At 61.4% G+C, this 57671-nt stretch carries 40 protein-coding genes and 2 pseudogenes (2 of these 42 cut by a window edge); 9 read left to right on the plus strand and 33 right to left on the minus strand.

Features of this window, described 5'->3' with window-relative positions:
- The 14 genes from ruvA to DW892_RS00310 form a co-directional block, all read right to left on the minus strand.
- Positions 1-394, minus strand: the 5' portion of a protein-coding gene (gene ruvA / locus DW892_RS00245; RefSeq protein WP_055310211.1) for a Holliday junction branch migration protein RuvA. The gene continues 227 nt to the left of window position 1, outside the view; only the first 394 of its 621 coding nucleotides appear in the window; the start codon lies at positions 392-394; its stop codon lies beyond the left edge, outside the window.
- Positions 394-915, minus strand: coding sequence for a crossover junction endodeoxyribonuclease RuvC (ruvC, locus tag DW892_RS00250; protein ID WP_035137351.1), 522 nt, complete (start codon positions 913-915; stop codon positions 394-396). Before ruvC ends, ruvA begins: the two co-directional genes overlap by 1 nt.
- 164 nt (positions 916-1079) lie before the next feature.
- Positions 1080-3065, minus strand: a complete 1986-nt coding sequence (locus DW892_RS00255; protein ID WP_089572161.1) for a hypothetical protein — start codon at positions 3063-3065, stop codon at positions 1080-1082.
- Between the two features lie 117 nt (positions 3066-3182).
- On the minus strand, positions 3183-3545 hold the full coding sequence (locus DW892_RS00260) for a desulfoferrodoxin family protein (protein ID WP_089572163.1): 363 nt from the start codon (positions 3543-3545) through the stop codon (positions 3183-3185).
- Positions 3546-3695: 150 nt separating this feature from the next.
- Positions 3696-7160, minus strand: coding sequence for a DEAD/DEAH box helicase (locus tag DW892_RS00265; protein WP_117764921.1), 3465 nt, complete (start codon positions 7158-7160; stop codon positions 3696-3698).
- A 160-nt stretch (positions 7161-7320) separates the two neighbouring features.
- Positions 7321-11124 carry a DNA polymerase III subunit alpha gene (gene dnaE, locus DW892_RS00270; RefSeq protein WP_117764923.1) on the minus strand — a complete coding sequence of 1268 codons (3804 nt, stop codon included), beginning with the start codon at positions 11122-11124 and terminating at the stop codon, positions 7321-7323.
- Positions 11125-11322: 198 nt separating this feature from the next.
- A complete protein-coding gene (locus DW892_RS00275) occupies positions 11323-12744 on the minus strand; it encodes a 6-phospho-beta-glucosidase (protein ID WP_117764925.1) in 1422 nt (473 codons plus the stop codon).
- 127 nt (positions 12745-12871) lie between these two features.
- Positions 12872-14305 carry a PTS transporter subunit EIIC gene (locus DW892_RS00280; protein WP_233540458.1) on the minus strand — a complete coding sequence of 478 codons (1434 nt, stop codon included), beginning with the start codon at positions 14303-14305 and terminating at the stop codon, positions 12872-12874.
- 103 nt (positions 14306-14408) lie between these two features.
- The gene (locus DW892_RS00285) at positions 14409-15263 is read right to left on the minus strand and encodes a PRD domain-containing protein (protein WP_117564499.1); all 855 of its coding nucleotides are present in this window, start codon (positions 15261-15263) and stop codon (positions 14409-14411) included.
- A 483-nt stretch (positions 15264-15746) separates the two neighbouring features.
- The gene (locus tag DW892_RS00290; protein WP_117764929.1) at positions 15747-16961 is read right to left on the minus strand and encodes an MFS transporter; all 1215 of its coding nucleotides are present in this window, start codon (positions 16959-16961) and stop codon (positions 15747-15749) included.
- Between the two features lie 86 nt (positions 16962-17047).
- Positions 17048-17206, minus strand: a complete 159-nt coding sequence (locus DW892_RS00295; protein ID WP_117764931.1) for a DUF3284 domain-containing protein — start codon at positions 17204-17206, stop codon at positions 17048-17050.
- Between the two features lie 194 nt (positions 17207-17400).
- A complete protein-coding gene (locus DW892_RS00300) occupies positions 17401-21018 on the minus strand; it encodes a UvrD-helicase domain-containing protein (RefSeq protein WP_117764933.1) in 3618 nt (1205 codons plus the stop codon).
- A gap of 3 nt (positions 21019-21021) precedes the next feature.
- The gene (locus DW892_RS00305; protein WP_117764935.1) at positions 21022-24192 is read right to left on the minus strand and encodes a PD-(D/E)XK nuclease family protein; all 3171 of its coding nucleotides are present in this window, start codon (positions 24190-24192) and stop codon (positions 21022-21024) included.
- A gap of 186 nt (positions 24193-24378) precedes the next feature.
- On the minus strand, positions 24379-24678 hold the full coding sequence (locus DW892_RS00310) for a YerC/YecD family TrpR-related protein (protein WP_022094855.1): 300 nt from the start codon (positions 24676-24678) through the stop codon (positions 24379-24381).
- A 324-nt stretch (positions 24679-25002) separates the two neighbouring features.
- Between DW892_RS00310 and DW892_RS00315 the strand changes: the two genes are divergently transcribed.
- Positions 25003-25368, plus strand: coding sequence for a phage holin family protein (locus DW892_RS00315; RefSeq protein ID WP_117764937.1), 366 nt, complete (start codon positions 25003-25005; stop codon positions 25366-25368).
- Positions 25369-25508: 140 nt separating this feature from the next.
- Here DW892_RS00315 and DW892_RS00320 read toward each other — a convergent pair whose 3' ends face one another.
- On the minus strand, positions 25509-25937 hold the full coding sequence (locus tag DW892_RS00320) for an Rrf2 family transcriptional regulator (protein WP_089572175.1): 429 nt from the start codon (positions 25935-25937) through the stop codon (positions 25509-25511).
- 253 nt (positions 25938-26190) lie between these two features.
- Between DW892_RS00320 and cysK the strand changes: the two genes are divergently transcribed.
- On the plus strand, positions 26191-27129 hold the full coding sequence (gene cysK, locus DW892_RS00325) for a cysteine synthase A (protein ID WP_089572177.1): 939 nt from the start codon (positions 26191-26193) through the stop codon (positions 27127-27129).
- A complete protein-coding gene (gene mnmA / locus DW892_RS00330) occupies positions 27080-28411 on the plus strand; it encodes a tRNA 2-thiouridine(34) synthase MnmA (RefSeq protein ID WP_255415156.1) in 1332 nt (443 codons plus the stop codon). The genes cysK and mnmA overlap by 50 nt, the downstream gene beginning before the upstream one ends.
- Before the next feature lie 8 nt (positions 28412-28419).
- On the opposite strand, the gene DW892_RS00335 is transcribed toward mnmA, so the two are convergent.
- From DW892_RS00335 to fucO, 3 genes and pseudogenes are all read right to left on the minus strand, one after another.
- Positions 28420-29793, minus strand: coding sequence for a DNA-binding protein (locus tag DW892_RS00335; RefSeq protein WP_117757904.1), 1374 nt, complete (start codon positions 29791-29793; stop codon positions 28420-28422).
- A 138-nt stretch (positions 29794-29931) separates the two neighbouring features.
- Positions 29932-30951, minus strand: a complete 1020-nt coding sequence (locus DW892_RS00340; RefSeq protein ID WP_117757905.1) for a M42 family metallopeptidase — start codon at positions 30949-30951, stop codon at positions 29932-29934.
- Between the two features lie 274 nt (positions 30952-31225).
- Positions 31226-32391: pseudogene (fucO, locus tag DW892_RS00345) on the minus strand (lactaldehyde reductase).
- A 414-nt stretch (positions 32392-32805) separates the two neighbouring features.
- Between fucO and DW892_RS00350 the strand changes: the two are divergent.
- On the plus strand, positions 32806-33342 hold the full coding sequence (locus DW892_RS00350; protein ID WP_117757906.1) for a hypothetical protein: 537 nt from the start codon (positions 32806-32808) through the stop codon (positions 33340-33342).
- 79 nt (positions 33343-33421) lie between these two features.
- Here the strand turns inward: DW892_RS00350 and DW892_RS00355 are convergent, their stop codons facing one another.
- Complete coding sequence (locus DW892_RS00355) at positions 33422-34141, minus strand: YoaK family protein (RefSeq protein ID WP_117757907.1); 720 nt, start codon at positions 34139-34141, stop codon at positions 33422-33424.
- A gap of 253 nt (positions 34142-34394) precedes the next feature.
- Here DW892_RS00355 and DW892_RS00360 point away from each other — a divergent pair, with 253 nt between their 5' ends.
- On the plus strand, positions 34395-36533 hold the full coding sequence (locus DW892_RS00360; protein WP_233546735.1) for a YgiQ family radical SAM protein: 2139 nt from the start codon (positions 34395-34397) through the stop codon (positions 36531-36533).
- Here DW892_RS00360 and DW892_RS00365 read toward each other — a convergent pair.
- The 13 genes and pseudogenes from DW892_RS00365 to DW892_RS00420 form a co-directional block, all read right to left on the minus strand.
- Positions 36530-37468, minus strand: coding sequence for a CPBP family intramembrane glutamic endopeptidase (locus DW892_RS00365; protein WP_158566126.1), 939 nt, complete (start codon positions 37466-37468; stop codon positions 36530-36532). The two genes, DW892_RS00360 and DW892_RS00365, sit on opposite strands and share 4 nt — an antisense overlap.
- Positions 37469-37491: 23 nt before the next feature.
- The gene (locus DW892_RS00370; protein WP_117757910.1) at positions 37492-37713 is read right to left on the minus strand and encodes a hypothetical protein; all 222 of its coding nucleotides are present in this window, start codon (positions 37711-37713) and stop codon (positions 37492-37494) included.
- 215 nt (positions 37714-37928) lie between these two features.
- Positions 37929-39275, minus strand: coding sequence for an ATP-binding cassette domain-containing protein (locus DW892_RS00375; RefSeq protein ID WP_117757911.1), 1347 nt, complete (start codon positions 39273-39275; stop codon positions 37929-37931).
- Positions 39276-39299: 24 nt separating this feature from the next.
- Entirely contained in the window at positions 39300-40358 is a 1059-nt protein-coding gene (locus tag DW892_RS00380) for an ABC transporter substrate-binding protein (RefSeq protein ID WP_117757912.1), read from the minus strand.
- A gap of 2 nt (positions 40359-40360) precedes the next feature.
- On the minus strand, positions 40361-42115 hold the full coding sequence (locus DW892_RS00385; RefSeq protein WP_117765213.1) for a [FeFe] hydrogenase, group A: 1755 nt from the start codon (positions 42113-42115) through the stop codon (positions 40361-40363).
- 50 nt (positions 42116-42165) lie between these two features.
- The gene (locus DW892_RS00390; protein WP_117764943.1) at positions 42166-43998 is read right to left on the minus strand and encodes an NAD(P)-binding protein; all 1833 of its coding nucleotides are present in this window, start codon (positions 43996-43998) and stop codon (positions 42166-42168) included.
- A gap of 256 nt (positions 43999-44254) precedes the next feature.
- Entirely contained in the window at positions 44255-45637 is a 1383-nt protein-coding gene (locus tag DW892_RS00395) for a 6-phospho-alpha-glucosidase (RefSeq protein WP_055310193.1), read from the minus strand.
- Positions 45638-45640: 3 nt separating this feature from the next.
- The gene (locus tag DW892_RS00400; RefSeq protein ID WP_117764945.1) at positions 45641-47257 is read right to left on the minus strand and encodes a PTS transporter subunit EIIC; all 1617 of its coding nucleotides are present in this window, start codon (positions 47255-47257) and stop codon (positions 45641-45643) included.
- 99 nt (positions 47258-47356) lie between these two features.
- Entirely contained in the window at positions 47357-47704 is a 348-nt protein-coding gene (locus DW892_RS10610; protein WP_255415159.1) for a PRD domain-containing protein, read from the minus strand.
- Between the two features lie 15 nt (positions 47705-47719).
- Positions 47720-48184, minus strand: a pseudogene (locus DW892_RS10615) (PRD domain-containing protein); the annotation flags it as partial.
- Between the two features lie 45 nt (positions 48185-48229).
- Positions 48230-48742, minus strand: a complete 513-nt coding sequence (locus tag DW892_RS00410) for a PTS glucose transporter subunit IIA (protein ID WP_158551625.1) — start codon at positions 48740-48742, stop codon at positions 48230-48232.
- A gap of 280 nt (positions 48743-49022) precedes the next feature.
- On the minus strand, positions 49023-49784 hold the full coding sequence (locus tag DW892_RS00415) for a 4Fe-4S dicluster domain-containing protein (RefSeq protein WP_117655569.1): 762 nt from the start codon (positions 49782-49784) through the stop codon (positions 49023-49025).
- A 623-nt stretch (positions 49785-50407) separates the two neighbouring features.
- Positions 50408-52678, minus strand: coding sequence for a DEAD/DEAH box helicase (locus tag DW892_RS00420; RefSeq protein WP_187364953.1), 2271 nt, complete (start codon positions 52676-52678; stop codon positions 50408-50410).
- A 550-nt stretch (positions 52679-53228) separates the two neighbouring features.
- Here DW892_RS00420 and DW892_RS00425 point away from each other — a divergent pair.
- The 4 genes from DW892_RS00425 to DW892_RS00440 all read left to right on the plus strand — a co-directional run bounded on the left by DW892_RS00425 (position 53229) and on the right by DW892_RS00440 (position 56881).
- Positions 53229-55571 (plus strand): cation-translocating P-type ATPase, encoded by a 2343-nt coding sequence (locus tag DW892_RS00425; RefSeq protein ID WP_117764949.1) that lies wholly within the window; start codon positions 53229-53231, stop codon positions 55569-55571.
- 147 nt (positions 55572-55718) lie between these two features.
- The gene (locus DW892_RS00430; RefSeq protein WP_006235338.1) at positions 55719-55940 is read left to right on the plus strand and encodes a heavy-metal-associated domain-containing protein; all 222 of its coding nucleotides are present in this window, start codon (positions 55719-55721) and stop codon (positions 55938-55940) included.
- Between the two features lie 48 nt (positions 55941-55988).
- On the plus strand, positions 55989-56261 hold the full coding sequence (locus DW892_RS00435) for a metal-sensing transcriptional repressor (RefSeq protein WP_055285698.1): 273 nt from the start codon (positions 55989-55991) through the stop codon (positions 56259-56261).
- 146 nt (positions 56262-56407) lie between these two features.
- Positions 56408-56881, plus strand: coding sequence for a hypothetical protein (locus tag DW892_RS00440; RefSeq protein ID WP_117655756.1), 474 nt, complete (start codon positions 56408-56410; stop codon positions 56879-56881).
- Positions 56882-57014: 133 nt separating this feature from the next.
- On the opposite strand, the gene DW892_RS00445 is transcribed toward DW892_RS00440, so the two are convergent.
- Positions 57015-57671: the final stretch of an amidohydrolase family protein gene (locus tag DW892_RS00445; RefSeq protein WP_233502677.1), read on the minus strand. 714 nt of this gene lie beyond the right edge of the window; only the last 657 of its 1371 coding nucleotides appear in the window; the start codon falls outside the window, past its right edge; the stop codon is at positions 57015-57017.

The following is a 57671-nucleotide window of genomic DNA, read 5'->3' on the forward strand; positions in this document are numbered from 1 at the left end:
AGGTGCTCTTGAGCTCCAGGATCAGACGCTGAGCTGTCTTTTTGCCCACACCGGGCACCTTGGCCATGCCCTTGTCGTCCTCGGCCATCACCAGCGAATACAATTGCCCCACGGTATAGGTGGAAAGCACGGCGAGCGCCAAGCGCGGGCCAACGCCCGAGACAGACACGAGCCGATCGAACATCGTGCGCTCATCCTTAGAGGAAAAACCGAAAAGTGTCATGGCGTCCTCGCGCACCTGCATACGCGTGTAGAGGCGGACCTCGCCGCCGGGCGTCGGCAACGTGGCCGCAGTGCTGCCCGAGATGCCGAGCTCAAAGCCAACGCCCGACACATCGACGACAGCAGAGCTCATCGTGGCCTCGACAAGCGTTCCGTGGAGCTGGGAGATCATCAGTATCCGGTTCCTCTCTGTTGATAGAACTCGCCGCCGGTAAGCGCCCGGGTGCGGCTGAGGTTTACGTGGCAGATGGCGCAAGCCAGGGCATCGGCGGCATGGTCGGGATGCGGGTCGTGATCGAGCTGCGTGAGCGTACGCACCATGTAGGCGACCTGCCGTTTGTCCGCGGCACCGGTGCCCACAACAGCCTGTTTGATCTGCATGGGCGTGTATTCGCCAATTTCGAGCGCGCACTCCGAAAGCGCCACGAGCGCGGCGCCACGGGCATGCGCCGTAGGGATGGCCGAGCGAACGTTGGCGCCAAAGTAAATGCTCTCGATAGCAGCGGTATCGGGTCGATAGCGCTCCACGACACCCTTGAGGTCGCGGGCGATATGCGACAGGCGCACCGCGAGCGGACTGCCTGCGCTGGTCTCGATGCAGCCATAGGCACGGCAGCGAACCTCGCCACGCCGCTCCTCGATAATCCCCCAACCCGTATGAGCCAAACCGGGGTCGATGCCCAAAATAACCAAGCCAACCTCCCCTCGCCACAAGCGCAGCGCAAGACAAGGCCCCGCGCATCATTCACGAACGTCTGTTCTAGAATAACACAACGGGGGCAAAGTGCTTAAAGCAAGATAGATTCGGCAGAAGCAATGTGTGTAAGAGAATCTCTCCCGCAATGTTTCCGTCTGCCCTAGTTCTGGCTAAAGAACGGGAACTGCCTCGGATCCACCGGCGGATGCGGCATCGGCGTGCCCTGGGGTCCACCCTGCGGGCCACCCTGGCCGCCCATCATCTTATCGATGGCGTCCTGAACCTCGCCCTCGAACTTTTTCATGCCCTCGTGCAAACGACGCTGACCGTCCTCAGAGCGCAGCTCCTCCATCTGCTCGGGCGAAATACCCAGCAGCTCACCCAAAATGCCCATCATCTCACCGCGCATACGGTCACTCGTATCGTCGTCGGCAAAGCGACGCACCTCGGCGCGCGCCAGCGAATCAACCGTCATGCGCTCCTTGCCGTTGAGCCCCAGATCGGACCACGCAAGCATGTACGGCCAGGCGCGCTCGGCAAACGAACGGGCAGAGACGATCGGCACCGTCGGCAGCATGCGGCGGGCGGCCTCGCCCTGACGCACGAGCATCAGCAGCAGCGAGCAGGCCTCAGGCTTGCCAGCGGCCATCGGGATGTCGTCGAAAGATCGATTGCGGTCCACGTGCGACTCGAGCGCACCATCGACCTCACCCGGCTCGAGCCCGCCGAGCAGCTGTGCCGCGCGGTCGAGCATATCGACCGGACCGTCGAGCGTCGAGAGCGCCTGCGCCAGCACTCGCTCCATACAATCTTCCACCGCGTTGAGCGTCACGAGCTCTTGGGGCACCACGGCAGACGTGCGGTTGCGCACGCGCGCCACAAACTCAAGCGTCGACAGGTACACATCGCCAAAGGGCGCGTAATCGCCCTGGTAGCCGCCGCAAAGCGCCGGCGCCGCCAGCGCGTACTCGGTTTTGGACAGCGGACTCAACGCCATCGCACCCAGCTCGAGCGCCGTGTCCTCCAGCATGAGGCCCAGCGTGCGAGAGCGCAGGCGCTCGGCGTCGCCCGCCGACACATCGCGGTCGAGCACGCGCGCGGCATCCGGCGCATCGCGCTCAACCGTGCGAATATGCAGGCGCTCGGCAATGGCGCGAACGGCGGCACAGCGAGCAGCCTCGGCCTCCTCCTGCGCCGGCGTAAAGATGCGGTTGCGCCCCAGCACCAGGCCAATCACATTACGTGGGCCCAGAGCGTCGACGGCCAGCGCCGCCAGCAGGGACGACGGCAAGTCGCCCTCGAGTGCCACCACGGCGCGCGACGCACCGTGGGCCCGGGCGTTGTCGCGCACGGCGAGCACCAGCGCCTGCCACAGCCACTCCTCGGAACGGAACTCGGGCAGTTCGTGATCTTCCAGGGCATCGAGCATCACGCCGCGCTGAATCTCCTGAACCAGCAGGCTCTCCTCAAAACACGGCGCTTGGGCCACCACGCGACCGCAGTCGTCGAGCACAAACGAACCGCCGGTATACACCGACTCGTCATAGGCACCGACCGGCGCCATACAGGCAAACCACACGCTGCGCTTGGATGCGATCTTGCGGTAGGCGCCGCTGCGAACGGCGGCAATGGCGGCAGTCTCGCGGTCGGTCATGTCAAACGCATTGAATTGGAAATACGCAATGAGGTCAACACCGGTCGGCAACATCTCGAGTTCGCGGTCCAAGTCAAAAATCACGGCGATGCGCACGCCGTCCACGTCGAACACCGGCGGCGCCCAACGCGTGTCGTTGTTCTCGCCACGCTGCAGGGCAATGCTCGAACGCGCCGGCACCACATGACCGTCCTTGAGCATCATGTAGTCGAGCAGCGGCTGACCCTCAAACGAAACCGCCGCGGGCACGATGCAGATCATGTCAAGCTCCTGGATGCGCTCGGCGACACCAGTCAAGCCGGCAAGCATGTCGTGCTCAAAGTCGGCAGCGCCCACCAGGCCACCGGGCATGGCGCCCATAAAGAGCGGAGCCGGAACGCACAGCACGCGCGCCCCGCGCTCGTGGGCCAGACGAGCCTGGTCCTCGATGCGGCCGCAAATGCCCTCAATATCACCCAGGCGCATATCGATCTGTGCAAGCGCGAGCTTCATGGCTCAGCCCTTTCCGTCGTAAACCATCGAAATCGTAGTAAAAGCGCCGGCCGCATGATGCAGTCGGCGCTCGCATGTGCATATGCTAGCTATGATACCCCGAGCGGGGGCGCGCTCCTAGAATGTCGCGGACCACAGCCCGTGCAGGTTGCAGTAGGCATAGACGGTACCGGTCTTGGAACCGCCGGCAAAAAACGTCGCGGGCTTCATGCCGGGCTCAAGGTAATGGACCTCTAAGCGGCCCTCGGCCTCAAGGGCGATCCACTCAATATAGTGCTCGGGCAGGCTGGGGTGCTCGACCGAGCCAACGCGTGCGCGAATCACGTGACCGTCGCGCTCGGTCTCGACAACAGGCACGTGCTTCTCGTGCGCCGCGTCCTCAGTGTTTGCGGTCAGTTCCGTGCAACCGGCAGGGGTTGCAACGTCGTTGCCAAGGGCGGCAATGAGCTTACCGTCGGGGTCCTTAAAGAATTTCGCCATGATGTTCTCCTTTGCTGACGTGCCAATGTTCTTGATGGTTCTTATGCCCAAAGGCAGACAAACCATCCACGGCATTGCAAATGAACACATAACGGGCGGGGACGATGGGGCAGCGTGCGCTATCCGCCCTGGCGGCCCCACCCGAGCGGGTTAGCGCCCGTCGCCGCCGAGCAGCGCCAGAACATCCTCGCGGGTAAACAGCGCCGAGGAGATGCCGTCGCCGCCGAGCACGCTGTTGACCAGGTCGCGCTTGGACTCCTGCATCTGCATGATGCGCTCCTCGATCGTGTCCTTGGCGATGAGCTTGTACACGGTCACGGTATGTTGCTGGCCAATACGATGCGCGCGGTCGGTCGCTTGGTCCTGCGCCGCCACGTTCCACCACGGGTCGTAGTGGATGACCACGTCGGCCGCCGTCAGGTTAAGGCCCACGCCGCCCGCCTTGAGCGAAATCAAAAAGACCGGGACCTCGCCCGCTTGGAACTGCGCGACCATCTTGGCGCGGCTCTCCTTAGACGAAGCGCCCGTGAGCTTAAGGAAGGCGATGTCCTCCTTGGCCAAGCGCTTACCGATGATATCGAGCATACCCGTAAACTGGCTGAACAACAGGATGCGATGCCCGCCGTCGAGTGCGCCGTGCACGAGCTCCATACACGTATCGAGCTTTGCGCTCCCCGCCTTGTAATCCTCGTAGTGTAGACGTGGGTCGCAGCAGATCTGGCGCAGCTTGGTGAGCTCGGCGAGCACCTTGAGCTTGTCCTTCTTAAACTCCCCAGCCTCGCGGTGCTGCACCTGCTGGGCGATGCGGTCCTGGTTGGCCAGGTAGAGCTTGCGTTGCTCGCCGGTAAGCTGTGCCATGACGGTGTCCTCGATCTTCTCGGGCAGGTCGGCCACCACGTCTTCCTTAACACGGCGCAGCACAAACGGCGACACGAGCGCCTGCAGGCGAGCGGCGCTATCGCCCTCGGCATGCTCGACGGGGCTCTCAAAGCGCTTGGCAAACGACTCGCGCGTCCCCAAAAGGCCCGGCATCAAAAAGTCGAAGATGCTCCAGAGCTCGGACAGGCGGTTTTCGATGGGCGTGCCCGTCAGGGCAAAGCGCACGCCGGCAGGCAGGCGCTTGGCAGCGCGCGCCACCTGCGTGAGCGGATTTTTAATGTACTGTGCCTCATCGAGCACCACGCGGGCAAAATCCTGCTCGACGTACTCATCGATATCGCGCCGCATAAGGTCATACGACGTTACGACCACGTTATGCTCGGCCACGCCGGCAATCTGTACACGACGTTGAGCCTTGGCGCCCACAATGGCGCACACATCGAGCGACGGGGCAAAGCGCTCCAGCTCGGCAGTCCAGTTGTACACGAGTGAGGCCGGGCATACCACGAGCGTGGGCTTGGTGTCCCCCGCCTCCACGCGCGCCAGGATATGCGCGATCATCTGGAGCGTTTTGCCCAGGCCCATGTCGTCGGCCAAGATGCCGCCAAGGCCCAGGTGTTCGAGCGAGCCGAGCCACTGGTATCCGTCGACCTGGTAGCCGCGCATCGTTGCCTTGAGCGATGCCGGCACCGTAAAGTCCATCTTGCCGAGCGTGTCCAGGCGCTCGACGGTGCGGCGGAACGCAGCGTCGCGATCGGCCTCGAGCGCCGGCGTGCGCGCGAGCATGCTATCGACAAAAAGGGTGCTCGACGCGGGAAGCGACACGCCGTCGAGCAGGTCGACGGCATCGACACCCAGGTCCTCGGCGAGACCAAACGCGGCTCGGGCGCCCTCGTCCAGGCGAATGATGTCGCCGGACGTAAGGCGCGCAAACGTTTGATGACGCTTGTACGAATCGAGATAGATGGCAAGGTCTGCCGCCGAAAGGCCGCTCGCGCCCAGTTCGACGTCGAGCAGGTTACTCTTGACGGTCGCACGCACCGAAAGCTTGGGCGCAGGGCGGACCGAGACCTGGCGCAGGCGGTCGCTGAGCATGACCTCGCCCAACTCGGACAGGGCAGACAGGCCCTCGGTCAGCAAGTGGAACAGGCTCTCGTCATCGCGTTCCTCAAACGCTAGGCCGCCCTCGTGGAAATCGAAGTACAGGGCCGCCGTGTCCATAACGCGAAACTCCGCCACCTCGTCGCGCGGCGGAACGCCCGGGCGCCGCTCTTCGAAGGGGCTGCCCGGAGCGCCCAGACTAAAGAGATCTGCCGACCAGTCGCCGTAGGTAACCGTAACTTTGCAGGTCACGAGCCCATCGTCGACGCCAATCGCCATGGCAAAGCTCGGCTCGGGCGCCACGGTATCGAGCGCAGCGGGCGCGGTAAGGTCGGTGTAGTCGCGCAAAATGGGCAGCACCATACGACAGAACTCCCCCACCTGCTCGGCGGCGATATGGACCGGCGTGCGACAGGGCAGCAAGCGCGATAGAAACGGCGCCGCATGCTGGGCAAACGCTACATCGGTACGGCGCGCACGGCGGGTGTCGACCAGATAGGCAACGTCGCCCGAAGCAAAGCAGTATGCATCGGCCGGCAGGCGTAGATCGTAGCTGCCACCAGCCGCCGGCGCGATTTTGGCGGCAAGGAGCGGTGGGCGCTTAGACAGCGCCTCGTCCGCCCCTTCCGGAGGCATCTCAACCGCCACGTCATAGGTGCGATGCGTCGTCGTCCCCCGCGACCAGGCGGGCTCAAAAGAGATAGTCTTGCCGCGCAACAGGTCCAGCACATATACGATGCTATGCTCGGACAGCGGTAACTGACGCTCGGCGACAAAACCGCTGCGGGCAAAGTCGTACGACGCCGAACGCGAGCTTGTGATGTCATCGAGATAGGCAACTGTCGTCACGACAAGGTTGAGCAGCTTTGTCGACACGTCTTCGAAGGCTTCGGGCGTATGGACAAACGTGAGCTTCTTGCCGTACGAGAACGTACCGCCTCGGACATAGGCGTCGGCCATGCCGTCGATATCCTTGACCACGTAGGACACCGAACCGCAGCGAATGCGGAACTCGAGCGCCCAGCTAAAGCGGTCAGCGAACAGCGGATTGTAGTACGGCACCAGCGAAGGCTCCAACGCCGCTTTGGGGGCGTCGGGATCAACGGCACCGGCAAGCTTGCGGCGCATGCTCGCCAGCTCATCCATGCGCGCGTCCGAAAGATCGGAGAGCGCCGCCATGAGGCTGGGGCTCGTGGGGACGGGCGCCGGAAAGGGAAAGTTGGGGTTGACGGCCGGCGCTTTGGGCGCGGTGCGAACGGGCTGTTTCGGCTGCGCCGTAAACGTGCGGACCGGCGTGCGCAAACCTTCGACGGGCTCGGCGCCGCTGGCATCCAAATACGCCAGAGCCGTGGCAATAGCGTGCTTGCACATACCGGGGTAACGATAGGCGGCGGGGCAATCGCAGTCGTAGTCAATCACCTCGTGCTCGTCCATGTCGAGCGCCACGTGCGTCTTGTACAGGTCGCCGCGCGAACCGCGCACCGAGCCCTCAACCGTCACGTTTTTGGAGAAGCGCGAGCCGCTGTCCTCAATCGACAGCACGGCGCCGTTGAGCATGAGCGAGCGGCCCTTCATAAAGGTGCCGCTCAGCGCCGCCTCTTTCCGGAGCGCCTGCACAAACGTCCCCTGTGCCATCACTTCCTCCAATCCACACAGGGTAGCTAATTTGGGACGGGGCTATTTTAGCTACCCCCATATGTCGGTTGAGATGTATTCCGACCCCGACTCATTCGCCGTCAGCCAAAGGGTAGCTAAAATAGCCCCGTCCCAAATTAGCTACCCCGGCAAAATCATTTTAGATAACCGTCACTCTGCCTTGGTTACCCACAATGGCCTTGGCCTCGGCCAGCAGCGGAATCGAACGCGCGTTGACCTTGGCAGGTACCTCGGCACGCAGCACGCGCCCGTCCACCTGCTCGATAAAGATCTCCACGCGGTCGCCGCCCGGGTTAGCGGCGAGCACCGTGGCCAGGCGCGCCATATTGCCCTGGCTAAAGCGGCTGTTAGGCACCATGACCTCAAACACCTTGGGCTTGTTGTTCTCCTCGTTGAGCTCGAGCGGCACGATCTCCTGCGCGATGATCTGGTCGCCGCGGTCCGAGCGCTCGAGCTTGCCCTTAATGCGCACAAAGGCATCGGACAGCTGCGCGCCGGTCTCGGGATCGACCTCGCCGTACAGGTACCCCTCGGCCTCTTTATAGGTCTTGGGGAACACGACGACGGTGGCCTCGCCTTCCATGTCCTCGAGCTGCACGATGCCCATGGGGTCACCGTTTTTGGTCACGCGCTTGGACACGCTCGAGACCATGCCGGCCCACCACAGCGCCTTGCCCTCGGGAATCTCCTGGTTGATGGTGCCGCCCGTAGGATTCTGAACTTCGTAGCCGGTATCGATCTGCGAGAACGAGAAGTCGCGCGCCTTGGCTAGTGCATACTCAAACGGGCGCAGCGGGTGGTCCGAGACATAGATGCCCAGAACCTCCTTCTCCTGGCTCAGCTTAAGGTGGCGGTCCCACTCCTGGCCGTCCGGATCGGGCACGCTCACCTCAAAGCCCGAGCCCTCAACGTCGCCAAACATGTCGAAGAACGAGGTCTGGCCGCTCGCGCGGTCCTTCTGGCGCTTTATCGCGGCGTCGATGATGTTCTCGGGGTTGTTCTTGTCCACAAAGTGCATCATCTGACGACGCGGATACCCCGTGGAGTCGAAGGCGCCTGCCTTGATCAGCGATTCGATTACGCGACGGTTGGCCTGGCTCGAGTCCACGCGCTCGACAAAGTCGTGCAGTGTCTTAAACGGACCGCCCGCCTCGCGCTCGGCGATAATCGCCTGCGCCACGCCGGTGCCCACGCCGCGGATGCCGGCCAGACCAAAGCGCACGCCCTCCTTGGTAGCCGTGAACTCGGTGCCGGACTCGTTGACATCTGGCGACAGCACGGGGATGCCGTCGTGACGGCACGCCGAGACGTAGTGCACGATCTTGTCGGTCTTGCCCGTATAGGACGTCAGAACGGCCGCCATGTACTCGTGCGGATAGTGCGCCTTGAGCCACGCCGTCTGCATAACCAGGATGGCGTAGCCGGCGGAGTGCGACTTGTTGAAGGCGTAGGATGCGAACTCGAGAACATCGTCCCAAATCTTCTGGGCGACCTCGCGCGTGTAGTTGTTCTTGATAGCGCCGTTCATCCAGTGGTCGTAGGTGGTCTCGTCCGAGCCATCCTCCCAGTGCAGCACCGTCGACGTGAGCAGCTTGATCTTCTTCTTAGCCACGGGCTTACGGATACGCGAGTCCGATTCGCCCTTGGAGAAGCCGCACATCTCGACGGAGATGAGCATAACCTGTTCCTGGTAGACCATGGTGCCGTAGGTTTCGCCCAGGATGTCGTCCAGGCGGTCGTCGTAGGAGACGGCCGGCTCCTTGCCGTTCATACGGTTGATGTAGGACGAAACCATGCCGGCGCCCAGCGGGCCCGGGCGGTACAGGGCGATCAATGCCACGACGTGCTTGTACTCGGTGGGCTTCATGTTCTTGATCGTGGCCGTCATGCCGGCGGACTCGACCTGGAAGACGCCGGCGGTATGGCCGGAGCCCATGAGCTTAAAGATCTCGGGGTCGTCAAAGGGGATCTCTTCCTCTTTGATGTCGATGCCGAAGTTCTTTTTGATGTTTGCCTTGGCCTTGGAGATAACCGTCAGCGTGCGCAGGCCCAAGAAGTCCATCTTGAGCAGGCCCATGTCGGCAACGGTATGACCTTCGTACTGGGTAATCTCGACGCCGCCCTTGGTGTCGAGCTTGGTGGGCACGTGCTCGTTGACGGGGTCGCGGCAGATCAGAACGGCGCACGCGTGCACACCCTCGCCACGGGTAAGGCCCTCGATCGAGAGCGCCGTGTCGATGATGCGGCGGGCGTCGTCGTCCTTTTTATAGGCCTCGGCAAAATCGGGGTTAAACAGATCCTCTTTGCCGGGTTGCTTTTCGAGCACCTGCTTGAGCTTGACCTTGGGGTCGCTCGAGACCATCTTGGACAGACGCTGGCCCATGTAGACCGGGTAGTCCAGGACGCGCGCAGCGTCGTTGATGGCCTGCTTGGCCTTAATGGTCGAGTAGGTGATGACGTGGGTGACCTTCTCGGGGCCGTAGAGCTGGCGAACGTGCTCCACGACCTCGAGGCGCCGCTCATCGTCGAAGTCCATATCGATATCGGGCATCTCGGTACGCTGCGGGGACAGGAACCTCTCGAACATCAGACCGTTCTCGAGCGGGTCGAACGCGGTGATGTTCATGGCGTAGGCGACGATAGCGCCGGCGGCCGAGCCACGGCCGGGGCCGACGCCGATGCCGTTGTCCTTGGCCCATTGCACGTACTCGGCAACGATCAAGAAGTAGGCGGCAAAGCCCTTGTCGCAGATGACTTTGTATTCGTACTCAAAGCGCTCTTTGATGTTGACGCCACCAATCTCGCGCGTGGCCCAGTCGTCGCCGTAGTGCTGGCGCAGGCCCTTCTCGCACTCGCGGCGGAACTGGCTCTCGTGCGTCTCGCCGGGATCGAGCAGCGGGAAGCGCGGCAGGATGATGGAGTCCCAGTCCAGCTCAACGTAGCACTTGTCGGCGATCTCGAGCGTGTTGTCGCAGGCCTCGGGGCAATACGGGAACATCGCCCGCATCTCCTCCTCGGTCTTCATGTAAAACTCCGAGCCAGTCATGCGCATGCGGTTAGGGTCGTCGACCTTGGCGTTCATACCGATGCACATGATGACGTCCTGCACGGGCGCGTCCTCGCGGCGCAGGTAGTGGAAGTCGTTGGTGGCGATGACCTTGACGCCCACCTGCTTGGCGATATCGATGAGCGTACGGTCCATCTGCTCGTCGGTCAGACCATTGTCGGTAGTGATGCCGTGTTCCTGGATCTCGATGTAAAAGTCGCCGGGTTCGAAGGTATCGCGGAAGGTCTCGGCCCACTTGATGGCGCCCTCCATGTCACCGCGGTCGATGTATTTGGGGATGATGCCCGCGATGCAGGCGCTCGTGCAGATCATGCCCTTGGCGTGGCGGCGCAGGTTGTCGAGCGTCACGCGCGGCTTATAGTAAAAGCCCTGCACGGCGGCCTCGGAGACCGTCTGCATCAGGTTGACGTATCCCTCCTGGTCCTTGGCCAGAAGGATCATGTGGTAGAGCTCGGGCTTATGGTCGCGGGCAAGCGTCTCGTCCGGCGTAAAGTAGACCTCGCAGCCAAAGATGGGCTTGATGACCAGAGGCGGCTTGAGCTCGTCGATGTTGCCCTTCTCGTCCCACATGGCCATGTCCTTCACATACTGGGCATGCTCGCGCGGGCTGGACTCGGGATCGGGCTCCACCAGCTCGTCGCGGCGGTCCTTTTCCAAGAAGGCCTTGTCGTGGCTCCAGGTTTTGTACTCGGGCGTGTTGTGGTTGACGGCGTCGCAGGCCAGCGCCAGGTCGGGTACGCCATACATGTAGCCGTGGTCGGTAATGGCCACGGCGGGCATGCCCAGCTCAACGGCACGATTGACCATATCCTGGATACGGGTTGCGCCGTCGAGCATGGAGAAAACAGTGTGATTGTGCAGATGGACGAATGCCATGTGATGAGCTCCGATGCGGGTTCGTGTTCTGACTGAACGATTTTACCCCACGGCGCGGACAGCGCCCGAACCTAGCCAAACCCACACGGGCAGTCTTTTTGGGACGTGTCTTTTTTAGCTGCTTTGACCTGATTGCTTCATTCGTCGCAAAGGGGCCGGACCGCGACCCCATGTCGCGGTCCGGCCCCTGAGGAAAGCTCAGCTCAGGTCCTCGCCGTTTGAGGCAATTACCTTGCGATACCACTCGAACGATCTTTTCTTGCTGCGCCGACGTGTGCCGTGTCCTTCGTCATCGAGGTCGACATAAATGAAACCGTAGCGCTTGCGCATCTGGCCCGTTGCGACCGAAACCAGATCGATCGGTCCCCAGCACGTGTAGCCCAGGAGGTCCACCCCGTCGATTTCGACGGCGTCCTTCATAGCCTGGATGTGCTCGCGCAGGTAATCGATACGGTATCCATCATCCACAAAGCCGTTCTGATCCGGCTCATCCGGGGCTCCGAGACCGTTCTCCACGATAAAGAGCGGCTTTTCGTACCGGTCGTATATGTCGTTCATGGTGATGCGCAGCCCTGCGGGATCGATGAATCTGCCCCATGGCTCCATCTTGAGGTAAGGGTTGGGGGCACTCTTGAGTAGATTGGAGTCGAACTGCCCCTCGGTGTTTGCCTGCGCCACGCGCGTCGAGTAGTAAGAGAAGCCCACGAAGTCCACCGGATTCTGCGCAAGGACCTCCTCATCGCCCTCCGCCCAAGGAATCGCGAACCCTTGACGCTCATACTCCGTGAGCATGTAGCACGGATAGTGGCCGCGCACCTGCACGTCGGTGAACATGTAGTGCTTGCGATTCTCGTCCTGAGCCGTTTTAACGTCGGCAGGGTTGCAGGTAGCAGGATAGAAAATACCCGCATTGAGCATGCAGCCGATTTGCGCACCAGGGATGATCTCATGGCAGGCGCGCACCGCGCAAGCACTCGCCACGAGCACGTGATGCACCGCGTTATGAACGGAGACGTAGCGGTCCTCCCCCTCATCAAACACGATGCCTGCCGCCATGAAGCACGCAGAGGTCATGATGTTGATCTCGTTGAACGTGAGCCAAGAGCGCACTTGATTGCGGTAACGTGCGAACACAGTGCGAGCGAAGCGCTCAAACATGCCCACGAGAGCGCGGTTGCGCCAACCGCCGTATGCCGTAACAAGATGCATGGGCACGTCATAGTGGTTGAGCGTCACCACCGGCTCGATGCCCTGTTCGAGGCAGGTGCGAAACACATCCTCATAGAACGCGAGGCCCTGCTCGTTGGGTTCGGAGTCATCCCCGTTGGGGAATATACGGCTCCATGCGATGGAGAGGCGCAGAGCCTTGAAGCCCATCTCGCCGAAGAGCGCGATGTCCTCGCGGTAATGATGATAGAAATCGATGGCCTGTTGGGCCGGGTAGTAATGGTCGGACAGCGGCTCGAGCGGAACGTCGTCACCCCTGATGACGGCGAGACGGTCCCGCCCGTACGACAGAAGATCCGCGTTGGCGAGCCCCCGCCCGCCCTCGTCCCAGGCACCCTCACACTGGTTGGCGGAAAGCGCGCCGCCCCAGAGGAAATCAGAACGCAATGGCATGGGAGTCCTCCTTATCTTGCTTTTAGTGCGAACGGGCACCACCATGCAGCGGTGCCCGTCCGGGTTCATGGGGCCCCAGTTCCGAGAAGAGACTCGTTGCGCTAAGGCACCCTTCTAGATGCAGCGCTTAAGCCTCAAGGGCCTCCTCGGCTTCCTTCTCGCCCGATTCGCGATTGTCGAAGCCAAAGACCATGCAGAGGGCGAATGTCACCGCAAAGCCAATCGCGCAGCTGATGGCGCCCGGAATGATGTCCTGGCTGAACTTGATGACGTTCATCCACGGGAAGCCGACTCCCGAGAAGACGAAGATGCGCGCGTTGAGCAGACCGCATGCAAGGCCGCCGGCCGCGCCGCCGATCATCGACCAAGCGAGCGCCTTCTTATCGCGCAAGAGGATGCCGTAAATGATGGGCTCGGATACGCGGCCGAGCGCATAGGTAGCGAAGGTAGTCCAACCGAGCTGACGGTTAGCCTTGCCCTTTGCACGGATGCCGTAGGCGAGCGCGACCGCAAGCGTCACGTAAACAACCACCGTCGTACCCGGAGTGCACACGGCGTCATAGCCCACCTCAAGCCAGCCGGGCATCATAGCGGTGAGAATCGGCACATGCATGCCGGTAGCGATCACGAGGTTCCACGTCGCACCGACCACCAGACCGCACAGCGGACCGGCGTTCGCGCCGAGCCAGATGATGATATCGGCGATGATGCCCATAATGAAGGAGACGGCGGGGCCGAAGACGCAGAGTGCAAGCGGCAGCATGATGAGCATGGTCCCCACTGGAATCACGAGGATGCGCAGCATGTCAGGGCAATGCTTCTTGATAAGCCCCTCTACGTAGGACTGAATCCACACGATAAGGATGATGGGAAGCACCGACTGTGTGTAATTCACCAGCGTCATGGGGATGCCGTAGACGTCGAACGGAGCGCCCTCCTCGACGATAGCGAGCATGCTCGGATGAATCATAATAGCAGCCGTCATGAGCGCGAGCACAGGACTCGTCTGGAACTTCTTGGCCGCCGCATAGGCACCGAAGATCGGCAGGAAGTAATATGCCGCGTCTCCCACCAAGGTGAAGAGCCGGTACATGCTGCCCTCCGCGGCTAGAAGGCCCGCGCCTTCCGGACCAAGCAAAATGGTGAACATGCGGAAGATACCCGCGATGCAGAACACGGGCAGAATGGGAGCGATAGAGCCGCTCACCGCATCGAGAATCAGATTGCCGATGCGCTTCGGAGCGAACCGCTCCTTCCAGGGAAGCCTCTCTGCTGCGTCCAGATCTTCATCAATCGCCGTCTGGACTTCAAAGCCGCCTTCCCTGCATACCGCGCCGTAGACCTTGTCGACGGTCGGCCCGATTACGAGCTGCACCTGGCCGCCAGCGTGCACCACGCTAATCACTTCGGGAATCGCATTGAGCTTGGCGTCATCTGCAAGCCCCTCGTCCTTAAGAACGAGGCGCAGACGCGTCATGCAATGCGTCGCGCTTGAAACATTCGCCTTGCCGCCCACCTCTTCGATGATTCTTTGGGCGAGTTTTTGATAGTTAGTCATCATTCCTCCTTTTACGCCACGAATCGTCGTGGCACGAGATGGTTCTCGTACTTTCGGAGGTCATGCCCTGCCCTAACACAGGTTACAATCCTTCTGGCCTGGGTTGTCAGCGTCCGGCTGTGCCGGATTCCGCCTTCGTACAGATACGGTTGACATGGAGCATGAAGTAAAGCTTCTCCTCGTCGGTGAGCTCCGTATGCCATTCCCGCTTCATATAGGTACAGATGTGGTCGATGCATTGCGCAAGCTCGGGAAACTCCTCGCGCGAATTCGCATAAAGCGGCAAATTGGCGCTGCTGAGGCTATCGTTACCCTTGATACGCTTGAACAGATACTGCACGTGTGTCGCAAACCGTGAGAACTCAAAAGACTCCCGATCGATGATGGTACGGAAATCGTACTCGACGATATCAGTGACATCGTTGAGCAGGCGCTCAAACGATTGGGCGCGATCGCTTGCCACAGTAACCTCTGCCCCAGTCTTTGCATTGACCAGATTCATGGCGATGCTTGCCACCTCTTCGCGCGGCAGCTCGACGCCCAACTCCTGCCGCACGCGCGCGGTAATGTAGCGGCCGATTTTGTATTCCAGCGGATAAAGCTGCTGCACATCATAGGTAAGGGGCATATCAAAACGAATGCCCTTCCTCTGCCGCGCAATCGCAAAGGCGATATGGTCGGCCATGATGAGCACGGCGTTGGGACTGAGTTCGTAAGGCAGCTCGTTCTCTACAATATCCATGATCTTTGCCGTAAACAGCACCACATCGGCAGGAAGATCCTGCATGATACGCTGCCCCTCGGCATCGATGCTATAGAACGTGCGCTCGATATGGTCCATCGCGAGCTCCCGGGGGAAGTCACCACCGAAGCCGACACCCTTGCCGAGCGCCACGACCTCGCGACCGCGACTATCTCGACAAATCACGGCGTTATTGTTGAGCTTTCTGATCGCCAGCATATCGATGCACCTCCTCTCTTGATGATAGGGCACTCATTCGGAGCTGAACAAAAAGGGCATGACCTCGGCAGAAAGCAGCACCCTACTTGCCTACGGTCATGCCCTAAAGTGACACCCGAATATATGTGCAATTGAATAACGAACGGAATCCGGATGGCCATGCTCCCCAAAGGGATAACAACCCATCACATGTATTTATAGGCCCACCCGAGATGAACGTCAAGTGTAAATTTGCGTAATCCGCACCCTTGATTGGCAACTTCATCCGCGTAATCCGCACCCCCGACTGATTCTGAGTTGCGGTGAAATAGTTCCTGCTGGAGCCAGCTGGGCCGTAAAACAGGAACTATTTCACCGCAAGTTATGGGGAGACTGGGCGTGCGGACGGCCCTGGTGAGCTAGAGGTTGTAGGTGACCACCTGGGACTCGGCGGGGTTGGAGGGATCGGACTGCTCCACGCGGACGAACTTGACCGTCACCGTCTTAAAGCCCGCCTTGTGCAGAACATCCGAATAGACGCGCGCCTGCATTTAAAGAAACAACGGCGGTAATTGCTATCGCGATTGCGCCAATAACACCGAGCGCTATCTGAATGGGATATAACCCCAACACATATCCAAATATGGAGAAAAACATTGCAGAAAAGAGAGCCCTTACCAGAGACGCGACGGAAAGGATCGTCGCGCGGAGATCGTCCGCTATCGCGTCTTGGATTAAGTTTTCCGAAGTGATGTACACCACTTCTGGGAGAAAACAAAGCACCATGCTAAGGCCAAACAAACACAGCGGATTTGAAGCGAACCACGGAAGAATCATGAAAAGACCGGCCTCGATTAGCATCGAGCCGAGCATGGTATTTCTTTTCCCGAAACGCGATGAGAAGAAATCTGCTGCAATGTAGGCCGTCGCATTTACTGCATAGGATGCACCGAAAAAGATTCCTATTATGGAGACGGGAGCATCAAATGCGTCGAATACCAACTGATTCAAGTTGTAATAACTCCCATAGAATCCATCGAGCATGCTTGTGCCGATTAGAAGAAGCAACACCGCAAAAGCGGATTCTCCAATGCTCCAGGTTTCGCGTCTGAAGATCTTGGCTACGTCAAACCTTTCCTCCCCAGAGTTTTTGGAATGGGCCGTTTCCATCCTCTCAATGGGATACAGAAGGAAAAGCTGCAGGAGATAGAAAACGGAAACGCATACGTAGAGGGCACTCCAAGATACTTGGGCAATGAATGATCCAAGTACGATTGCCACTCCCGTCGCGATTGATTGCGCGGCAAGCAGCCGAGCGTTGATGGTGAGGAAGCGCTCTCCTTGACCGGCATTTCGGGCAATTTCATATAAAAGTGCTTGTTCGGATCCCGATTGAAGGGAGTAGGCGAGTGCCTCGACAAGGGAAAGCGCGACGAGAAAGGGGCCTGAGAGCAACAGCATGCCAGCCGTATGGAAGAAAAGAAGCAGAACGCCCACTTGAATCGAGAACTTCTTTCCAAAGAAATCGCCTACCAGCCCTGTTGGCAGCTCGAGGACGACCGTTGCAATGTTGTACAGGGCTTGATAAAGCGCGATTTCCGTGACAGACATTCCTTTATCCGCAAGGAAAAGTAGAAACACTCCCCGATTTAAAACAAATCCCGCGAGAACGAAAAAGGCGGAATAGATGTGCAGTTGCGTAGCGGCATTCTTATTCATTTGGCACTTCCAACAACATTTTTTGTCGGGCTGTTCGCTACTGACTCAAAACCCGAAGCGTTCACGGTTTCCGATGAAGAGTCACCTTACCTTTTGCGGTATGGGCGCTTCTCGTACTTATAGCCGTTGAGCTTGTTGCGGCTGGGACACTTGCCCGTGGCGTTCTCGATATCCTGCATGATGGACCCCGCCAGAGCGTCAAAAAGCTCCTCCGGCGTCACCTCAAGCGTTTTGGTGAGCTGCATGATAGCTCCTTATTCGTTTGAACCGTTCGGGCTATTGTACCGTCCCAGACTCTCCCATGCGTTGCGGTGCTATTTGGACGATTGAGGGCTTTATTCCGGGGCGGCCGTGTGGGTTTGCCCAAAGTAGCTAAAAGAGCCCCGTCCAAAAAGACTGCGGTGGAATCGATAGGGATTCCACCGCAGGTTGTTGAGGGTTAGAGGTTGTAGGTGACCACCTGGGGCTCGCAGGGGTTGGCGGGATCGGCCTGCTCCACGCGGACGAACTTGACGGTCACGGCCTCAAAGCCCGCCTTGTGCAGAACATCAGCGTAAACGCGCGCCTGCAGGGCGTGCTTCTCGAACAGCTGGTCGGGTGTCTCATCCGGCGTGCCACCCGTCTTGTAGTCGATGGCCAGTGCGCGTGACGGATCAGCCGGGTCGGTCGCCAGTGCATCGATGGCGCCCTCGGCATATGCACCGTAGCGGGCAATGTCCTTGTCCTCGCAGCCCAGCGAAAAGAACGGCACCTCGGCACGAACGCACGGCCACGCGAGCAGGTCGGCACGAACAGCCGACTTGAGCCAGCGGTCCAGGGCGACGTCGAAGCGTTCGCGCTGCTCCGGCGTCAGGCGCCACAGACGCGCTAGCGCATCGGCACGCTCAGCGGGCAGCTCATCGGCACCCATCTCGATCAGCCACTGGCAGGCGGCATGGAACGCCGAGCCCAGCGCCATGGGGTTGCCGGCAGGCTCAACGGCGGCCACGTCTGCATCCGTCATCTCCGAGCCATCCGACTCCGCATCATCGCCAGCCTCGTCCATGGGCACGCGCGTCTCGGCGGCACGGTCCTCGGCCTCGGCATGCAGCGCCGCGGCGATTGACGAGTAGCTATACGAGTCACGCATCGGATACGGACAGATGCCCATGCGCACGCCCGCTGCCTGGGGATACACAAGCTCAAATGAATCGGCCTTGGGGTCGGCAGGACCGGGCACAGTTGAGCGCGAAGCATTATCAGCGACATCGACATCGCCGCGAACAAGCCTGCCCTCGGCATCCAGCGAAGCGTTAGCCTCAAACGCCTGCTCGCCAAACGTAAAGTCCGACAGCGAGATGAGCTCGTAGTCGCCCGGCTGGGAGTTGTCGAACACCAAACGGTCGCTATCGAGCTGCGGCATGTCCAGACTGTCGGTCGGCAGGATGCGGCGCAGCACGTCGTAGGTCAGATCCGTCTCGACATCGAAGGTCGGCGCCGTCACCTTGCCGCGGCTCACGCCGGCGTCCATCGCCAAAATGACCAACTCGCGCGCTCGCGTCATGGCGACGTAGAGCAAGCGGGCCCGCTCCTCGAGCGAGAGCCGCAGGTCATCGTTGCGCAGGCGAACGAATGCCTCGGCGGGAGAACCCGTCGCACAGACGTCCTCCATGAGCTCCGGCGGCAGCCACAGCGACGTGCCCTTGCCCTTAAACGCATGCTCAAACTGCTTTTTGACGTCGTCGCCCTTCACAAAGGTTCCGTCGGCGAGCTTAACGCCGTCGAAGCGTGCCGGCAGCGCCACGACCTGCGCCCCGCCGTCGACGCGACCCATCTGTGCCGCACCGGACGATTTGCGCACGCCAAAACACTCGGCGACCGCCACGACCGGATATTCCAGACCCTTGGAGGCGTGCACCGTCATGATGCGTACCGCGCCGTCGCCCTCCTCGTTGAGGGCACCCGGGGCTTCCTTGCCCGCCAAAAAGCGGTCGAAGGCCAGCGCGATGGAACGCGGCGAGTTGCCGAACTCGGCCTCCGCCTCGGCCACGGCGTCGAGAGCCTTGAGCACGTTGGCGGCAATGGCCTTGCCCTCGGGACCGCGCTGCGCCAGGCGCACGAACCAGCCGGAGGCATTGACCGCGTCGCGCGCGACGGCGGCGAACGAATCGCGCCCCACGCGACGAAGTGCGTAGCGTAGCACCTCGCGGGCGCGCGTCACGAGTGGCAAGCCCTGCAAGCCCGGCACGTCGAAATCGCTCATGATGCCCGCGTCGATATTCCGGCGCGAGGTCTCACCCGTCTCGCTATCGAGCTTGGTCGCCAGCGCCAGGAACTCCTGAGCGCCGAGCGCAAACATCGGCGAGGCCAGCAGCGGCATAAGGCCCTGCGCCGTATCGGCCGGATTGGCAAGCGCGCACACCAGGGCGCGCACCGTCTGCACCTCGGCTGCTTGGGCAAAGACCGAGCCGCCCGCGATGACGCAGTCGAGCCCCTGGTCGCGGAAGGCCTGCGCATAGACATCGGCGTTGGTCATGCGACCCAGCAGCAGGACCATGCTGCCCTGGGGCTGTTCTTTATCGGCAAGCGCGCGGAAACGCTCGGCAATCGCACGAGCTTTCGCCTGCGTTCGCTCCTGCGTGCTGCCACCGGCAACGAAGACCGCCTGGCGGCGCGAAGCCTTTGCCTTGAGCTTGTCCTCGCGATCGTCACTCGGCTCAAGATCCAAGAACCCCTGCATCAAACCACCAGTATCGCCGTCAAAGACGCGCGCCACATAGCGCAGCACCTCATCGTGGCTGCGGAAGTTGCGCACGAGCTTGACGAGCTCGCCGGCGGGGGCATCGGAGACGGCAGCCGTCTCGGGCGCAGCAGAGGAGCCCACCTTGCGCTCCTGGCGACGGAATACCTCGACCTCGGCGCCACGGAAGCGGTAGATCGACTGCTGCGCATCGCCCACGGTGCACAGCGCGCGCTCCCCCGCGCCCGTCAGATAGCGAATCAGATCGACCTGCATCTGGTCGGTATCTTGGAACTCGTCAATCATGACCATCTTAAAGCGGCCCTCGTAGGCGGCTCGGATGGCGGGATAATCGCGCAGCGCCTCGTATGCCATGCGCAACAGATCGTTATTGTCGAGTGCGGACTGGTCAGCCTTGAGCGCACGGTACTCCGTCTCTACGGCACGGGCAAGCCCCGTCAGCGCATCAAGTGCCGGGTCACCGCAAGCCAGCACAATATTGACGAACGTGTCGGCAGCCTCTGCCTTGAGAAGCTCGACATTCTCCTTTGGGAACATCTTACTCGCCCGAGGCATGCTGCATGACATCATGAGCCGCGCCACATCCGCCATGGTCTTGCCGCTCGCCTCGAACGCGTCGATGGCCTCGAGCGCCACCTGCGCTTTCTCGGTCGTGGCCTTGCTTGCGCCCAGCGCCGCACGATAGGCATCGGCAAGCGCCGAGGTGTCGGCCTGGCCACGCGCCACGCACACATCGTCCATCCCGCCCGGCAGCTGGCTCGAGAGCTCCAGCAGGTCGCGCACCAGGCCTTTGATGGTGGTACCGGCGCCAAACTGCCCGCCCTCGCCCGCCATGGGATACCAAGCGTAGAGGGCCTTGAGCGAAGCGGCGAGCTCGGACGCGGCATCGGGCGCCGTCGCGCGCCCCAGCACATGCTCAACAGCCTGATCCATAAGCTCATCGGTATCGGTAAGCACCGTGAACTCGGGGTCGATGCCCAGCTCCAGCGCATGCGCGCGCAGGATGCGCGAGCACATGCCGTGAATGGTCGAAATCCAAGCGTCGTCGACCGTCAGGGCCTCCTCGTCCATCCCCTCGTCGATAAGCGCACGGCGCACGCGGTCGCGAATCTCGGCCGCAGCGTCTTTGGTAAAGGTAATGGCGAGCACTTGGTCCAGATGCTCGACAAACGGACCGGATTCGGGCGAGAGCGCGTAGACGATGCGGCGCGTAAGGGTAAAGGTCTTGCCCGAACCGGCGCCCGCCGAGACAAACAGCGGGCGGTCGAGCGTTTTGACGACTTGCAGCTGTTGCGGCATCAAAGTCGAAAGATCCATGGTCTACACGTCCCTCCTTACAAACGTTCCTTCGTGGTTATACGAGCAGCGCGCATGCGCGGCCTGCGCCGACGTCGGATCGACAGCGGCGACGTCGCCCGCCTCGAGTTCGCGCAAGCGCTCGGCGATGCCGGCCTCCACGCGGTCGAGCAGCGCATCGAAGTCCATGTTGCCGCCCTCGCCCGGAAAGCCCTTCTTAAGGCCCGGAATGCGGCCGTCACCGCGCTCTTCCTCGAGCAGCTCGGCGCTCGCGGCACCGCGCAACGCCGGCTTGCCGCCCTTGGTCGAAAAGTAGAGCGCCGCGCGGGTGTCCAAATCCAGCGCCCGGCGCATGGCCTGCGCGTAGATGAGTGTCTGGGTATGGGGCGGTAGCCAGCGCGGATCATCGATGGGGGCCTCACCCGACTCCTCGTCGCGAACCGTGGGGTCGGCGAGCTTAAACTCCTCGACACCCGAACGATGCTTGTAGTCGATTACCACGGCGCGATTCTCGGCATCCACATCCACGCGGTCGATGCGCCCGCCGAGCGGCCAGCCGGCATACTCAACTTTAAGATCGTTAAAGGCAAACTCCAGATAGCGCGGAGCAAAGGGGGCAAGCGCCTCGGACTCGTAGGCAAGCACGCCCTCCAGCTGCGGCAAAATCTCGGCCACCTGCCGCTCCTCCACCGGGGAGAGCGGCACAAGCGGGCCCTCCGTGCCTCGCTTGCCGGCGTGCTCGGCCAGGGTCTCGGTAAAGACCTCGTACAGCAGCTCCTGTGCACGCGGCAGATTCATGGGCGTCACGCGCTCCATGTCCTCTTGGGGCAGACGGGCGTGCAGGTGCTCCAGCACGTCGTGGACAAAGTTGCCCTTCTCCATATTGCCAAAGTCGGCGTCGATGGACTGGGGCTTCACGCGGTACGAGACGAACCAGCATAGCGGACAAGTCGAATAGGCCTCGATCTGCGAGGCAGACGTCAGGCGCGGTACCAGCGGTGCATCCTCGCCCTCGCCATCGCGACGGCGCAGGACCAGATATGGAACGGCCTCGGCGCTCAGATGCTGAGGGGCTTCACAGGTCACGCGCTCGCACTTGAGACCTTCGCCTGCTGCGGGATCGAAGTCCCTTACGATATCGCCCTCGCCCACGCAATTCACCTTGTCGGCGCCTGCGGCCTTGTCGTCGTCAGTGGCCTTAGCGTCGTCAGCTGCCTTGTCGGCGTCTGCGGCCTTAGCAGCTTCAGCGGCCTCGGCATGCGCCCGCAACTCGGTCCACGCGGCAGCCGGATAGCACTCACGCGCCTGGCGATCGTGCGTCACGCGCGCAAGCGCAACCGGGCCGCGTGCCGCCTGCATCGCGTGGCCAAAGCGCACGCGCAGCAAGGCCGCGGGCTCAAGCGTCACGCCCTCGCGACCAAGGCTCGCCGTCAGCGTGGCCAGCGGACCCTCCTCATGTGAGAGCGGATAGCTGTCCAGATCGACATCGGCAAACAGCACGGCATCGTAGGTGCCGGGGCGCAGAGCCGCCGCATCGGCAAGCGAAGCAAAACGAACCTGAGCACGCGGCGCGCGGTCAACCTCGTAGGTCTCGTAATCGTAGGCGGTGCTACGCTTGTCCACCTTGGTGCGAACGCCATCGAGCACGGGCACGGTCGCGGCCTGCGACACGTCGAGCGCGCGGGCGCCATTCATAAGGATGTCGATGACATGGCGCAGCAGGGCCACCTCCGCCTGGCGACGGGCCTGACCGTCGAGACCGCCAAGTGCGCGATCGGGCAGTGCCTCGGCAACGGCAAGCATGGCCTTGAGCGCCGTCACGGGTTTGTCGCGCCACAGCGCCTGGAACACGTCCGAGATCACGCACGGCACGTTCTTAAACCAGTTCTCGTCGCTCGCCGCTTTACGCGCGCCCCTCACCTGGCCCTGCACGCTCTGCAGCAGGCTCTTGACGCCCGCAGTGGTCTTGCTGCGCGACAGTCGCATATTCCTGTCGAACGTGCGCGCGCTGGCGGCGTCGGCACCCGAAAGCGGGCTGTAAATCCAGTCGGTAAGCTCCGGAGCGGGCCACCACTCAGTCTTAGAAGCTGCCCCTTCGTCGGCGGCCTTCATACGCTCGATCAGGTTGGCGAGCGCCGTGAACTGCCTGCCCGCAATGGATTGGGAAAACGCCGTGAACTCGGCCGTCTCGGCAGCAACGTGGCGCGCCGCCAAACGAGCGGCAAGCTCGCCGAACAGCTGGGGTGCCCGGGCAGAAACAACGAGCACGCGTACGGGGTCGGCGGGTGTTGCAGCAACTTTATCGTCCTTGGACTCCTTGTGCGCTTTCACCAACTTATCGATGACGTCCGCATAAGCATGGGCACGGGCATGGGGGCCGGCGACCTCAATAAAGGCAGGCTGAGCAGCGGACTTGGAGGCAGTCTGGGGCGCGGCGGCGCCCTCCCCCAGCGGCGCGATCTCAAACAGCACACCGCGGACATCAAATGCCGCGGCAAGATCCTCGCGCATCGCCGCTTGCTCGCGGGCAAGCAGCACGACAACCTCTCCCCCGTTGTTTGCCACGGCGGACAGCAGCTCGAGCAGGCTATACGTAAATGACGTGACGCCGCGCACGCAAACGGCGCGGGCGCACCCCGGCAGGTTGTCGGCCAAAGCGCCGGCCATAATGTCAGCCGCCTCGCAGGGCTCGACCATATCTCGACGGTCCAAACCGCGCGCATAGGCGCACAAAAGTTCAAACACGCGAGCCTCGGCGTCGCTTTTGGGCTTGGGCTTGCAAACGTTGTCGCAGCAACGCTCGGTGCCTGTCCCTGCCACACCCGGCAGCACATCGCGAGCCATACGCGCGAGCATACGCACCGTGCCCTGGCTGCGCGAAAGCGGCTGCAGGTCGGCGTCGTCGAGGCGGTCGATCATGTCCGAGAACAGCATCTGGCGCTGAAGGTTATCCACAAAGCTGCGGCCATCGCCCATAAGCTCCCACAGCGAGCGGAGCCACGATGTGGGCGTCTTGTAGTCGATGCCCAGCGAAGCCCCGGCTTCTGCCGCATCATGGCGGCACAGGTCGAGCTCGGCAAATGTTGGCGCCAACAGAACAGCGCGCCCGTGGCGGGCAACCAGGTCGGCCAGCAGCGCCGCCTCGGCATCGCTCAAATCCGTGCCGGCATTAGTGGTATAGATTCGAACAGGCATGGTCCTCCACTCAAACTGTTCGCAATATTCAACACATCTATCCTACCCGCCCGCACGGACAACCTGCCCCCAATGCACCAGATCCCCTCGATGATCCGTTTTCCTCCGTCCCCAAGGGATCAATTTCGACACATAAAAACCGCCCCCGAAGGGGCGGCTCCGGCTGATTCGTTTGTTGCCGTTGGCCTACTCGCCATCCTCCAGCTTGATGAGGATCTTACGATAGCCACCGTACTCGCCGTTGAGTGCCTTTGAAACGCGGCTCACCGTAGTGGACGAAGCGCCGGTGCGGGCCTGAACCTCAACATAAGGCTCGCCCTCATCCAGATAACGCGCAACCTGCAGACGTTGCGAAAGATCGCAGATCTCGCGCGGCGTGCAGATATCGGTCAAAAACGCCTGGATATCCTTCTCGTCATCCAAAAGACTAAATGCGTGGACCAGCTGCTTGACATCAGGCTTGTCAAACATGTTCTCGATATTCATCGATCACCGCCAAACCCGCCATAAGGCATCGAAGTTGATACTGACATCGGGCATCGTTCGCCCGTTCTATGCAATAGGGCAACGCCTGTGGCTTTTGCCCGTAGCAGTGTAGCACACCACCAAACTAAAGCGACAAGACTCTCTGCCAGCGGCGCGTTTTTCAGGACGAACGCCGTTTTGAAACCGAATGCGCACGTAAGCTCCACGAATATCTGAGACAATGGGCGGCCGAACAAGGCGGCACACCCGAGCGGCCGTCCAAGCTGCCGCAGCAAACCGCTTCACGCGACACCGACGCACCCTGCGCAAGAAAGGATTCACACCATGCGCTTTATGCTTAACTGGCTCTTTACCTCGATCGCCATCGCGATTGCCACGTTCCTCGTCCCCGGCATCCAGCCCTTCGGTTTTGCCGAGGCCTGGGTCTGTTTCGCCTTCGTGGGACTGTTCCTGAACATCGTCGATTCGCTCGTCAAGCCGTTCCTGACGGTTATCTCGCTGCCGCTCACGATCATTACGCTGGGTATTTTTCAGCTCGTAGTCAACAGCTTTATGCTCGAGCTGGCCAGCTATCTGTCGGTCAATCTGCTGGGCGCGGGTATCTCCATCGCCAGCTTTGGATCGGCCTTCATGGGCAGCATCCTGGTGTCCATGATGCGCAGCATCCTCGACAGCATCGCCGAGGGCTAAAACGGCCATTCCGGCCGCGCCCGTCTCAACAGCCCAAAACGAAGGCCGCCCATCACAAAAATGGGCGGCCTTCTTATTTGCCAAGTCTCAAAGGGCGAGAGAATCTGCCATTTCCACCCCGTCCCCAAATGGCAGGTGGGCTAGATCACGTAGTCGTAGCCTTCGTTGGGAGCGACAAGTTGATCAAGCGTCACACCGTCGAGGTAGTCGTTGATGAGCTTGTCCAGGTTCTTCCACACGTCGAGCGTGGGGCACTCGTCAGAGCGCGAACAACCCTTGCAGTCGCCATCCAGGCAGGCGACCGGCGCCAGGCTGCCCTCGGTCAGGCGCAAGATCTCGCCCACCGTGTACTGCTCGGGCGGGCGCGTGAGCACATAGCCGCCGCCCTTGCCGCGCATGCCCGAGAGCATGTTGGCGCGCACGAGCGTAGCCAGAATATTCTCGAGGTACTTCTCCGAAATCCCCTGGCGCGCCGCGATCTCTTTGAGCGGGATGCGACCGGCCGCCTGATGCTCGGCCAGGTCGACCATAACGCGCAGGGCATATCTGCCCTTTGTGGAAACCAACATATATAGTGCTGCCTTTCGGTCTTTTAGTCCGTTGAAATTCTAGCCGAAAAATTGGCTTTGAAAATACCCGTTCCGGTCAAGATGGTTAATCAACTTGCAATAATCTCCTATTTCCTATTGCATTACTAGGCTTTGGTGTCTACTATGCTTCCCAACAGCTAAACGAACAACCTATAAGGTTTATGGGTTTAGCTGCTAGACACACCGTAAAACCACACGGTATCCAGTCATTTGAACACTTTGGAGGTTCATCATGAGCAAGGTTTACACGTCCATCGATCAGCTTATCGGCCACACCCCGCTCCTGGAGCTCACCCACTTTGAGGCCGATGAGGACCTCAAGGCCCGCGTGCTCGTCAAGCTGGAATACTTCAACCCCGCCGGATCCGTTAAAGACCGCGTCGCCAAGAACATGATTGACGAGGCCGAGAAGGCAGGCAAGCTCGTGCGTGGCGGCGACTACACCATCATCGAGCCCACGAGCGGCAACACCGGCGTCGGCATCGCCTCGGTGGCGGCCGCCCGCGGCTACAAGGTGATCATCACCATGCCCGAGACCATGTCCGTCGAGCGCCGCAAGCTGATGCAGGCATACGGTGCGCAGCTCGTGCTCACCGACGGCTCCAAAGGCATGAAGGGCGCTATCGCCAAGGCCGAAGAGTTGCAGAAGGAGACCCCCAACAGCATCATCGCCGGCCAGTTTGTGAACCCCGCGAACCCGGCCATTCACAAGGCCACGACCGGCCCCGAGATCTGGGACGACACCGACGGCAAGGTCGACATCTTCGTCGCCGGCGTCGGCACCGGCGGCACCGTGACCGGCGTGGGCGAGTTCCTCAAGGAGCAAAACCCCGAGATTCAGGTCGTCGCCGTCGAGCCCGCCACCTCCCCGGTGCTCTCTAAGGGCCAGGCCGGCCCGCACAAGATCCAGGGTATCGGTGCCGGCTTTGTGCCCGACGTCCTCGACACCCAGGTCTACGACGAGATCATCCCCGTCGAGAACGACGACGCCTTTGCCACCGGCCGCGCCGTAGGCCACAAGGAGGGCGTGCTCGTGGGCATTTCGTCCGGCGCCGCCGTGTGGGCCGCGCTGCAGCTGGCCAAGCGCCCCGAGAACGAGGGTAAGACCATCGTGGCCCTGCTTGCCGACACCGGCGAGCGCTACCTGTCCACGGCACTGTTCCAGGACTAAGGGCCCGTCACTTGTCGATAGACCCAAGGCACGCCGGTCTGCCCTCTCTTCTGGCTGCCTGAGCCCATCCCAACAGGGTGTCCCACACGACGCCCGAACTTGCTACAATGTCTGCGGCGCGGAACCAGCCTCCCGCGCCGCTTTTCTTTTTTGGCCACATGCCACCAAGGAGAACCTCCCCATGCACAATAAGCGCGTGCTCGTCGCCATGAGCGGCGGCGTCGATTCCAGCGTGACCGCGTATCTGCTCAAGCGCCAGGGCTACGAATGCATCGGCGCCACCATGCGTCTCACCTGCCCCGCGCCCGACCCCGCCACGGGTATGAGCAAAGTCGACTGCGACATCGCCGATGCAAAGGCCGTCGCCGAGCGCCTGAGGATACCCCACCATGTGCTCGACTTGCAGCAGACCTTCGACCGCAACGTGATCGAGTGCTTTGTGAACGCCCACCAGGAAGGACTGACGCCCAACCCGTGCATCATCTGCAACCGCCACATTAAGTTTGGCGCGCTGCTGGATGCGGCGCTGGATATGGGCTGCGACTACATCGCAACGGGACATTACGCCAAAACAAGCCAGGCGGCAGACGGCACCTGGCAGCTACATCGCGGCGAAGATCCCAAAAAGGACCAGAGCTACTTTTTGTATTCGCTTACGCAGGAACGCCTGGCACACACGATCTTTCCGCTGGCAGGCCTAGACAAAGAGCGCGACGTGCGCCGCATAGCCGCCGAGCAGGGCTTTACCAACGCCCAGAAGGCCGAAAGCGAGGACATCTGCTTTATTCCAGACGGTGACTACGCGGGCTATATCGAGCGCCGCTGCGGACATCCCGCTGCACCGGGCGACATTGTGTGGCGCGACGGCAGCGTGGTCGGGCGCCACAACGGCGCGCTGCGCTACACCATCGGCCAGCGCAAGGGCCTGGGCGTTGCGATGGCGCATCCCGTGTACGTAACGGGCGTCGACGCCGCCAACAACACCGTGCATCTGGGCGAGGCCGAGGACCTGGCGGCCACAGCGCTCACGGCCAACGACTGGATCTGGAGCGCCCCCGCCGACCACATGGAGGCGGAGCTCGACGCCGGCGGCATCCGCGTGGGCGCCAAGTACCGCTACCGTCAGAAAGACCAGGCAGCAACCCTTACACGTGGCGCCGGCGGACAAATGCTGCTAACTTTTGACGAGCCGCAACGAGCCATCGCCCCCGGCCAGGCCGTTGTAGTCTATCGCGGCGACATCGTCCTGGGCGGCGGTACCGTGACCGGCGCACTTAAGTAGCCGTGGGTTTATCGCTGCACGTGTCGAAGTACCTCAACAGCGGCACCAACCTCGATTACGCGACGCTCGAGGCCGCGGCAAATGGCCTCGAGTCGACCCTCCGCCGTCGCCCATTCGCTCTGCGAAAGAATCTCGATCGCCTCATCAACAAATCCGTTGAGCCGCGATGAATCGAACCAATCGAGCGAGTCCGCAAGCGCCAGCTGAGCGGAAGGGTCGGGCCCAAACGGCTTAGCGGAAAACCCAAACTCCCCAGCCGCGAGCAAGACAGTTGGCACGTTATACCACAGACAGTTGCCGCTATCGAACAGCGGTGCAGGTTTTATCTCCAGGGTGTCGACATTACGGATGATGCCGAAGTTTCGCCAATGGCGGTCGCTGTTGGCCAAAAGGGCATCGCAGACAATCATCTGCGACATAGACCTTCTCACAGCGACCTCATCGGCACCATGCTTGCCAAGGTAGCGACAGTATCGATCGTATGTCGAGTCTCCCCGCTGGCTACCAAGTGCGCCCTTAACGTAAACAGCCGGAACGTATTCCTCGCGGCCGTCAAGAAAGTCGTCGCACAGACACACAGGGCCATCGAACATCCGCTCAACCGTATAAGGAACAAACTCGCCCTCCGACAGCAAGCGACGATGCAGAGCCGTTGCAACCGCCTCGTTAAAGGGACGCTGATCGTCCATGCCGCGTCCTTTAGCCAAAATGCGAATGCCGTTTCGGATCATCCACGATTTAGGAAGCTCGCCCTCGGACGTGTTATCCGGATTTTTAAGACCGATGCCTTCCAGCCAACCCGAACGCTCTTCGGGCGCCGATCGCTCAAATTCGTTCTCAAAATAATTGATGTTTTGCCATTTGAGTTCGGCGCAATCGGCCGGCCGCAGCCAATAGCAATCCGAAAGCGAGAGACCCAGGCACTGAACCGGCACCTCAATGCCACTGGCAATTCCCAGCTCGCGGTAGCGCGAGATAAGCCCAGGACGAACATCGGGCACCGACCGATGCCCCCACCACGCGTTGAGCTCCCGCTTATTCACCGTTGGAGAAGAGCTCGAGCATGTGCCAAACGGCATTCGTTGCGCATCGAGGACCTCGGCGATTTCGAAGGGAAACTCACGCGTCGGATCAAATGAGACATGCGCGACCTCATGGTCGGCCGACATCAGCGTAAACTTGCGTCCCACATCGGCCGCAGGACGGCGTCCTCGCTTGCGGACCTTTTGATAGGCGAGCGCAGAATTGTACTCGACCAACTTCCGGCCGCCCACAATATCGCACACAAGCGTTCCCGATGCGGCAAGTTGAGATATGCGGGCTTTCGTAACGCCCAACAGGCGGGCAGCATCACCCATAGACAAGTACTCAGACGTGTCCATACACCGCATCACCTCGTTAAGTAATTTACACGTTTAGTTAATAGATTACAGACATCATAATACTAAACAACCCAAAGTGAAAAAAGGCCCGAGAAATCGGGCCTTAGCGATTGGTCAGCCGAGTCGCAAGCTGCTCCCCTAGCGCTGAACGTAGGCGCGAACCAGCTCGTAGGTATTGCGCACGCCGTCGATGTGGCTGCGCTCGTAGTTGTGGCTCGCGTACACGCCGGGGCCGATCAGACCATGGCGAATGTCGTAGCCGGCCGAGAGCGTGGCCTCGACGTCGGAACCGTAATGCGGGTACACATCGATGGCGTAATCGAGCTTAAGCTCGCGCGCGATATTGGACAGCGTGGTCACCAGATCGTAGTTGTAGGGGCCACCCGAATCCTTGGCGCAAATCGAAACCATGCGCTCGGTGCAGCCCAGGTCGTCGCCCACGCAGCCCATGTCCACGCTGATCATCTCGCGCGTGTCGGCCGGCACAAAGGCACCGCCGTGACCGACCTCCTCGTACACGGTAAAGAGCAGCGACACCTTGCGCGAGAGCGTCACCTCGCCAGCGGCGACGGCACGCGCCAAGCCCAGCAGAATCGACGCCGACAGCTTGTCGTCAAGGAAGCGACTCTTAATGTAGCCGCTCTCCGTCACCATGGTGCGCGGATCCATAGCGATGATGTCGCCAGTCTGAATACCCAGCTCGAGCACATCGTCCTTGCTGTCAACGTTCTCGTCGAGCAGGATCTCCATGTTCTTCTCGATGGCCTTGACCGGCTCATCGGCCACATGCGCCGAAGGCTCGGTATTGAGGACCACGCCTGTGTAGACCTTGCCGCCACGCGTGTAGACGGTGCAGTTCTCGCCATCGGCCGTGGACCACTGGTGCCCACCGAGCGTCGTCGGACGCAGGCGGCCATTGTCCTTAATGGATCGCACCATGGCGCCAAGCGTGTCGACATGGCTCGCCAACACGAGCGGCTCACCCTCGCCGCCGAGCTCAACCAGCACATTGCCCTTATTGGAGCGCTCGGGCTCAAAGCCCATATCGCGCAGGGTTTCCATCAGATAATCAGTCGCCGCACGAGTAAAGCCCGTAGGCGAGGCAATAGAAGTCAGCGCCTTAAGCTGGTCAGTAATAAAACCAAGCGTAGAATCCATTTGGGACACCATCCACAACTCCAAAGTCAACATCCCGTAATCAGTAAAAGCCCCAACAACGATACCATCACGCACAAATATTTACCCAGCGAGATGACCCATCGAGCTCTTCCGAACAGCGCCCGCCACGACAACGAGCCGGCGGGCCCCGCCCGTTAGCCCCAGAATCTTTCCGCAGGACAGAAGGAGGCCCCGCCGCACGTAGTGCGCAGCGGGGCCTCCGACATGTCCGAGGACGATTCTGGGGCTAACGGGCGGGGCCCGCCGAACCAGGTTAGGCAGCCGGGCAGATCTTCTTGAAGAGCTCGATGACGTCGTCGAGCGTCGCCTCGCGCGGGTTGCCCGGGAAGCAGGCGTCAGCCATGGCGTCCTTGGCCAGGACCTCGATCTCGTCGGCCTTCATGGCCTCGCAGACATGCGGGATGTTCACGTCGGCGGAGAGCTGCTTGACGGCGGCGATAGCGGCGTCGGCAGCCTCGTCGGTGCTCATGCCCGTGGTGTCAACACCCATGGCAACGGCAACCTTGGCCAGGCGCTCAGCGCAAACCGGCTTGTTGAACTCCATGGCAATCGGCAGCAGCATGGCGCAAGCGACGCCGTGCGGGGTGTCGTAGTGAGCGGACAGGGTGTGAGCCATGGCATGGTCGATGCCCAGGCCAACGTTGGAGAAGCCCATGCCGGCGACATACTGGCCAAGGGCCATGCCCTCGCGGCCGGAGCCGGGCTGGCCGGACTTGGCCTCGGCGACGGAGTCACGCAGGTTCTCGCTGATCAGCTTAATAGCCTCAAAGTGGAACATGTCGGAGAGCTCCCAAGCGCCCTTGGTGGTGTAGCCCTCGATGGCGTGGGTCAGAGCGTCCATGCCGGTAGAGGCGGTCAGGCCGGCGGGCATGGAAGCCATCATATCGGGGTCGACGACGGCGACCTCGGGGGCGTCGTTGGTGTCGACGCACACGAACTTGCGGACCTTCTCGGGGTCGGTGATGACGTAGTTGATGGTCACCTCGGCGGCGGTACCGGCGGTCGTCGGCACAGCGATGGTGAACACGGCGTGGTTCTTAGTGGGAGCAACACCCTCGAGGCTGCGGACATCGGCGAACTCGGGGTTGTTGATGATGATGCCGATGGCCTTGGCGGTATCCATGGAGGAGCCGCCACCGATGGTCACGATAGCGTCAGCCTCGGCGGCCTTGAAAGCCTCGACGCCGTCCTTGACGTTCTGGATAGTGGGTTGGGCTTGATCTCGGAGTAGAGGCTCCAAGCAATACCGGCGGCGTCGAGCTCGTCGGTCACCTTAGCGGTAACGCCAAACTTGACCAGATCGGGGTCGGAGCAGACGAAGATCTTCTTGTAGCCGCGACGCTGGAGCTCGCCGGGGATCTCCTTGATGGCGCCGGAACCATGATAAGAAATGGTGTTGAGAACGAAACGATTAGCCATTGATAGCCTCCCATCGTGTGCGGGGCACCCATTACGCCCCGCGCTGCAAGTTCCATCCTAACGCTTTTGAAACAAAAAACGCGTGAGAACGTCAAAAGTGTTAAAGCGTTTCAACATAATAACGGAGCCCCAGTCCTTCCCTCCCGACAGCAGCGAAGGCTAGATTATAGGAGCAATCGCCCAAAGAATACGACCAACTCAGTCTATAAATTGTTTCTGTTTTAGCAATATATGTTTGACAATACGTTTATAAAAGGATACTTTATAGTAAATAAAATGCATGCAGCAAATAGCGCATTCATTTTGTTAGAAATTGCCCATGCGGTTATTGCAGCTGCATGTACCGCAACGTACAGCGCAATTCTCCGCACGAAGTAGAAGACGGTTCCAATTCGATCGAGGCGATGACGCGTGATGGCTACTGGTCCTAAATCGAGCAAGACGGCTACAAACGAATATCGAATCTCAATTGAAGGTAATCCTTATCCGCATACTCTGGCTCTCATCAACCCAGCGGGAGACAACCTCAACATCAAAAGACATGGGTTCACGGGTCCACTAGGACAGCTATCGAGTCTTAAATATACCGTTTATGACGATGCGAATGAAAAACTCTTCACTGTCGTCGACGGTGGCTTTAGCAACATGCCCAGGGTTGCGCTCATCATCGAACACAAGGAAGTTGCGGTGTTCGATTATGGTCTAAACAGACTTGAGATGAAGTGCGTAACGAACATACCGAATTACGCAATAAAAGGTAACTTCCTATTTGGAGATTACGATATATTCAGCCAACAGGAAGTGAAGCTATCTTCAGTTATCGTCCTTCAATGTGATAAACAATCGTGCTTTAGCATACAGGTTTTGGATAAAGCCGAATTAGCCGCCGCAATTGGAATACCTACAGCCATTGCCCTTCTTAGGGCTCGGATTGAAGAGCATCTCGAATAAATCGCAAAAAGCAGTTCGTAACAACATTCAGGAGCTAGATAGTTTTTCTGGCTCCTGAATGTTGTTACGAACATGCACCTTAGCGCTTAAGACTCGTGGTCTGCCAGTCAGCTACGATGCGGGCCCATTTCCTGTGCAAGTCGCGTTCGCGATCGATAAACATGATGGCAAACGCGATAAACAGCAGCATGCTCGCCACCGCAATGGCGTGCAGCCCCATACGCTCGATGCACCAGTTGCCCAGCACGGCGCCAAACACAAAGGTGAAGATCACGCCAAAGTACAGCAGGCCGTTTTCCAAAAAGCCGCGCTTGTGGGTGATGATGTAATCGTCCACGTTTTGCAGGGCGTTGCGCAAGTTGCCGATGCACATGGTCGTAGCGATGCCGTGACCGTGGATCTTGCGGAAGCTCTCGACCTGCATGCCGCAGGCAAACGAGGTGAGGCAGTTGGCGAGCAGGTTGAAATTGCCGCCCGGGATAAAGCTCACGCCCAGCAAGATGACGGCTTCAAAGAACACCGTCACTTGGCGCCAGTGAATCACGCTGCCAAACCGTTCGTGTACCAGGTCGGCAAGCATAATGCCCACGGCAAACGACACCACAGGGAAGAAGTAGCGCCCCGCAAGTGCCCAATTGCCCTCCGAGATGCTCACGCCCACAAGCAGGATGTTGCCCGTCTGCGCGTTTGCGAAAACATGGTCGCGCCCAATGTACGAATACACATCCATAAAGCCGCCGGCGAGCGCCAGGATAATGCCCAGTTCGATGGACTCCGATATCTGTTTGGCACGCTGCATCGTCGTGCATCCTCCTTGTTGACGACCCTCTCGTGCGTTGGCGGAAACATAGCCGCCGTTCATACTGTAACCCATTGACAACATGGCGTGCGCGCGAGACGGCTCCTTCGACACGGGGATACACAGTCTGGAAACAAACGGCACCCGCATCGACGCGCCGATCCGCCAGCTCATGTACTCCACCAGTCTTTTTAGCCCCGTCCCAAAAAGACTGGTTACAATTACGTGCAGCATACTAACAACGGGAGGAATCGTGGCAAAAAAGCCCCAGGACGCTCAGCACAACCAGCACGGCAAGCATGCCCAGCGCGGCCAGCAGCAAAAGCGTGGCGGCAAGGCCCAGGGTGGCCACGCCACTCATGCCCAGGCAGCGCCCTCACGCCCCTGGCGTCCGGGCCGCGACAAGTTCCTCCCCGTCAGCCGCGCCGACATGGATGCGCGCGGCTGGGACCAGTGCGACTTTGTCTACATTTGCGGCGACGCCTACGTGGACCACCCTAGCTTTGGTATGGCCATCGTCAGCCGCGTACTCGACGCGCACGGCTACAAAGTGGGCATCATCTGCCAGCCCGACTGGACCGACCCCGCCAGCATCACGGTGCTCGGCGAGCCGCGCCTGGGCTTTCTCGTCAGTGCCGGCAACATGGACTCCATGGTCAACCACTATTCGGTGACCAAGCACCGCCGCCACACCGACGCCTATACCCCCGGTGGCGAGGAGGGGCACCGCCCCAATCGTGCCGTCACGGTCTACGGCAACCTCATCCGCCAGACGTTCAAGGACGCCCCCATCATCATCGGCGGCATCGAGGCGAGTCTGCGCCGCCTGGCCCACTACGACTACTGGCAGGATAAGCTCAAGCGCTCGGTGCTGCTCGATTCGGGCGCCGACATCCTCATCTACGGCATGGGCGAGCACGCGATCGTCGAGATCGCCGATGCGCTCGACGCGGGCCTGCCCATCGATCAGATCACCTATATCAACGGCACCGTCTACCGCACCAGCTCGCTCGACGAGGTCTACGACTACGACCTGCTGCCCAGCTGGGACGACCTTGCCGCCGATAAGCTCAACTACGCGCGCAGCTTTAACGTGCAGCAGCAGAACATGGACCCCATCACCGGGCATCGCCTGGTAGAACCCTACCCCAACAGCGTCTATGTGGTGCAGAACCCGCCGTCCGCGACGCTTACCACCGACGAGATGGACGAGGTGGCCGAACTCCCCTACGCACGCGATTGGCATCCCGATTACGACGCAGCGGGCGGCGTGCCGGCTTTTGCCGAGATCAAGTTTTCAATCAGCTCCAACCGCGGGTGCTTTGGTGAGTGCTCGTTTTGCGCGCTGACCTTCCACCAGGGCCGCGTACTGCAGATGCGCAGCCACGACTCGATCATGCGCGAGGCCGAGCTGCTCACGCGCGATCCCGAGTTTAAGGGCTACATCAACGACGTGGGCGGACCGACGGCTAACTTTAGCCGCCCGGCCTGTGACAAGCAGCTCAAGCACGGCGTGTGCAAGAACAAGCGCTGCCTATGGCCGAGCGTGTGTAAGAACATGGTGGTCGACGAGAGCGGCTACACGCAGCTGCTGCGCGACCTGCGCCAGCTGCCGGGCGTCAAGAAGGTCTTCGTCCGCAGCGGCATCCGTTTTGACTACACCATGGCCGATGCCTCGGACGAGTTTTTGCGCGAGCTGCTGGAGCACCATGTCTCGGGCCAGCTACGCGTGGCGCCCGAGCATGTGAGCGACGCGGTGCTCTCCGTGATGGGCAAGCCGAGCCGCGCCGTCTACGACGCGTTCTGTCGCAAATTTGAGCGCTTGAACCGTGAATACGGACTCAAGCAGTACGTGGTTCCGTACCTGATCTCGAGCCACCCCGGCTCGACGATGAAGGAAGCGGTGGAGCTTGCCGAGGCTGTGCGCGACATGGGCTACATGCCCGAGCAGGTGCAGGACTTCTACCCCACCCCGTCCACCATGTCGACCTGCATGTACTACACCGGCGTGGACCCGCGCACCATGGAGCCGATCTATGTAGCGCGCGACCCGCACGAGAAGGCCATGCAGCGCGCGCTCATCCAGTATCGCAAGCCCGAGAACTACAAGCTCGTGCGCGAGGCGCTGGAAAAAGCCGGGCGTCGTGACCTGATCGGCTACACCAAGCATTGCCTGATCCGTCCCGTACCGCCGCGCCCGGGCGAGACGTCTGCTGGCGGTGGGCATGGCACCGGCAAGAAGGGCGGCAAGCCGCACGGTGACGCCGGCGCTGGCAAGGGGCCTAAGGGCAGCAAGGGTCACGGCGGCATGTCGCGCGCGCAGAACACCGCAGGCCGCAACCGCGCAGCTCAGGGGCGTCAGGGTGCCAACGGAGGCGGTCGCCGCAACTAGCGAAGTGGTGCACTCGCTGCGTCCATCCCACACGCTTGGCGCAGCGAGCGCATTGCCTCCACCAGGATCACGCCGGCGATCGCGACCGTGATTATCACGTCGAGCGGCGTGTTCACAAACCACAGCAGGCCCATGAGGTACGACCCGGCGTTAAAGGCAAAGTGCAGCAGAATCGTGTAGCGGAGCTTTCCGGTGGTCACGAGCACCCAGCCAAAGACCAGACCGGCGGCGCCGGCGTAGCAGCCCTGCACCCAGTTCATATGCATAAAGCCAAAGACCGCCGCCTGCAGCACAATCGCCGCGGCGATGCCTCGCTTGTCCGGCGCCGCCCAGGGCACCATGGCGCCGTCTTGCGCGTTCGCGCGGCGCCGGCGTTTCCAGAGCGGACGGCACTGCGGGTTAAACGCTCGGAGCGAAAACTCAAAAATGATACCGCGCACCAGCAGTTCCTCGCAAAACGGAGCGCCGAGCACCGTGGTCAGGACGGCCAGATAGCTCGTGTCGCCCATGCCCGTCTCCTCGACAAGCTCGCTGTAATCGGCCGCCGCCTCGGGCAACAGCGACAGCACGGCGTCGGTCACGTAGCCAACGACCACCTGCAGGGCAAGGCCGATCACGATAACGCAGGCGATGCGCCTCCATGCTTTGCCTGCTCCCCCGCCAAGCGGGCGCTCGCCCTGCCAGCGCACCATAAACGAGCGCGGCCACAGATAACGCCACCACAGCAGCGCCATCAAAAACGATACCGTCTGCGCGACGGCCTGAAGCAATTGAATGTCGAGGTCATCGATTGAAAAACCCATGAACACCGATGCGACGCCAAGGGCGGAGAACAAAACGACGCTCAGGGCTATATCGGCAGCGACGACGCCAAAACAGGCAAGCGCCCAAATCATCGCATTGAGCATGCCAACCTCCTCTCGACGGGTAGTCATATAAGAACGTCCCCAACGACTAGTCATTGGGGACGTTCTTCAACGACTAGTTGTTGGGGACAGTCTTTGCCGAAGGCCCCGTTGGGCGAGATGTCGAACGGAAAGGTGCCGCAACGATTGAACGCGGCGATAAACATGCGGATGGCGTTGGACGGCGTGGTGCCCACGAGCTGGGTTGCCGCCGCGAAGGCTGCCTTCTCCTCGGGCAAGACCTTCGCGACAACCGGGGTCATGTGTTCTGCCATGGCGCTTCCTTTTTGAAACGACGGTGGTGCGGATAGATGCGGGCCACGCGGCTGGGCGACGGGCTGTGAAGGCAACCCGATTGGCCCGCATCCGGAGTTTGTTTCTGCGGCGTTGGTATTACTTGGTATTCCTAAGTATTACCCCGCAGATAGAATACCACACCCGACCCCATGGGGACGGAGGAAAACGGATCATTTTGTTGCTGAGTTAGTATTTAGAGCGTGATGATGTCCGAGATATCGAGGGCCTGAGCGTCGGAGGCGTCGTGTGTGGCGAACAGGAGTGTGCGGCCATCGAGGAGGTCGAGCACGACCTCGGCCGTCGCATCGCGCGCGGCGACATCCAGGCCGGTAAAGGGCTCGTCCAGAATCACCGCACCGCCCGGGCACAGCAGGGCGCGAGCGATTTCGACGCGTCGGCGCTGGCCACCCGAAAGCTCGGCCGTACAAGCATGCACGTCGATTCCCGGCACCAGCAGGCGCAACAGGGCTGCGGCACTCGAGGCATCCACGCGTGCATCGGCGCACACGAGCACGTTATCCAAGGCAGAAGCGTCCTCGACCAGACGCGCATCCTGGAACATCATGGAGCACGGTGCGCATTCCCCCGCCGCCAGGGCAAGCAGCGTTGTTTTGCCAGCACCCGAGGCGCCCATCACGCAAGCGCGCCCGCCCGCGGGCACGTTGAGCACCAGACCATCCAGCGCCGGCGCCCAGGGCGCGCGATCGCCCACGGCAAGCGCAAGCTCCGCCACGTCGGCAGCGCCCGCACGACCGTGCAAGCCGCGTCCATGCGACCGTACCGCCGCACGCCATGCCACGGGCCCCGAAGCCCGCAGCAGCCACACCAGCACACGCTCGCATGTCCACGATGCCGCCACGACCAACACGGTCCAAGCCAACAGGTCAGCTGTCTCGATGAGCAGCTTTGCCTGATAGATGCACTCGCCTACAGTACCCACCGCCATGCCGATCAGCTCCGCGGCCACGCCGGCCTTCCAGCTCATGCCAATCACTGCCTGCGCGCACGAAAGCACAAACGGTAGAACTTCGCGCCAGGTATGGGCGCAAAACAGGCGCCAACCCCGTACGCCATGCAGGCGAAACATCTGCTCCAGCGGTTTGTTCACTTGCGCCAAGCCCTCGACCAGCGAGAAATACACGCCCGGCAGCGCCATCAAAAAAACAGCGGCGATGCTCACGCGCGCCGATCCCAGCCAAATGAGCAGCAGGACTACCACGCAGGCGACCGGTGTCGCCTTTACAAACGACAGCGCCGGAGCCACCAGGCGCGCAAACGCCCGCGACCGTGACGAAATCCCGGCAAGCACGCCACCACACACCGCGGCAAGCGCCAGCCCGCCCAGTATCCGCGCGCCCGAGCCCGCCAAAATCGCCCAGGTACCGCCATCGCACACCAGGCGCAGCAGCGCCAAGGCAACCGCGCCCGGCCCCGGTAAAATCAACGGCTGCGCCACCAGCGCCGCCGCAAAGATCCACACGGCAAGCCAAAAGGCGGCGACGGCACCCACTGCCGCCACCGCCTTCGCACGCTCAGTCATTTGTCGAGCAAACGCACGCACGGGCTACTCCATGTAGTAGAAATCGTCAGCCGGGAGCTTACCGCCCACGGCGCTCGCGTCCGCATCGGCCAGCACCTGTAGGTACCCACCGAGCGCCGCCTTCATATCTTTCCCCGTCTGACACACGAGCATGCACCCGGGAATCGCCTTTTCGGCAATCGTGGCATTATCCACGATGCCCGCATCGACCACGGCCTGAGCCCAGTCCGCCGGCGCCGCATTTACGGCCTCAACGCTCGCCGCATGGCAGCTCAAGAACTCCGCCACGGCCTCGGGATGCTCCTCGGCAAATGCACGGCGCACCACGGTCACGCCCGTCAGCAAACGGGAGCCCGTGTCACCCGCGAGCTCGTCCCACGCGTCGGTCAGGCTCACCGGTACCGACAGACTGCCCTCGCTCTTGGCGATGGCAGCGGTCTTGAATGGCTCCGGCAGCACGCCCACGGCGGACGGGTCGGCAAGCAGGGCCGACAGCACCTCGGTGGGCTCGCTCTTAAACTCGAGCGTCACTTGACCGGTCAGGCCCGCGCGCTCCAGCAGGTAGTTCATGACGTACTCCGGCGTGGTGCCCTTGCCCGTCATGTAGACGGTACGACCCGCCAGATCGCCAAACGAGGCCACGCCTGCGTCGCCCGTCACAACGTTCAGCACGCCCAGCGTGTTGATGTCGATGACCTGCACCGCACCCTCGGTCTTGTTGTAGAGCACGCTCGCCAAGTTGGCCGGCACCAGGGCAATGTCGATATCGCCCTGAATGACCTTGGGCACAATCTCGTCGGCCGCGGCGCTGATCGCAAAGTCGAACTCATTGTCCGTCTCGCCATCGGCAGCCTGGTCCATAAACTGCACCAGACCGATCGACGTCGGTCCCTTGAGCGAGGCAACGCGCACCTCGACCGACTCAGCGGCAGCGCCACTCGCCGCAGACCCAGCAGCCGAACCCGCAGAAGACCTCGCCCCCGCAGCTCCGCCGCCACAGCCAACCAGCGCAAGCGACAACGCGCCCGCGGCAAGCGCCGAGGCAAATCCCCGGCGCGACATTTCAAAATCAAACGCGCGCATCGCTAGCACGTCCCCTCGTTAGGCATCGTCCATGCGTGATGGTCGGTATGCAGCAATCCCTCGGCCAGCGGCGACAGCGGCGCACCCAAGAACTCGCGATAGCACGCCTGGACATCGGGATTCTCGTGCGAGAAGCGAATCTTGGCGTTCGCATCGAGGCCCCACAGTACCTGGCCGCGCTCGGCTGCCAGCTCACAGCCGTCATGGATGGGCTGACCGCCGCCACCGACGCAGCCGCCCGGGCACGCCATGACCTCAACGAAGTCATAGCTCACGCGACCGTCGCGAATCGCGTCGAGCAGACGGGCGGCGTTGCCCAGCCCGTGCGCCACGGCGACGCGCACCTTGGTGCCATCGATATCGGCCACGGCTTCCTTCCAGCCGTCCAGGCCGCGCACGTCGGTAAAGAAGTCGGCGTCGGGGTTCTTGCCCGTCACCAGGTAATAGGCCGAGCGCACGGCGGCCTCCATCACGCCGCCCGTGGCGCCAAAGATCACACCCGCGCCCGTGCCAAAGCCCAGCGGCGTATCGAGCGGCTCCTCAACCAGCGTGTCCACGCTCACGTGGCTCGCGCGGATCATGCGCACCATCTCGCGCACCGTCAGCGCAACGTCCACATCGGGCGCGCCGCCCTCGCCCATCATGCTCGGCAGCGCGCACTCGGCCTTCTTGGCCGTGCACGGCATAACGGACACCACGAACAGACGCTCGGGCTCCACGCCCAGCACCTTGGCGTAGTAGATCTTGGCGATGGCGCCGAACATCTGCTGCGGCGACTTGGACGTGGACAGGCTGTCGACAAACTCCGGATAACGCGCCTTCACAAAGCGAACCCAACCCGGGCAGCAGCTCGTAAACATGGGCCAGCCGCGGCTGTCACCTTCGCCCTTGGCGGCGGCGCCCAGGCGCCCGAGCAGCTCGGAGCCCTCCTCCATAATGGTGAGGTCGGCCGAGAAATCGGTATCGAACACGTATTCAAAGCCCGCGCGACGAAGCACGCAAGCCAGGCGCTCGACGGTAGCCTCCTCGCGCGGAATGCCGAGTTCCTCGCCCCAAGCGCTACGCACGGCCGGCGCGATCTGCACCACCACGATCTTGTCGGGATCGGCGAGCGCGTCAAACACGGTCTCGGTATCGTCGCGCTCGCGCAGTGCGCCCGTCGGGCAATGCGTAATGCACTGGCCGCACGCGACGCAATCGGTCTTGCCGATCGGCGCGCGCCCACGGGTACCCACGGCGGTATGCGTGGCGCGGTTGGTCAGGTCCCAAATCCCCAGGCCCTGCACGCTCTCGCACACCTTGATGCAGCGCATGCATTTAATGCACTTATCGTTTTCCCGGATGATGGGGAAATCGAAGTCCCAGCCCTCGCGTGCCAGGTGCTGCTCGTACGGCAGGTAGAAGATGCCCAGGTCGTTGGCGATGGTCTGTAGGTTGCAGTTGCCGCTGCGCACGCAGCTCGTGCACTGCGAATCGTGCTGGGACAGCAGCAGCTGCACGTTGGTGCGACGGGCCTCGCGGGCCTTGGGGCTGTTGGTGTGGACCACCATGCCGTCGAGCACGTAGTTGTTGCAGGCGGCAACCAGCTGGTCGCAGCCCTCAACCTCGACCACGCACACGCGGCAGCCGCCGATCTCGTTCAGATCGCGCAGATAGCACAGGGTGGGAATCTGAATGCCGACGGACTTGGCCGCATCCAGGATCGTGGTGTGCTCAGGAACCACGACCTCGCAATTATCGATCGTGAGCTTGACCATATTGTGCGCTCCGTTTTCGGTGTTGTCGCCGACAGTGGTGTTGTTGGGCTCTACCATTCCAGGTTCCTCCCTCCGCGGAACGCGCCAAAGCCAAAGTGATCGCAGCGCAGGCAGCGGCCCGCCTCCTGGCGCGCCTCCTGCTCGGTGAGACCCTGCTCGACCAGATTCCAATCGTGAATACGCTCGCCGGCCTCGCGCTCGCCTAGCTCGCAGCGGCCGCACTCATGCTTACCCTTAAACTGGACGGTCGGCAGCTCGACCTCGAGCTTGATCTTGTGGTCGAAGCCTAGGTAGTGGTCGATGTTTGCCGACGCCACGCGGCCGGCATTGATAGCGCGGATGACGGTGGCGGGGCCGGTCTGGCAGTCGCCGCCGCTAAAGAGGCCATCGAAGTTGGGCACGGCGCCGTCCGAATCGGTGACGACGCAGCCCCACTTGCAGGCAATGCCCATCTCCTCAAACGGCTTGGAATCGATGTCCTGGCCAATGGCGACGAACACGCGCTCGCAGGGGATGACGCGCTCGGGCGTGGCAGCGGCACGCGGAGCCGGACGACCGCGGCGGGGCTCACCGATAATCTGCGGCTGCACGCGCAGGCCGCTCACGCGACCGTCCTCGCCCGTCTCGATGGCGAGCGGGGCCGTCAGCTCCAGCACCTCACAGCCCTCGGCCTGGGCACCGGCGATCTCGGCGTCCTGGGCCGTCATATCGCAGATGCGACGGCGGTAGACGATGCTTACCTTTTCGGCACCGCAGCGCACAGCAGAGCGAGCCACGTCCATGGCAACGTTGCCGCCGCCGATGACGCACACGCGTTGGCCGCTCAGGTCGGGCAGCTCGTCGTCACCGATGGCGCGCAGCATCTTGACGGCCGACTCAACGCCGGGCGCCTCCTCGCCCGGAAGGCCGAGCTTCTTATCGCTGTGGGCGCCAATAGCCAGGTAGACGGCATCGAACTCGTCGCGCAGGCGGGCAAGTTCCTCGCCGTTGACGGAGTGGTCGAGTTCTACGTCGATGCCGGCGCTCAAGATCCAGTCGATCTCGGCCTGCAGGCGCTCGCGCGGCAGACGGTAGCTGGGAATGCCGTAGCGCAGCATGCCGCCCAGGTGGTGGCGCTGCTCAAAGATGGTCACCTTATGGCCCATCACGGCCAGGTAGTAGGCACAGGAAAGGCCGGCCGGGCCGCCGCCGATCACGGCGACGCGCTTGCCGGTGTTGTCCACTACATGGGGCTTGTGGTCGTTGAGGTCGCTGTGCTCAACGGCAAAACGCTTGAGGGCGAGGATGTTCATGGGATCGTCGACCATGCCGCGACGGCAGTGCATCTCGCAGGGATGCTCGCACACCAGGCCGCAAACGAGCGGCAGCGGGTTGTTCTTGCGGATAACCTTGACGGCGTCGGCATAGCGGCCGGCCTCGACGAGCGAAATGTAACCGGGAATGTCGACGTGCGCCGGGCAGCCCGAGACGCACGGGACGCGGGCCTCGCGGTCAAAGCCACAGGAGTGCTCGCGGATATGATGCTCAAAGTCGTCGCGGAAACCGCGGATAGCCGTAAGCGCCATGGCGCCGGCCTCGTAACCGATGGCGCAGTCGCTCGAAAGGTAGATGGTGCGGGCCGTGCGCTCAATCAGGTTGAGCGTGGACTCATCGGCGCGCCCTTCGAGCACATCGGCGAGCAGGTCGCTCAGCGCACTCAGGCCCACGCGGCAGGGCGTGCACTTGCCGCAGCTCTGGGTGGAGCACAGGTTAACGAGCGCTGCCGTAAACTCAACGGGACACGGGGCGAGCGAACTCACCGCCAGACGGCGTCCGAGTGCATCGTGCAGGTCATCCATGACGGCCTGAGCGTGGCTGCGTTCCATTACGTGCAGTCTAGCCATAAGATCCCCTCTCACATGGCAGCCCGGAGGCGAGGCCGGGCGAAGTTGCTACACGCACAACACTGGCCTATAAAGTTGTTTGGCAGCGACACGGTTCGGCAGGCGGTATGAAATGTCACCCTCGGCGGTGAAATAGAACATTACCGCAGATAAATGCCATATTTGGTAAAACGCGTTACCAAATGACAATGCCCCGCCCACGCAATCACGTGGACGGGGCATTGCTCCAGGTATGCGGCCAGCGACCCTGTTGCTTTTACTTAAGCTCGGGCCAGTAACCCTTGTTGGCCTCGATCATGTCGTCGAGAACTTCCTTGGCAACCTTCATCGAAGGCACGGTCTTGTTGAGCGTAAAGGCCTTGAGCGCCTTCTCGTAAGAACCCTCGATCGTAGCCTCGACCACGAGCTTCTCGGAGTTCAGCTGCTGCATCATGAGGCCCTGCTGGAACAGAGGAATGTTGTCGCGGCTGATGACCTCGGGGCCATTCTTGCCAATGTAGGCAGGCAGCTCGACCATAGCGTCGTAGGGCATGTTGGGGATAGCGCCCTTGTTCTCGCAAATGACCAGGAAGCGCTGCTTGGTGTCGTTCTTCAGAGCGATAGCCAAATCGGCAATCCAGTCGCCGTGGCTGCCCGCATAGAACGTGCTCTCGTCGATCTCGCCCGTCTTCTCGTAGTGGTCGATGCCGTCGAAGAGGTTCTTCTCACGCGTCTCCTCAACCTCGTTAGCACGGGTGCGCTCGGGGTTGGAATGCTCGACGAACTCCTTCTGCTGCAGGTAGTAGTTCAGATACGTGTTGGGCAGGTACTCCGGGAAGCACTCCATGATCTCGTACTCGCCCTTCCAGACGTAGTACCAGCTGCCCTTGGTGTGGCGGTTCTGCTCGGGGTGCTCGTCAGTGGCCTCCTCGGGCTTCTTTGCCATGAGCGAGCCCATGCCCTTGAGGTAGGAGTCGGGCAGCAGAATCTCATGCTCCTTGATGTACTCGCGCAGCTGCGGGAGCACCTCCTCGCCCTTGTGGCGGATCGAGGTGAACCAACCAAAGTGGTTGAGGCCAAAGTAATCGTACTCGACATCCTTCTTGTCGATATCGAGTGCGGCGCAAACCACGTCGATGATCGCGATCGGCATGTCGCAGATGTTGATGATGCGAGCGTTGGGGCGCAGGACGCGGCAGCCCTCGGAGACGATGGCGGCAGGGTTGGAGTAGTTAAGAATCCAGTAGTCCTTCTTGGCGTACTTCTCAACGTCATCGATCAGCTCGACCATGGGGAAGATGGTGCGCATGCCGTAGGCAAGGCCGCCGCAGCCGCAAGTCTCCTGGCCCACGCAGCCGTGACGCAGCGGAATCTTCTCGTCCTGCTCGCGCATGGCATAGCCGCCCACGCGCATCTGGGCAAACACGAAGCTCGCGTCCGTAAAGGCAGTCTCCTTGTCGGTGGTCACCGTGAGCTTGATGTCCAGGCCAAGGTCCTCGTGCAAAATCCAGTCCACGAGCACGCCGATCTTGCGCTGGCGCTCCTCGTTGATGTCGTACAGACGAATCTCGTCAACGTCGAGCTCGTCCTTGCGCAGAGCGATGGACTTGACGATGCCGGGGGTAAAGGTGGATCCGCCACCACACAGAGTAATGATCATTGTTTACTGCTCCTTCTCAATTGCGTTTTCGACCTTGTCGCGCATCTCGGCGACCTTCATGCCAAAGATGATCTGGATATTGTTGCCGTTGCGGTTGATGCCGCTGTTGGGCACGTGGTTAATGAGGTTCTCATTGATGAGGTCCGGGTTCTTAACGTTCACGCGGAGACGCGTAAAGCAGTTCTCGAGCTCCTCGATGTTGTCCTTGCCGCCAAGACCTGCGACCAGGTCGGCAATACCTGCATCGACGCCCTCTGCGGGAGCCGCGGCAACAGCGCCCTGCTTCACCGCGACAGACGCGGCGGCCTCGCCCTCGGCAACGGACTCGGCGAGCTCGGACTCCTCCTCGCGACCAGGCGTGTGGAGGTTGAGCTTCTTAATAAGGAAGGTGAAGAGGAAGAAGTACAGCGCAGCGTTGACGATTCCAAGCACCAGCATAACCGGCCAGTTGGTCTTATCGACACCGAGGACCAGGTTGGAGACCACGATGTTGATGATGCCGCCTGCAGTCGAAGCGGGCACGGAGAGGACCTTGAGCAGAACCAGGAAGATGCCGGAAAGAACCGAGTGAACGACAAAGAGCACGGGAGCGGCAAAGACAAAGAGGAAGTCCATGGGCTCGGTGACACAGGAGAGCACGGCGGTGATGATCAGCGGGATGATAACGGCCTTGGTCTTGTCCTTGTTCTGCTTGTAGGCGGTGAAGATAAAGGCGAGACCGATACCGATGTAGGGCCACAGGTTGTTGAAGGTGTAGCTGTTGAAGTAGGTGCTATCGGAGAAGGGCTGGCCCGTCATTGCCATCTCGGCGACACGGATGGGATAGGCGCCGGCGATAACCTGATCACCCAGCGTCAGGGTGCCACCCACATCGGAGAACTGGAACGGGGTGTAGATGAGGTGGTGCAGACCGGTGGGAACGAGCAGCTTGTTGAGCATGCCGTAGATAAAGAGGCCGATGTTGCCCGACTCCTTAATGATGCCGGCAACGGAGGAGATGGCACCCTGAACCGGAGGCCAAACGATGCAGAAGCCAGCGCCCATGATCCAGGAGATGATGATCATGATCAGGAACGGAAAGCGAACGCCCGAGAACATCGAAAGGGCAATGGGGAACTGCTTGTTCGAGTACTTGTTGAACACGGCACCGGTGATGCAACCAAGAATGATGCCGCCAAACACGCCGGTATCGAGCACCTGAATGCCCATAACGGTGCTCTGGCCGGTTCCGGTAAGGCCGAGCATGCCGCTCGCCTCGGCAAGAGAACCAGTGGCGTTGAGCACGATGTTATTGGCCTGCAGGAACAGGAAGAACGACATCAGGGCGATCAGCGAGGCATGGCCCTTGTTCTTCTTTGCCATGGCGCCGGCGATGCCCACGCAGAACAGAATCGAGAGGTTGTTGATGATAAACATCAGCGACTGATAGACAACGGCGCCCACAAGCTGGAACGGACCGGAGCCCAGCACAGGGATCACGGCGCAGATGGTCTTGTTGGTCAGAATGATGCCCACGATGAGCAGGATGCCGGCAACCGAGAGATACATCATCGGCTGAACGATCGACTTCGCGAACACCTCCAACGGCGCTTTGAAATTGAACTTCTTTTTTGCGGTCATAGCGGTACTCCCCTTCCTTTTCCGCAAATTAAGACAGGTGTGCCCTGGACAAGACCGTGAGCCTTGCCTTATATCAATCGATGTGTGGGCACGTTATGCCTAGAGACCAGGTTCTCCAAGCAGGTTAACAATGTGATATGCGAGATAACTCTTCTCGGCATCGGTAACGACAATGTTATAGGTAGACGCCAAGTGGTCGGCAATTGACTCCGCGCACGAGAACGCCCTCGGATACGCCGTTTCATCGATACGGAACAGCGCGTCGCCATTGACCTGCCCCGCCGCGGGATCGAGCGCTCGCTGCGCAAAAAACTGCAGATGGCGAACGAAACGCTCGTACGGCAACGAGGTGACGTCAAGGGTCGTGGCATAGTGCTCGGAAACAATCGCGAGCACGTCGCGAACAAGCTGGACCGAAACAATCAGACGGTCAGAGCGCTGCGGCATGGTGGCGTTGACGATATGCAGCGTAATGAAACCCTGCTCTTCTTCGCTCATCTGGATGCCCATATACTCCTTGATAATCTGCAGCGCACGGCCCGCAAGCGCATACTCCTTGCGATAGAACTGCTGGATCTCGAGCAGCAACGGATTCTCGCAGGGGACGCCCTTACGCTCGCGCTCCAAAGCAAGACTGATATGGTCTGCGAGAGCAATGAGAATCTTGTCGTTGATATCAACATTGAGCTCTCGACGGAGCATCTGAACAATGTCCTCGGAAATCACGAGGTTGACGGTGGGGATGGACTCCAAAAGATGTGCCAAGCGATCAATCGTACGCGAATCCTGAGAAGTGCCCTCCTGCAGCGCATAGGTCTTTTCGACCGATGCATCATCGATAGCGTCGCCGGCATGACGGCCAAAGCAGAGGCCTCGACCGATGACGATGAGCTCGGAGCCATCGTCCGAAGTGACCATTGCGACGTTATTGTTGAAAACTCACTTGATAACCACGGCACCCACCACAAGAATTTACTCGGAAAGCCAGACGACAGGCTCTTTAACAGCAACAGGGCCGGAAGCATGCTCACGAAGAGTCGACTTCTCCGAGCGCTCGCACACGATAACGAAGACCGTAGGATCGAAGCCGGCGGCGCGGACCGCGTCGAAATCGACCTCGACGAGGGGCTGGCCCGCGTCAACATGGTCACCCTGGGCAACAAGCGCATGGAAGCCCTTGCCCTCAAGTTTAACAGTGTCGATTCCGATATGCAGCATCACCTGAGCAGAGCTGTCGTCGGACATGATGCCCAGCGCGTGCTCAGTCGGAAACAGTGCCGCGACGGTACCGGAGACAGGAGCGCACACCGTTCCCTCTTGGGGAACCACGGCAACGCCATCGCCCACGGCACGGCTGCTAAAAGCGGGATCATTGGTATTTTCTAGATGAACAAGCTCGCCGGAAACAGGAGCGAGGATTTCGAACTCGGAAGTTGCAGTCTTCTGCTCATCCGAACCGCCCATCAGGCGAGAAAAGAAACCCATGGTGGCATGTCCCTTCATAAATATAGCCCAACCAAAATCAAGCGAATGCATCCACAGAGACACACCCGTTCAAAGACTTTGGTTAGGCCCACGTCCGAGGGACTCGGTAACCTTCCGCATTTCTTTTTACGGGAGCTATTGTAGACAAGCCCAAAGCCAGAACAATCATTATGACCGGTGAGCGGTATTTTTTCTTCGATAAACGGTATTTAGGCGGCACTTAGGGACGTTCCTTTCCCGCCGGCACCCAGGGACACTCCTTGCAGCAATTTCGCATGCGTTAGATGAAGAGCTCGCATTCCTTCCGCACGACGCAAGCCTTGCTCAGCATCTGGGAAACAGCGGATAGCTTGTTGGGATCAAGCTTGCGAGCGCCTCGCGGGCATACGGCGATGCAGCGCATGCAGGAGATGCACGCCTCGTCAGCTGCTCGCTTGGGGTCGCCCTTGTCGATAGCACAAACGGGACACGCCGCGGCGCATGCACCGCAGGAGACGCATTCCTCTGTTGCCTCGGGTGCCATACGGCGACCTCCAGCTTGTTTATAAGGGCGATTGCCGGGGATAGAGGGCTCGGACGCATCCTCAGCCAACAGCTTTTGCTGAATTTGTTGCGCAAACTCTGCGAGCTGCGCCGCATCCTGCGCATCCGGTCGCCCAGCAGCAAACTGACGAGCAACGGAATGCTCAGCAATAGCAGAAACAGCTGCAACCACCCTAAATCCGGCGCGCTTCGCAACGTCCTCCAGCTCTACGAGCGTGTCCTCAAACGCGCGGTTTCCGTATACACAAACCAAAACAGCCCGAGCCCCGTTGCCGCGCACCATGCCCAACCGGTCAGCCACCACAGCCGGGATTCTACCGGCATACGCCGGCACAGAGATTACGGCCACGTCGTCCTCAGTCATCGAGACAGCGCTGAGATCTAGCCCGCTATCGGTCAGATCGACGGTAACGGTATTATTGTCCAGCGCCCCGGCCACAAGGCCAGACACCTTCCGCGTTCCACCCGTCGGACTAAACACAATTTCGAATACGCTCATCGAGGCACCCTCTCCCTACGCCTAGCAACGCGTCAAGCCGTTTTCACATTCAGACAGAGTATACGGCGCATGGGGGGAGCTCCCCGTTTTGGTGCGCCAGGCACCCCAATGCACCCACCCTACGCTGTCTGCCTCTTCGTTTTGCATAAATTACGGTACAGATTGTATATATTTACGGGATATCGCCGCGTTCTCCTGAGGTACCCCATCCTGGCCCGTGCAAAAAACGGAGTATTCTGCAACGTGACCGCGCCAGCACCGCCGCGGGTGGGCAAAACTGTAGGGCGCCGTATCGTTCTAAGTCCCGACATGGCGAGAATGACGCGCCCCTGCTCCGGAAAACGGCGAAATCTGACTCGGAACGCTCGCTAGGGATATCCGAAGGCCACCGTTGGCGACGTCGAATCATATGCAGACAACTCGAACTGCAGAATACTCCAAAAAATGCACGGCGCACCCCATAGGACCCATTGCTGCATGGCGGAAAATAGGTCCTCAGCATCCCCCAGATGCATTCCCGAGAAAATCACGTTTGAATTAGCGATGGACACGGCAAACAAAAGGGCCCGAGCGTTGTTTGCTCGGGCCCTTAGCTTGTCTCACGCTAGCGCGCGATGCGCATCTTACTTGCGCTTGCCGCCGCCGTCGCCGGGACGACGGGAGCTGCCGCCGCGCTTGCCGCCACGATTGTTACCATAGCTGCTACGGTTATCGCGACCGCCGGCACGACCGCCGCGGGAGCCGGCCTGGTTGCCGCCGCGCCCGCCGCGATAGCCGCCACGGCGCTCCTCGCGGGTGTCGTCGTAGTTGCGCCAGTCATCGCGACGATCGCGGCTGGCACGCGGATCGCGACGATCACGCGACTCATTCGAACGACCGGCGAGGCTGCGACCACCGTTGCCACGAGCGCCCTCGCGACGCTCGCCACCGCGGCCGCCCTCGCGGCCTCCGCGCTCGTCAAAGCGCTTGCCGCCGCGGGACTCGCCGCCGCGGGTACCACGCTCGTCACGCGAGCCACGGCCTTCGCCGCCACGGCGCTCATCGCGCCCGCCGCGCTCGCCATCGCGACCGGAGCGACGACGGTCACCCGAACCGCGCTTGCCACCGCGCGAACCGCGGCCCTCGTCCTCGCGCTCGACACGACGACGGCCACCGCGATCCCCATCCTCGCGACGGCGGCGATGCGCCTCGCCCTGGAACTGCTTGGCACGACGCTCGGCACGGTTACCGCGCGGGGCCTGCTCGACGGCAGCGGCACCGCCGCGCTCCTCGGCAGCTACCTCGCGGGCCACGCTCTCAACAGCCTCGTCTACGCGAGCCTGAACGCCCTCGCGCACGCGGGTCTTGCCGCCGCGCTTGGGACGGCTCGGACGCTCGCCGTCGCCGCGGCGCTCGTCGCGACCGCGGTTGGAACGACCGGCAACATCGCCGTAATCGTCGCCGTTGCGCTTGCCGTCGCGACGCGCCTGCTCAAGCTTCTTCTTGCTCTTGGACTTGCCGCGCTTGGTCTTCTTCTTCGCCTTAAAGGCCGCAGGGTCGCGCTCGGGATCAACCGCGGGCGGGTTGGGACCCACGTGCAGGTCGCCGGCCTCGTAGATGTCGGCGGTCTTGTCCATGAGCTTCTCGATCTCGTAGAACTCGTCCACGTCCTGCTCGGTCACAAACGTGATGGCCCAGCCCAGCTCGCCGGCGCGGCCCGTACGGCCAATGCGGTGGATATAGTCAGTCGGCTCGGCCGGCACGTCAAAATTCACAACGTAGCGCACGTCGCTAATGTCGATGCCGCGGGCGAGCACGTCGGTTGCCACCAGCACGTCGACGGTGCCGTCGCGGAAGGCCGAAAGGGCACGCTCGCGCTGGGCCTGGCTGCGGTTGCCGTGAATCGCGGCGGCCTTGATGCCCTTACGCTCCAGACGACGGCAGCAGCTGTCGGCGCGGTGCTTGGTGCGCATAAAGACGATAGTGCGCTCCGGACCCTCCTTCTTGAGGAACTCGGGCAGCAGGTTGTTCTTGGCCTCGATGGACACCGGGAACACAAGCTGGTCAACGGTGTCGGCGGTCGACGTGGCGGGCGCGATCTCCACGCGAGCCGGGTCGCTCACCAGGTCGGTGATCTCGCCCACGGCCTCCTCGTCGAGCGTCGCCGAGAACAGCAGCGTCTGGCGCTCGGCCGGCGTCTCGCGCACAATGCGGCGGACGGCGGGCAAAAAGCCCATGTCGAGCATGCGGTCGGCCTCGTCGAGTACCAGCACTTTGACCTCGTCCAGGTGGCAAGCGCCCTGCTCGATCAGATCGACCAGACGGCCCGGCGTGGCGACCAGAATGTCGCAGCCGTACTTGAGCGCCGCGGTCTGCGGCTTGTAGCTCACGCCGCCCACGACGGTCACGGCAACGTGGCCCGTGACGTCGGCGATCTTGCTCGCGACCTCGTCGATCTGCTGGGCGAGCTCGCGCGTGGGGGTGATGACGAGCATCACGGGGCCACGGCCGTTGCCCTCGGGCTTTTTAGCACCGCGACGGCGGTTGCGGCCGCCGCGCTCGCGCACGGGTTTGGGAGGAGCGATGTGCTCCAGATTGTTCATGGTCGGCAGCAAAAAAGCGGCCGTCTTGCCGGTGCCAGTCTGAGCGGCAGCAAGCAGGTCGCGGCCCTCGAGCACCACGGGGATTGAGCCGGCCTGCACGGGCGTCGGCGCCGTGTAGCCCAGGTTCTCGATGGCACGAAGCATCTCGTCGGAAAGGCCCAGCTCGTCAAAGGCGGGCAGGCTCTCGGTAGCGGACTCGACGGCCTGGGCGGCGCTGGCCTCGTCGGCAGCATCGAAGGCAGCCTGGGTCATGGCCTCGCGGGTCTCGTCCAGAATCTCGGCGTCCGTGACGTCGGATACAGAATTACGCATATGTTGTTGTTCCTTATCTGCACGCGCAATGAGCACGGCATGCGGCCGCGCGGGCGTGCTTGGTAGTGCGCTAATACATACAAAAACAGGTGCGCACAGAGAGGACGTTGCTCAGCACGCTGGCGATCGCTTTGGCAGCCCTATCACGCGCCGTCCAGACGCAGCAGCTCTAAGCGATGGAGCAGATTCGCCGCGGGTTAGTATACCCGTGCTTCGCATGCCCCCACGTAAACCACAGATGACGGGGCGGTCGGGGCCGATTGTCTCAATCTGTAACAGTTACGAGACAAAACCGGGTCTACACATTACAGATTGAGACGAACTCAAACATCGCAAAACATAATCTCGATCTGAAACAGTTAGAGGTCATTTTCCCCGCTAGATGTTACAGATCGAGATGTTTGACATGAGCTGCCAACGATTGAGCAGCCACCCGCATCTGTAGCGAAATGTCATACATTCTCACCTCCACTGGACACCCCCTGGGGGTATGGGTGTATAGTATCGGCAGGTTAACAATTCCAACACCGAACCACGGAAAGGAGAAGCCATGGCTCAAGATAAGTTCGACGTGGGCGGCATGACATGCGCCGCCTGCCAGGCGCACGTGGACCGCGCCGTAAGCAAACTCGACGGCGTCCAAAGCGTCGCGGTCAACCTACTCGCTGGTTCCATGATGGTCGACTATGACCCCGCGCAGGTCACCTCCGACGATATCTGCACCGCCGTCGACCGTGCGGGCTACTCGGCCTCACCCGTCGATGCGGGCACCGGTGCCGCCGGCTCAAGCGGCAACACGCAGGTCAGGTCCGGCGCCGCCCACATGGAGTCGCCCACCAAAAAATTGGAGGCCGCCGCCTCTGCCATGCGCGCCCGCCTCATCGTCTCGATCGCCTTCCTCATCCCGCTGTTCTACATAGGCATGGGGCACATGCTCGGTTGGCCACTGCCCGGCATCTGCACGGACCACATCCACAGCATGACGCTCGCCCTCACCGAGCTTGTCCTGCTCATCCCCATCGTCTACGTCAACGACGCATACTTTATCAACGGCTTCAAATCACTCGTGCACGGCGCGCCCACCATGGACGCTCTCATCGCCGTCGGCGGCACCGCCTCCATCGCTTGGTCGCTCTATGCCATGTTTATCATGGCCGACCAGCTGGCCACAGGTCAGGTGCACGAGGCCATGATGACGGGCATGGACAACCTGTATTTTGAGAGTGCGGGCACGATCCTGTCGCTCGTCACCGTGGGCAAATACCTCGAGACGCGCAGCAAGTCCAAAACCGGCGGCGCCATCGAGGCGCTGATCGACCTGGCGCCCAAGACCGCGACCGTCGTTGCCGACGACGGTACCGAAACCACCGTCGACGTCGACAGCATCCTTCCCGGCCAGGTCCTGCGCGTGCGCCCCGGAGAGTCCATCCCCGTCGATGGCGTGGTGCTCGAAGGCAGCTCGGCCGTGGACGAGAGTGCGCTCACCGGCGAGTCCATCCCCGTGGAAAAGACCGCCGGCGACACCGTCAACGCCGCCACCGTCAACCGCACCGGTTCGTTTACCTTCCGCGCCACGCGGGTGGGTGCCGAGACATCGCTCGCCAAGATCATCCAGCTCGTCGAGGACGCCAACGCCACCAAGGCGCCCATCGCCCGCATGGCCGACAAGGTCGCCGGCGTGTTCGTGCCCGTGGTGTTCGTGATCTCGGCCGTGACCTTTGCGGTGTGGATGGCACTGACCGGCAGCATAAACGAGGCGCTCACCTCCGCCGTGGCCGTGCTGGTGATCAGCTGTCCGTGCGCACTGGGTCTGGCCACGCCCGTCGCCATTATGGTGGGCACCGGCAAGGGCGCCGAAATGGGCATTCTGTTTAAGAGCGCCGAGGCGCTAGAGAACCTGCGCAGCGTGGGCACCGTCGTGCTCGACAAGACGGGCACCGTCACCCGCGGCAAGCCGGCCGTGACCGATATCGTGGTTGCCGCACGCGCCGACGGCTCGCCCGCCATGAGCGAAAAGGCGCTGCTCAAGCTGGCCGCCGCGCTGGAGCGCTCGAGCGAGCACCCGCTGGCCGAGGCGATTATGGCCGAGTGCGAGTCGCGCGGAATCGTCGCGCGCATGGTCGAGGACTTTGCCGCCGTGCCCGGGCGAGGCGTTACGGCACGCGAGGGGCAGAATGTCATCGCAGCCGGCAACGTGCGCCTGATGAACGAGCTGGGCGCGGAGGTGCCCGCCGGTCTTGCCGAGAAGTTCGCTGCCGAGGGCAAGACGCCGCTGTTCTTTGCCAAGAACGGCGAGCTTGCCGGCACCATTGCCGTGGCTGACGAGGTCAAAGAAACGAGCGCCGAGGCCATCGCCGCGCTCCGCAAGCTCGGCGTCGACGTGCGCATGCTCACCGGCGACAACCGCGTGACGGCCGAGGCCATCGCCCGCCGCGTGGGACTCACCAGCGAACAGGTTATCGCCGACGTCCTCCCCGCCGACAAGGAACGCCACGTGCGCGAACTGCAGGATGCGGGCGGCAAGGTCGCCATGGTGGGCGACGGCATCAATGACTCCCCCGCCCTGGCGCGCGCCGACGTGGGCCTTGCCATTGGCACCGGCGCCGACATCGCCAAGGAGGGCGCCGACGTGGTGCTCATGCGCAGCGACCTCATGGACGTCGCCCGCGCCATCGAGCTGTCGCGCGCCACGATCCGCAACATCAAGCAGGACCTGTTCTGGGCACTGTTCTACAACGGTATCGGCATTCCGCTCGCCGCGGGCGTGTTCTTCCCGCTCACCGGATGGCAGCTCTCGCCGATGTTTGGAGCTGCGGCCATGAGCCTGTCGAGCGTGTGCGTCGTAAGCAATGCGCTGCGCCTGCGAACCTTTAAGCCCAAAGTGGCAAAATAGGTTCACCCTTAAGTCCATTTAGAACGGGTTTTCCAGGTGCCCGAGATTGACCTGAAAGAGGAGCGACGCGTACTTTGGTACGCGAGCGACGGCTTGAAGGCCAAGGTCGGGTGCCTGGGAAAGCCGACACAACAGAGAGGAATACCGATGCGATACACAATCAAGACTTCCGGCCTCATGTGCGGCCACTGCGACGCCACCGTCGAGACGGCGTTGCTCAACGTTGCCGGCGTGACCGACGCCGACGCCGATCACGAGACCCAGACCGTCCAGGTTGAGTGCGCCGACACCGTGACCGCCGAGCAGCTCGCTGCCGCCGTCGAGGGCGCCGGCGAGAAGTTCCACGCCCTGTCCGTGACCGCCGCGTAGCAGCTACCAGAAGCATTCGACCCCATCGACCAGAAACGAGGACCCGCCATGATGGCAGACCACAAATCGGTGACCCGCATGCTCAAGACGGCACGCGGCCAGATCGACGGCATCTTGCGGATGGTCGATGAGGACCGCTACTGCGTCGATATTTCCACGCAGCTCATGGCAACGCAGGCGCTCATTGCGCGCATCAACGCCGACGTGCTCAAGGCGCATATCGAGGGCTGCGTGACTTCGGCAATCGAATCGGGCGACGAAGACCTCAAGGCCGCCAAGCTCGCCGAGATCGAACGCGTCGTCGACAAGCTCTCCAAGTAATTGGGGCATTGGGGACGGACTGCTTTGCACCTTCTTGGTGCATCGGGGACAGGTATGTTTGCACCACCTTGGTGCAGATTGACCTGTCCCCCTTGCTCTAAATCGGGTATAAAGGCGTGCAGCATATCGAACGAAAGGCAATTTGCATGAATGACTTTATGAAGGGCCGCAATGGCGCCGATGAGCTCACCATCGTTATGGGCTTTGTCGGCATCGTCATCGCGATGATCGGATCGATAGCCCATATCCAGTGGCTCAGCTGGATTGCCATCGCCGTAATCGTGATTGGCGTGCTGCGCGGCCTGTCCAAAAATATCGATGCACGTCGCAAGGAAAACGCGGCCTTTGTCGCCGCGACCGCTAACGTCCCCGGCCTGGGCAAGTTCGTAGCGAGCTTGGGTAGCGGCACCGCGGCTGCCAACGCCTCGCGCACGGCCGGTACCAGCAAGGAAGACTTTGAGCGTGCCAAGCGCACGGCCAAGAAGATGTGGAAGGGTCGCAAGACCACAGCATACCTCAAGTGCCCCAACTGCGGCCAGATGCTCTCCGTCCCCAAGGGCAAAGGCAAGATCCGCGTCACCTGCCCCAAGTGCCACGCCAAGATGGAAACCCGCTCCTAGCGCCCGCACGCGGGACAAATTAATCAGGTTTGTTTGTCCCAAATCTTAAGTATTTGTTCGATAAAAAAGCCGAGGCCTCGTGTTGAGACCTCGGCTTTTTGCATGCGGCAACGGAGCTGCCCCTTTGTCACATCTACGCCACACCGTCGCGGGCGAGCTCCTCAGCCAGCGCTTCGGCAGGCATGGCCATAATCGCGTCGAGCTCGGCGTCCACCTCGGGAATACGCTTCACCTTGAGTTTGCGCACCAGATCACCACGGCACATCACGTACGTCGGCTCACGCAGTGCGCACAGATCATCGAGCGGGTTCTTGCGCGTTACCAAGATATCGGCAGCCTTGCCGCACTCGATCGTACCGGTCTCGCCGCCCAGCCCCAGCAGCTCGGCATTGATCTGCGTAGCCGTATGCAGCGCAAAGGCGTTGCTCACGCCCACGTACTTGGCAAAAAAGGCAACCTCACGCCACATGTCGTACTGCGTCACAAACGGGCAGCTCGAGTCCGTGCCCAGGCCCACCTTAACGCCAGCTTCCAGTGCGGCACGGGCGCTCTCGATGATGCCCGAACACACAATGTCGCCGTTCTTCTTTTGCGTGTCGGTCGAATGGGTCTTCTCCGGATCGAGCAGCACAAACGGCAGCGCGGGGCTGATAGTGCAGGTAACGCTGGGCGCACGCCCCTCAAGCTGCGTGCCCGCGGCGCCGCGGTACAGTTCCAAGATCTCGGGAGTCATCGGGGCACCGTGCTCGATCGTATCGACGCCGGCCTCAAGCGCGGCCTTCACGCCCTC

The organism is Collinsella sp. AM40-7AC, assembly GCF_003468125.1.
GTDB lineage: Bacteria > Actinomycetota > Coriobacteriia > Coriobacteriales > Coriobacteriaceae > Collinsella > Collinsella aerofaciens_O.

Excerpts from the sequence above, each read along its gene's own strand:
- DW892_RS00255 (WP_089572161.1), bottom strand. The coding sequence starts at position 3,065 with ATGAAGCTCGCGCTTGCACAGATCGATATGCGCCTGGGTGATATTGAG.
- DW892_RS00260 (WP_089572163.1), bottom strand. The coding sequence starts at position 3,545 with ATGGCGAAATTCTTTAAGGACCCCGACGGTAAGCTCATTGCCGCCCTT.
- DW892_RS00265 (WP_117764921.1), bottom strand. The coding sequence starts at position 7,160 with ATGGCACAGGGGACGTTTGTGCAGGCGCTCCGGAAAGAGGCGGCGCTG.
- dnaE (WP_117764923.1), bottom strand. The coding sequence starts at position 11,124 with ATGGCATTCGTCCATCTGCACAATCACACTGTTTTCTCCATGCTCGAC.
- DW892_RS00275 (WP_117764925.1), bottom strand. The coding sequence starts at position 12,744 with ATGCCATTGCGTTCTGATTTCCTCTGGGGCGGCGCGCTTTCCGCCAAC.
- DW892_RS00280 (WP_233540458.1), bottom strand. The coding sequence starts at position 14,305 with ATGATGACTAACTATCAAAAACTCGCCCAAAGAATCATCGAAGAGGTG.
- DW892_RS00285 (WP_117564499.1), bottom strand. The coding sequence starts at position 15,263 with ATGCTGGCGATCAGAAAGCTCAACAATAACGCCGTGATTTGTCGAGAT.
- DW892_RS00290 (WP_117764929.1), bottom strand. The coding sequence starts at position 16,961 with ATGAATAAGAATGCCGCTACGCAACTGCACATCTATTCCGCCTTTTTC.
- DW892_RS00295 (WP_117764931.1), bottom strand. The coding sequence starts at position 17,206 with ATGCAGCTCACCAAAACGCTTGAGGTGACGCCGGAGGAGCTTTTTGAC.
- DW892_RS00300 (WP_117764933.1), bottom strand. The coding sequence starts at position 21,018 with ATGGATCTTTCGACTTTGATGCCGCAACAGCTGCAAGTCGTCAAAACG.
- DW892_RS00305 (WP_117764935.1), bottom strand. The coding sequence starts at position 24,192 with ATGCCTGTTCGAATCTATACCACTAATGCCGGCACGGATTTGAGCGAT.
- DW892_RS00310 (WP_022094855.1), bottom strand. The coding sequence starts at position 24,678 with ATGAATATCGAGAACATGTTTGACAAGCCTGATGTCAAGCAGCTGGTC.
- DW892_RS00315 (WP_117764937.1), top strand. The coding sequence starts at position 25,003 with ATGCGCTTTATGCTTAACTGGCTCTTTACCTCGATCGCCATCGCGATT.
- DW892_RS00320 (WP_089572175.1), bottom strand. The coding sequence starts at position 25,937 with ATGTTGGTTTCCACAAAGGGCAGATATGCCCTGCGCGTTATGGTCGAC.
- cysK (WP_089572177.1), top strand. The coding sequence starts at position 26,191 with ATGAGCAAGGTTTACACGTCCATCGATCAGCTTATCGGCCACACCCCG.
- DW892_RS00335 (WP_117757904.1), bottom strand. The coding sequence starts at position 29,793 with ATGGACACGTCTGAGTACTTGTCTATGGGTGATGCTGCCCGCCTGTTG.
- DW892_RS00340 (WP_117757905.1), bottom strand. The coding sequence starts at position 30,951 with ATGGATTCTACGCTTGGTTTTATTACTGACCAGCTTAAGGCGCTGACT.
- DW892_RS00350 (WP_117757906.1), top strand. The coding sequence starts at position 32,806 with ATGGCTACTGGTCCTAAATCGAGCAAGACGGCTACAAACGAATATCGA.
- DW892_RS00355 (WP_117757907.1), bottom strand. The coding sequence starts at position 34,141 with ATGCAGCGTGCCAAACAGATATCGGAGTCCATCGAACTGGGCATTATC.
- DW892_RS00365 (WP_158566126.1), bottom strand. The coding sequence starts at position 37,468 with ATGACTACCCGTCGAGAGGAGGTTGGCATGCTCAATGCGATGATTTGG.
- DW892_RS00370 (WP_117757910.1), bottom strand. The coding sequence starts at position 37,713 with ATGGCAGAACACATGACCCCGGTTGTCGCGAAGGTCTTGCCCGAGGAG.
- DW892_RS00375 (WP_117757911.1), bottom strand. The coding sequence starts at position 39,275 with ATGACTGAGCGTGCGAAGGCGGTGGCGGCAGTGGGTGCCGTCGCCGCC.
- DW892_RS00380 (WP_117757912.1), bottom strand. The coding sequence starts at position 40,358 with ATGCGCGCGTTTGATTTTGAAATGTCGCGCCGGGGATTTGCCTCGGCG.
- DW892_RS00385 (WP_117765213.1), bottom strand. The coding sequence starts at position 42,115 with ATGGTCAAGCTCACGATCGATAATTGCGAGGTCGTGGTTCCTGAGCAC.
- DW892_RS00390 (WP_117764943.1), bottom strand. The coding sequence starts at position 43,998 with ATGGCTAGACTGCACGTAATGGAACGCAGCCACGCTCAGGCCGTCATG.
- DW892_RS00395 (WP_055310193.1), bottom strand. The coding sequence starts at position 45,637 with ATGATCATTACTCTGTGTGGTGGCGGATCCACCTTTACCCCCGGCATC.
- DW892_RS00400 (WP_117764945.1), bottom strand. The coding sequence starts at position 47,257 with ATGACCGCAAAAAAGAAGTTCAATTTCAAAGCGCCGTTGGAGGTGTTC.
- DW892_RS10610 (WP_255415159.1), bottom strand. The coding sequence starts at position 47,704 with ATGCCGCAGCGCTCTGACCGTCTGATTGTTTCGGTCCAGCTTGTTCGC.
- DW892_RS00410 (WP_158551625.1), bottom strand. The coding sequence starts at position 48,742 with ATGGGTTTCTTTTCTCGCCTGATGGGCGGTTCGGATGAGCAGAAGACT.
- DW892_RS00415 (WP_117655569.1), bottom strand. The coding sequence starts at position 49,784 with ATGAGCGTATTCGAAATTGTGTTTAGTCCGACGGGTGGAACGCGGAAG.
- DW892_RS00420 (WP_187364953.1), bottom strand. The coding sequence starts at position 52,678 with ATGCGTAATTCTGTATCCGACGTCACGGACGCCGAGATTCTGGACGAG.
- DW892_RS00425 (WP_117764949.1), top strand. The coding sequence starts at position 53,229 with ATGGCTCAAGATAAGTTCGACGTGGGCGGCATGACATGCGCCGCCTGC.
- DW892_RS00430 (WP_006235338.1), top strand. The coding sequence starts at position 55,719 with ATGCGATACACAATCAAGACTTCCGGCCTCATGTGCGGCCACTGCGAC.
- DW892_RS00435 (WP_055285698.1), top strand. The coding sequence starts at position 55,989 with ATGATGGCAGACCACAAATCGGTGACCCGCATGCTCAAGACGGCACGC.
- DW892_RS00440 (WP_117655756.1), top strand. The coding sequence starts at position 56,408 with ATGAATGACTTTATGAAGGGCCGCAATGGCGCCGATGAGCTCACCATC.